Source organism: Thermodesulfatator autotrophicus (assembly GCF_001642325.1).
GTDB classification, from domain to species: domain Bacteria; phylum Desulfobacterota; class Thermodesulfobacteria; order Thermodesulfobacteriales; family Thermodesulfatatoraceae; genus Thermodesulfatator; species Thermodesulfatator autotrophicus.
This window is the reverse complement of the sequence record NZ_LSFI01000020.1, coordinates 1-42,857: the sequence shown is the minus strand read 5'-3', so window position 1 is coordinate 42,857 and position 42,857 is coordinate 1. Positions and strand designations below refer to the sequence as shown.

General features: G+C 43.7%; 44 protein-coding genes and 1 riboswitch. Of the genes, 16 read left to right on the top strand and 28 right to left on the bottom strand.

The window, feature by feature from the left end; genetic code table 11:
- Positions 1–269 precede the first annotated feature (269 nt).
- The 3 genes from TH606_RS05320 (at position 270) to TH606_RS05310 (ending at position 3,977) form a co-directional block, all read left to right on the top strand.
- Positions 270–746 carry a flavin reductase family protein gene (locus TH606_RS05320; RefSeq protein ID WP_068541890.1) on the top strand — a complete coding sequence of 159 codons (477 nt, stop codon included), beginning with the start codon at positions 270–272 and terminating at the stop codon, positions 744–746.
- A complete protein-coding gene (locus TH606_RS05315; protein ID WP_068541889.1) occupies positions 746–1,405 on the top strand; it encodes a YfgM family protein in 660 nt (219 codons plus the stop codon). The genes TH606_RS05320 and TH606_RS05315 overlap by 1 nt, the downstream gene beginning before the upstream one ends.
- A gap of 70 nt (positions 1,406–1,475) precedes the next feature.
- Positions 1,476–3,977, top strand: a complete 2,502-nt coding sequence (locus tag TH606_RS05310) for a TIGR03960 family B12-binding radical SAM protein (RefSeq protein WP_157627866.1) — start codon at positions 1,476–1,478, stop codon at positions 3,975–3,977.
- Between the two features lie 133 nt (positions 3,978–4,110).
- Here the strand turns inward: TH606_RS05310 and TH606_RS05305 are convergent, their stop codons facing one another.
- Both TH606_RS05305 and TH606_RS05295 read right to left on the bottom strand, forming a co-directional pair.
- Complete coding sequence (locus TH606_RS05305) at positions 4,111–4,749, bottom strand: sensor histidine kinase (protein WP_068541887.1); 639 nt, start codon at positions 4,747–4,749, stop codon at positions 4,111–4,113.
- A gap of 260 nt (positions 4,750–5,009) precedes the next feature.
- Positions 5,010–5,207 (bottom strand): hypothetical protein, encoded by a 198-nt coding sequence (locus tag TH606_RS05295; RefSeq protein WP_068541885.1) that lies wholly within the window; start codon positions 5,205–5,207, stop codon positions 5,010–5,012.
- A gap of 286 nt (positions 5,208–5,493) precedes the next feature.
- Here TH606_RS05295 and TH606_RS05290 point away from each other — a divergent pair, with 286 nt between their 5' ends.
- A complete protein-coding gene (locus TH606_RS05290; protein ID WP_068541884.1) occupies positions 5,494–6,717 on the top strand; it encodes an aminotransferase class I/II-fold pyridoxal phosphate-dependent enzyme in 1,224 nt (407 codons plus the stop codon).
- Here TH606_RS05290 and TH606_RS05285 read toward each other — a convergent pair.
- Positions 6,707–7,408, bottom strand: coding sequence for a ubiquinone/menaquinone biosynthesis methyltransferase (locus TH606_RS05285; protein ID WP_068541883.1), 702 nt, complete (start codon positions 7,406–7,408; stop codon positions 6,707–6,709). The two genes, TH606_RS05290 and TH606_RS05285, sit on opposite strands and share 11 nt — an antisense overlap.
- 132 nt (positions 7,409–7,540) lie before the next feature.
- Between TH606_RS05285 and TH606_RS05280 the strand changes: the two genes are divergently transcribed.
- Both TH606_RS05280 and TH606_RS05275 read left to right on the top strand, forming a co-directional pair.
- Complete coding sequence (locus tag TH606_RS05280; RefSeq protein WP_068541882.1) at positions 7,541–8,749, top strand: cation:proton antiporter; 1,209 nt, start codon at positions 7,541–7,543, stop codon at positions 8,747–8,749.
- Positions 8,739–9,182, top strand: coding sequence for a hypothetical protein (locus TH606_RS05275; protein WP_068541881.1), 444 nt, complete (start codon positions 8,739–8,741; stop codon positions 9,180–9,182). The genes TH606_RS05280 and TH606_RS05275 overlap by 11 nt, the downstream gene beginning before the upstream one ends.
- A gap of 6 nt (positions 9,183–9,188) precedes the next feature.
- On the opposite strand, the gene TH606_RS05270 is transcribed toward TH606_RS05275, so the two are convergent.
- The 11 genes from TH606_RS05270 to TH606_RS05220 all read right to left on the bottom strand — a co-directional run bounded on the left by TH606_RS05270 (position 9,189) and on the right by TH606_RS05220 (position 18,676).
- Positions 9,189–9,644 (bottom strand): TonB-dependent receptor, encoded by a 456-nt coding sequence (locus TH606_RS05270; RefSeq protein WP_269451047.1) that lies wholly within the window; start codon positions 9,642–9,644, stop codon positions 9,189–9,191.
- A gap of 81 nt (positions 9,645–9,725) precedes the next feature.
- Complete coding sequence (locus TH606_RS05265) at positions 9,726–10,409, bottom strand: energy transducer TonB (RefSeq protein ID WP_068541879.1); 684 nt, start codon at positions 10,407–10,409, stop codon at positions 9,726–9,728.
- Position 10,410: 1 nt separating this feature from the next.
- Positions 10,411–10,815, bottom strand: a complete 405-nt coding sequence (locus TH606_RS05260) for an ExbD/TolR family protein (RefSeq protein WP_068541878.1) — start codon at positions 10,813–10,815, stop codon at positions 10,411–10,413.
- Complete coding sequence (locus tag TH606_RS05255; protein ID WP_068541877.1) at positions 10,808–11,404, bottom strand: MotA/TolQ/ExbB proton channel family protein; 597 nt, start codon at positions 11,402–11,404, stop codon at positions 10,808–10,810. Before TH606_RS05255 ends, TH606_RS05260 begins: the two co-directional genes overlap by 8 nt.
- A gap of 487 nt (positions 11,405–11,891) precedes the next feature.
- On the bottom strand, positions 11,892–12,878 hold the full coding sequence (locus tag TH606_RS05250) for an ATP-binding protein (protein ID WP_068541876.1): 987 nt from the start codon (positions 12,876–12,878) through the stop codon (positions 11,892–11,894).
- Positions 12,875–14,815, bottom strand: a complete 1,941-nt coding sequence (locus TH606_RS05245; RefSeq protein WP_068541875.1) for an ATP-binding protein — start codon at positions 14,813–14,815, stop codon at positions 12,875–12,877. Before TH606_RS05245 ends, TH606_RS05250 begins: the two co-directional genes overlap by 4 nt.
- Positions 14,805–15,635: a hypothetical protein gene (locus TH606_RS05240; RefSeq protein ID WP_068541874.1), complete on the bottom strand. Its 831-nt coding sequence runs from the start codon at positions 15,633–15,635 to the stop codon at positions 14,805–14,807. Before TH606_RS05240 ends, TH606_RS05245 begins: the two co-directional genes overlap by 11 nt.
- The gene (locus tag TH606_RS11490; protein WP_157627865.1) at positions 15,632–15,790 is read right to left on the bottom strand and encodes a hypothetical protein; all 159 of its coding nucleotides are present in this window, start codon (positions 15,788–15,790) and stop codon (positions 15,632–15,634) included. The genes TH606_RS05240 and TH606_RS11490 overlap by 4 nt, the downstream gene beginning before the upstream one ends.
- A gap of 284 nt (positions 15,791–16,074) precedes the next feature.
- Positions 16,075–16,314 carry a type II toxin-antitoxin system HicB family antitoxin gene (locus TH606_RS05230; protein ID WP_068541872.1) on the bottom strand — a complete coding sequence of 80 codons (240 nt, stop codon included), beginning with the start codon at positions 16,312–16,314 and terminating at the stop codon, positions 16,075–16,077.
- Between the two features lie 81 nt (positions 16,315–16,395).
- A complete protein-coding gene (locus tag TH606_RS05225; RefSeq protein WP_068541871.1) occupies positions 16,396–17,889 on the bottom strand; it encodes an outer membrane protein assembly factor BamB family protein in 1,494 nt (497 codons plus the stop codon).
- Positions 17,840–18,676 carry an energy-coupling factor transporter transmembrane component T family protein gene (locus TH606_RS05220; protein WP_082863531.1) on the bottom strand — a complete coding sequence of 279 codons (837 nt, stop codon included), beginning with the start codon at positions 18,674–18,676 and terminating at the stop codon, positions 17,840–17,842. The genes TH606_RS05225 and TH606_RS05220 overlap by 50 nt, the downstream gene beginning before the upstream one ends.
- Before the next feature lie 174 nt (positions 18,677–18,850).
- Between TH606_RS05220 and TH606_RS05215 the strand changes: the two genes are divergently transcribed.
- Complete coding sequence (locus TH606_RS05215; protein ID WP_068541869.1) at positions 18,851–19,051, top strand: hypothetical protein; 201 nt, start codon at positions 18,851–18,853, stop codon at positions 19,049–19,051.
- Positions 19,051–19,308, top strand: a complete 258-nt coding sequence (locus TH606_RS05210; protein ID WP_068541868.1) for a ParE family toxin-like protein — start codon at positions 19,051–19,053, stop codon at positions 19,306–19,308. The genes TH606_RS05215 and TH606_RS05210 overlap by 1 nt, the downstream gene beginning before the upstream one ends.
- Here the strand turns inward: TH606_RS05210 and TH606_RS05205 are convergent.
- A complete protein-coding gene (locus TH606_RS05205; protein WP_068541867.1) occupies positions 19,305–20,669 on the bottom strand; it encodes an ABC transporter ATP-binding protein in 1,365 nt (454 codons plus the stop codon). The genes TH606_RS05210 and TH606_RS05205 overlap by 4 nt on opposite strands.
- Positions 20,666–22,672, bottom strand: a complete 2,007-nt coding sequence (locus TH606_RS05200; protein WP_068541866.1) for a hypothetical protein — start codon at positions 22,670–22,672, stop codon at positions 20,666–20,668. Before TH606_RS05200 ends, TH606_RS05205 begins: the two co-directional genes overlap by 4 nt.
- Before the next feature lie 89 nt (positions 22,673–22,761).
- Here TH606_RS05200 and TH606_RS05195 point away from each other — a divergent pair, with 89 nt between their 5' ends.
- Positions 22,762–22,941 (top strand): hypothetical protein, encoded by a 180-nt coding sequence (locus TH606_RS05195; RefSeq protein WP_068541865.1) that lies wholly within the window; start codon positions 22,762–22,764, stop codon positions 22,939–22,941.
- Positions 22,938–23,201: a type II toxin-antitoxin system RelE family toxin gene (locus TH606_RS05190; RefSeq protein WP_068541864.1), complete on the top strand. Its 264-nt coding sequence runs from the start codon at positions 22,938–22,940 to the stop codon at positions 23,199–23,201. The genes TH606_RS05195 and TH606_RS05190 overlap by 4 nt, the downstream gene beginning before the upstream one ends.
- A gap of 5 nt (positions 23,202–23,206) precedes the next feature.
- On the opposite strand, the gene TH606_RS05185 is transcribed toward TH606_RS05190, so the two are convergent.
- From TH606_RS05185 to TH606_RS05175, 3 genes are all read right to left on the bottom strand, one after another.
- On the bottom strand, positions 23,207–24,385 hold the full coding sequence (locus TH606_RS05185; RefSeq protein WP_068541863.1) for an adenosylcobinamide amidohydrolase: 1,179 nt from the start codon (positions 24,383–24,385) through the stop codon (positions 23,207–23,209).
- Positions 24,369–25,241, bottom strand: coding sequence for a cobaltochelatase subunit CobN (locus TH606_RS05180; protein ID WP_068541862.1), 873 nt, complete (start codon positions 25,239–25,241; stop codon positions 24,369–24,371). Before TH606_RS05180 ends, TH606_RS05185 begins: the two co-directional genes overlap by 17 nt.
- A 73-nt stretch (positions 25,242–25,314) precedes the next feature.
- On the bottom strand, positions 25,315–27,162 hold the full coding sequence (locus TH606_RS05175) for a TonB-dependent receptor plug domain-containing protein (protein WP_068541861.1): 1,848 nt from the start codon (positions 27,160–27,162) through the stop codon (positions 25,315–25,317).
- A gap of 121 nt (positions 27,163–27,283) precedes the next feature.
- Positions 27,284–27,500, bottom strand: a riboswitch (cobalamin riboswitch).
- Between the two features lie 365 nt (positions 27,501–27,865).
- Between TH606_RS05175 and fmt the strand changes: the two genes are divergently transcribed.
- A complete protein-coding gene (fmt, locus tag TH606_RS05170; protein ID WP_068541860.1) occupies positions 27,866–28,813 on the top strand; it encodes a methionyl-tRNA formyltransferase in 948 nt (315 codons plus the stop codon).
- 430 nt (positions 28,814–29,243) lie between these two features.
- Positions 29,244–29,717, top strand: a complete 474-nt coding sequence (locus TH606_RS11675) for a GGDEF domain-containing protein (RefSeq protein ID WP_068541859.1) — start codon at positions 29,244–29,246, stop codon at positions 29,715–29,717.
- Here TH606_RS11675 and miaA read toward each other — a convergent pair.
- Positions 29,697–30,689 (bottom strand): tRNA (adenosine(37)-N6)-dimethylallyltransferase MiaA, encoded by a 993-nt coding sequence (gene miaA, locus TH606_RS05160; RefSeq protein ID WP_082863529.1) that lies wholly within the window; start codon positions 30,687–30,689, stop codon positions 29,697–29,699. The genes TH606_RS11675 and miaA overlap by 21 nt on opposite strands.
- Positions 30,622–32,304 carry a DNA mismatch repair endonuclease MutL gene (mutL, locus tag TH606_RS05155; protein ID WP_068541858.1) on the bottom strand — a complete coding sequence of 561 codons (1,683 nt, stop codon included), beginning with the start codon at positions 32,302–32,304 and terminating at the stop codon, positions 30,622–30,624. Before mutL ends, miaA begins: the two co-directional genes overlap by 68 nt.
- Before the next feature lie 56 nt (positions 32,305–32,360).
- On the opposite strand from mutL, the gene TH606_RS05150 reads away from it, so the two are divergent.
- Genes TH606_RS05150 through TH606_RS05140 form a run of 3 tightly spaced genes read left to right on the top strand, consistent with a single transcriptional unit; the run spans position 32,361 to position 33,769 of the window.
- On the top strand, positions 32,361–32,810 hold the full coding sequence (locus TH606_RS05150; RefSeq protein WP_082863534.1) for a phosphate-starvation-inducible PsiE family protein: 450 nt from the start codon (positions 32,361–32,363) through the stop codon (positions 32,808–32,810).
- The gene (gene lptE, locus TH606_RS05145) at positions 32,810–33,322 is read left to right on the top strand and encodes an LPS assembly lipoprotein LptE (protein ID WP_068541856.1); all 513 of its coding nucleotides are present in this window, start codon (positions 32,810–32,812) and stop codon (positions 33,320–33,322) included. The genes TH606_RS05150 and lptE overlap by 1 nt, the downstream gene beginning before the upstream one ends.
- Positions 33,323–33,331: 9 nt before the next feature.
- Entirely contained in the window at positions 33,332–33,769 is a 438-nt protein-coding gene (locus TH606_RS05140) for a hypothetical protein (protein ID WP_068541855.1), read from the top strand.
- Between the two features lie 39 nt (positions 33,770–33,808).
- Here the strand turns inward: TH606_RS05140 and TH606_RS05135 are convergent, their stop codons facing one another.
- On the bottom strand, positions 33,809–34,732 hold the full coding sequence (locus tag TH606_RS05135; RefSeq protein ID WP_068541854.1) for a manganese-dependent inorganic pyrophosphatase: 924 nt from the start codon (positions 34,730–34,732) through the stop codon (positions 33,809–33,811).
- Positions 34,733–34,955: 223 nt separating this feature from the next.
- On the opposite strand from TH606_RS05135, the gene TH606_RS05130 reads away from it, so the two are divergent.
- Complete coding sequence (locus TH606_RS05130; protein WP_068541853.1) at positions 34,956–35,477, top strand: (Fe-S)-binding protein; 522 nt, start codon at positions 34,956–34,958, stop codon at positions 35,475–35,477.
- Here TH606_RS05130 and TH606_RS05125 read toward each other — a convergent pair.
- The 6 genes from TH606_RS05125 to TH606_RS05100 form a co-directional block, all read right to left on the bottom strand.
- Positions 35,474–36,421: a universal stress protein gene (locus tag TH606_RS05125; RefSeq protein ID WP_068541852.1), complete on the bottom strand. Its 948-nt coding sequence runs from the start codon at positions 36,419–36,421 to the stop codon at positions 35,474–35,476. The genes TH606_RS05130 and TH606_RS05125 overlap by 4 nt on opposite strands.
- Positions 36,422–36,433: 12 nt before the next feature.
- Complete coding sequence (locus tag TH606_RS05120) at positions 36,434–38,173, bottom strand: ArsB/NhaD family transporter (protein ID WP_068541851.1); 1,740 nt, start codon at positions 38,171–38,173, stop codon at positions 36,434–36,436.
- Between the two features lie 439 nt (positions 38,174–38,612).
- Positions 38,613–39,557 (bottom strand): universal stress protein, encoded by a 945-nt coding sequence (locus tag TH606_RS05115; RefSeq protein ID WP_068541850.1) that lies wholly within the window; start codon positions 39,555–39,557, stop codon positions 38,613–38,615.
- A gap of 9 nt (positions 39,558–39,566) precedes the next feature.
- On the bottom strand, positions 39,567–41,291 hold the full coding sequence (locus tag TH606_RS05110; RefSeq protein ID WP_068541892.1) for an ArsB/NhaD family transporter: 1,725 nt from the start codon (positions 41,289–41,291) through the stop codon (positions 39,567–39,569).
- 245 nt (positions 41,292–41,536) lie between these two features.
- Positions 41,537–41,968, bottom strand: coding sequence for a hypothetical protein (locus tag TH606_RS05105; protein WP_068541849.1), 432 nt, complete (start codon positions 41,966–41,968; stop codon positions 41,537–41,539).
- Between the two features lie 15 nt (positions 41,969–41,983).
- Positions 41,984–42,857: sulfite exporter TauE/SafE family protein (locus TH606_RS05100; RefSeq protein WP_157627864.1), on the bottom strand; the 874-nt coding region annotated here is incomplete at its 5' end.

The window sequence follows — 42,857 nt, the reverse complement described above, 5'->3', positions numbered from 1 at the left end:
ATCCATGAAAAACCTGGGGATACGTGGCATAACGAAACCTCCTTTTAAATTTTGCCTGTCCCTATTATTATCGGCAGGATTTTGGCAGAACTAAAAATTGCTATTTTAAATCGGGATTGAGAAGCGAGAATTTTTTATGATGACTTACCGACGGAAGTTTTATATTATAGAACTGTTTAAGAAAGTTCAGTACAGACAATAGAAAGACAGCTTATTATAAGATGAAATCGGCCAAGCTTTTCAGAAATTAAACTGAAAAGGAGGAAAGTATGGGCTTACAGCAGTTAATCACCAAATATGTTCCGCAGGGAGTATTTGTAGTAACTGTAAGAGATGGGGAAAAAATAAATGGTATGACAGCAGCCTGGGTTAGCCAGGTTTCATTTAGGCCCAGGCTCCTTTCCGTAGCCATTGCTCCTCAACGCTATACCTACGAACTTATTAAAAATTCTGGCATTTTTTGTATAAATGTGCTTGGTGAAGGGCAGGTTGAACTGGCTAAGCACTTTGGTTTTAAAAGCGGGCGAGAAGTCAACAAGTTTGAAGGAATTGATTATATGTCCGCACTTAAAGGTTCACCAGTATTAAAAAATGCTATTGCCTACTTTGAGTGTCAGGTGGTCTCCACCTGTGAAGCTGGTGACCACGTACTTTTCATCGGTGATATCGTTGATCATGCTGTTTTAAAAGAAGGTGTTGAACCTTTAATCTTTCGCTGGGATGACTACTTTGGAGGGAAAGGCTAATGGCTAAAGAAAGAAAAGAAGAAAAGGCCCCAGAAGAATTGCTTGTTCTCCATGAAAGATGGGTTGACTTTGCTAAACGCCATATTCGGGAAATTATAATAGCAGCTATAGCGATAGTTGTAGTAGTGGCAGCTTGGTCAGGCTTTACTTATTACCAGCAACAGAAAACTGAAAAGGCTGCTCTTCTTTTAGTCCAAGGTTTAATGACCCAGGATCAAAAGCAAAGAGAAAATATTTATCAGCAAGTGATTAAAAAATATGGCAATACCCCAGCTGCTTTGGAGGCCCGTCTAGCCCTTTTTGAAGAATATTATGCCCAGGGTAAGCTTTCTGAAGCAACGTCGGAGTTAGAAAAAGTAGCATCTAAGGCTAAAGGAGACCTAAAGTATTTTTCTTCACTAGGCCTTGGTTATTTAAAGGAAGAACAGAAGAAGTATCCAGAGGCCGAAAAATTATACGAGAAAGCTGCCACAGCCAAGATAGGGCTTGAAAAAGTTGCCTACTGGGATCTTTCACGGGTGGCCGAACTGCAGAACAAGCTGAAAGAAGCCGTTAAGTATTACGAAAAATTGGTGGCTTTGAAGCCTGAGGCCGAAAAACTCACTTTTATTCAAGTAAAGTTAGAACGCCTATCTCAAAAGCTAGAAAAGATAGATTAATCCAATTTTATTACGGGGCAGGGATTACCTGCCCCTTTAGTCTTTTTACACCTTACAAACAATTCCCCCTGTGTTAATCTCTTTCACCATGAATGACTGGGAAAGCCGCTTTGAAAAAATTCTAGCCAAAGTGCGAAAGCCTTCACGCTACTTAGGGCGAGAGATAAATGCTCTCTCTCGTCCCTTTGAAGAGGCACGTTTAAAAGTATGCCTGGTCTTTCCTGATCTTTACGAAGTGGGCATGTCTCACATAGGGCTCCTTATCCTTTATTTGATTTTGAGCCAGCGTGAAGACCTTCTGTTGGACAGGGCCTATGCTCCAGCAAGGGACCTTGAAGAACTTTTGCGCAAAGAAGACATTCCTTATCTTTCTTTAACTGCCAGGCGCCCTCTAAAAGATTTTGATTTAATTGGCATGAGCTTTCCCTACGAACTTTGTGCCACCAATCTGGTTAATATTCTTGAACTTTCGGGTATCCCGGTTTTAGCCCGCAATCGCCGGGAAAATGACCCTATTATTCTTGGTGGTGGCTCAGTGGTTTCAAATCCAGAGCCAGTGGCTGATTTTTACGACGCCATAATCATTGGCGAAGGTGAAGAAGCCATTTTAGAACTTGTTGATACTTTACTTTCAGCTCGTGAAGCCCAGGCTTCTCGTAAAGAAATACTAAACGCTTTATCAGAGATTCCGGGAATTTATGTGCCGTCTTTTTTCAAACCCGTTTACGAAAAAGGAAAATTCAAAGGGCTTGAGCCTTTAAAGCCTGGCTATGAAAGGATAAGGCGCCGCATTGTACCTGATTTAGACGTAGTGCCTTACCCCTGGCGGCCCATTGTCCCCTGGACGGAAATAGCCCATGATCGCCTGGCCATTGAAATTTCCCGTGGTTGCACTCGTGGATGCCGCTTTTGCCAGGCAAGCAGTTTTTACAGGCCTGTGCGTGAGCGAAGTCCAAAGCGTCTTTTAGAAATGGCAGAAGTTGGGCTTTCTGCCACTGGCTGGGATGAGATTTCTTTCCTTTCCCTTTCAGCCGGAGACTACACCTGTCTCACTGAGTTAATTGTGGGCTTTAACCGCCGTTTTTTGCCAGAAAGAATAGCCATTTCTCTTCCTTCACTACGGGTAGGGAGTCTTAACGAGACTATAATTTCTGAGATTAAAAAGGTGCGAAAAACCGGTTTTACCCTGGCCCCTGAGGCAGGCACTGAGCGGTTGCGTCGAGTTATCAATAAAGATATACGTGAAGAGGACCTCTTTGATACCGCTCTTAAGGCCTTTGAAGCGGGCTGGCGGCACTTAAAACTTTATTTTATGATTGGCCTTCCCTCTGAAACTCAGGAAGACCTTGAAGGCATCGTCAAACTTTCTAAAAGACTTACCCGGATTAAGGGAAGGGTAGGTCCACAGGTAAATGTTTCTGTTTCCACTTTTGTGCCCAAGCCGCATACGGCTTTTCAGTGGGAACGCCAGATAACTCTTGCTGAAACCAAAGAGAAGCTTTCCTGGCTTAAAAAAAACCTTTCAGGGCGAAAGTTAAAATTTAAGTGGCACAAGCCTGAACAGAGTTTTCTTGAGGGAGTGTTCTCACGGGGGGACAGGCGCCTTTCAGCTTTGATTTTAGAGGCCTACTGCCAGGGAGCACGTCTTGATAGCTGGAGTGATGAATTTCGCTTTGAGGCCTGGCTTTCAGCAGCGAGCACCTTGGGCCTTAATCTCGAAGAATTCTTGAAAGCCCGTGCCCTTGATGAACCTCTTCCCTGGGATCATCTTGACCTTGGTGTTACCAAAAAATTCCTCTTAGCCGAAAGAGAACGTTCCCTCACTCAGGAAATTTCTCCTGATTGTCGCTATCAAAAATGCCTTAAGTGTGGGGTTTGTGACTTCAAAGTCATTAAAAATGTACTTGCCAAAGACTGTGATTTTCCAGTTGAGGCGCCCAGAATAGAAGAAGAAGGTCGCTTTGTGTATCGCCTGGTTTATCAAAAGAGGGGGCTTCTTCGTTTTCTTTCTCAGATTGAACTGATGAACCAGTTTCATCGGGCAGTAAGAAGGGCAAAACTTCCGGTAGCCTTTAGTGAGGGCTTTCATCCCCTTCCTCGTATTTCCTTTGCCAGGGCCTTGCCTGTTGGGGTAGAAAGTCTTGCTGAAGTAGCAGCTATAGAACTGGTAAAATATCTTGAGCCTCAAGAGTTGAAGTCTCGTTTAAATCAGGAATTGCCTGAAGAAATAAAAGTATTAGATGTGTCTTTATCTTCCCCCAAAAAGGCCCTGGAAGTTCCCGATGAAGTTTTATATGAAATAATTCTTCCTGAACCAGTCCCCTCTGAAAAAATAAAAATATTTATGGCTCAAAGAAGTATTCTTTTGAAGGTCCGTCGAGGGAAAAAAATAAAAGAAATAGACCTTAGGCCTTTTGTTATTGACCTAAAGGCTGAGGAAAATACCTTATTTTTAACCCTTTTTGAGCCCAGAGAAGGGGGAGTCAGAGCTCAGGAAGTGGTAGCAGCTCTACTAGACGTCTCTCCTGAAGATTTAGAAGTTAAACGTATTATTAAAAGACAGGCCCTGTAATTTTAGCCAGATTATCTTTCTTTGCTTAAAAATTTTGCCTGTCCCTTCCGTACCGGATTTAGTTTTATGTAGGCTGGCTAGTTTAGAGAGATTTCGCCTGTGGCTTATCTATTGACTTGGAACCTTGGTCTTTTTAGTGTCGATCAAGGTGGACTGGAAGGTAGATCGTGACGGTTGTGCCCTTTCCAGAGGTGCTTTCTATAAAAATTTTGCCCCGGTGTTCCTCTATTATTTGTTTCACATAGGGGAGTCCAAGCCCGGTACGTCTTCTTTTGGTAGAATAGAAAGGTTTAAAGATATGAGGTAATATTTCTTTGGGAATGCCGGGTCCTGTATCTTTGATAATTACGTAATTGTAACCTTCTTTAAAACCAGTCTTTACATTTATAACGTCTTCTGGTCCACAAGCCTCAATGGCGTTTCGTAAAATGTGGACAATGGCCACTTTGATAAGTTGGCCGTGCCTTTGAAAAAGAAGAGGCTCCTTGGCTAGCTGGACACTGAGACGAATCTGTTTCTGACTGGCTTCATTGGAAACAAGGTTTATGGCAGATTGAATAAGTATATGGCGCAAAATGTGGCCTCCGGCCCGAAATATGGCAAAGGCCATCAGGGCTCCTGTAACCCAGCAGAGATAACTGTAGCGAGAGTTGTTAGGATTAAGATAATGAGCTTTCAAGGCCTTGATAAAAGAAAGAACTCCGAAAATTATCATCCCCAAGGAGCCGAGCACATCGATAAGGCAAAGCGGCCAAAGAGGAAGAAGTTTCATGTTTCACCCCGCAGTAAGGCCTCCATGCGAGAAATTCCACGGTAAATGAGATAAAAGGCTGGGAGGGTAAATAGGTTGTCATTTTGGAAAATATAATATAAGAATTCTTTCCAGCTTTTAAGGAGAATCTTTCTGTGACAAAAATGATAATCTTCTCCATTTTGCGGGAAAAAGACTTCTGGAGAAATTTTCAAGGCGACAAGGTGACCTAAAAAGGCCCAAAGATTCCAGATTACCAAAAGAATTGTTCCATATTGGAATTAGCGCCAGTGTGGCCTCCGACTTAAACGCATCTTTTTGATACGATAAGCCGAAAAGGCCATGGCAAAAGCAAAGAAAAGGTGGGCAATTTCGTGAGCTATTAGGCCTTCTGGATAAGGATGAACTTGAAGAGCCCAGAGAGGGACAGGAGAAAATAGAGAAGCTAAAATAGTTAAAATAAAGAGATGCAACTTCATCTTATTTTTTTATTATAGGAAAAACCTTTTTTCTAAGCAACTTTCTATAAGCTAGAACTTTTAGGAAGAATTATTTTCAGCCATCAATCGTTTCGGGCGGAGAGATAACTTGGCCTCTAGCGTAAAACAATTTATTGTAAGAATTTCGGGGCCAAAATTAAAATAGTGATTGTGTAAGATGCCTTTTGCCTGATTTTTGGGCTTTTGAAAGGATTGTTGACATTAGCATTAAAGGACGGCATTATTTTATTTTAACACTTTTCTTAAAAATAAGGTGATTTAACCGATGAAAAGAGATTTTGAACCTATAAAACCTGCTAAACGCACTGAAAATATTGAATATGCCGTAAGAGATATAGTTTTGGTGGCAAATGAAGCCCGTAAAAAGGGTAAAGAGCTTATTTTTCTAAACATTGGAGACCCTGCCCAGTTTGACTTTCGTACTCCGGCTCCCATTATAGAAGCCACTTACCAGGCCATGTGTGAAAACCTTACTGGTTATTCCGCTTCAGAGGGCGTTGATGAAGCCATTTGTGCCATACGCAAAGAGGCCAGAAAGCAGGGCATTGAGCCAGTAGATATTTATGTAACCACCGGTGCCAGTGAAGCTATAGATTTTGCTCTTACAGCCCTGGTAAACGAAGGTGAAAATGTCCTGGTCCCTTATCCTGGTTATCCGCTTTATACAGCCATTCTCGCTAAATTGGGGGCTGAGCCTAATCCATATTATCTTGATGAAGAAAATGAATGGCAGCCTGACCTTGCTGATATTGAATCTAAAGTTAATAAAAAAACCAGAGCTATAGTGATAATTAATCCCAACAATCCTACTGGCGCAGTTTACTCTGAAGAAACTTTAAGAGGTATCATAGATATAGCTAGAAGACACCAGCTTGTAATATTTTCAGACGAAATTTACGACAAACTTGTTTTTGACGGTGCTAAACACATTTCTATTGCTTCACTAGATCCAGACGTTCCTGTGGTTACTTTCAATGGTCTTTCAAAATCTTATCTTGCACCTGGCTTTAGAATTGGCTGGGGCATTGTTTCTGGCCCCTGGGAAGTGGTAAAAGACTTTGTAGAAGCTATTCATAAGCTGGCCAGAGCCCGTCTTTCAACTTCTCATCCTAAACAATATGCCATTCCCGTAGCCTTAAATGGTAACCAAAGTCATCTTAAAGAAGTTATTGAAAAGTTAGAAAGAAGGCGCGATCTTACCTACGAGATGTTGAATGATATTCCTGGTATCTCCTGCGTAAAGCCCAAGGGTGCTTTTTATGCTTTTCCTCGTATAGATATCCCTGGGGTATCTGATAAGGAATTTGTAAAAGAGCTCATTGCGGAAACAGGAGTAGTAGTAGTTCACGGAAGCGGGTTTGGCCAGAAGCCAGGTACTGCTCACTTTAGGGTAGTATTTCTCCCTCCAGAAGACCTCCTTGAAAAGGCTTATGAGCGTATCAAAGATTTCATGAAAAAATTCTTGGCTCGTAGAGGGCTCAGGGCTTAAGGCCAGTATAAACTGTTACGATCCCAAAACTTAACTGAAAATATTTAACTTTGTAAAAACCGCAATTTTTCATTAAAAGGGAAAATTCTTCCGGGTTTGGAAACTTTTCAATAGAGGTAGCCAGGTATTCATAGGCCTCCCGGTCGCCGGTTAATTTCCCCCCTAAAAGAGGCATAAATTTATTGAGGTAGAGGCTATATAAACGACTAAAGCCAGGTAAAGTTGGCCGCGAGAACTCAAGAATGACAAATTTTCCCCCAGGTTTTAACACTCGTAAAACTTCCATAAGTCCTTTTTCAGGATTGGCCAGATTTCTTATACCAAAAGCTACGGAGGCTCCAAAGAATTGATTGTCTGAAAAGGGGAGATTTTCTGCATCGCCAGCTACAGGAAAGATAAAACTCAAAGCCGGATGCCTGGCCAGGCGATGTTTACCATATGATAGCATTTCGTAAGTGATATCTAAGGCTATTACTGGTCTAGGCCTTTGTCTTACAATTTCTTTGGCCAGGGTTAAAGTGCCAGCACACAGGTCAAGGATAGGGCCTGGATAAGCTTTTAACTCACGAACGCATAAGTATCGCCACCAGCAGTCAACACCAAAGCTTCCCAAAGTGTTTACCAGGTCATAGCGCCTGGTGACTTTTGAAAATTTGTTTTTGACGTAACTTTTCTTATCTTCAATCCACATGCACGGCCAAAAATACTAAACAACATCTCAAAAAACAAGGGAAATTGATGTGAAAATAACAGTTGAAAATTTTAAGAGGGGTGAATATTTTCTGCTTATCTAGCAGTTTGCTAGGGTTATTTGAGGTTCAGTATGAAGGTAGCTTTAGAAGAAATTTTTATTGACCTAGCTTTTATTTTATTTTTGGCCAGGCTTTGGGGTAGCATATTTAATCGCTTTGGTGTTCCAGCAGTCTTAGGAGAAATATTTGCCGGTTTACTTTTAGGCCCCAGTCTTTTAGGAATAGTTGAACCAAGTTTTGTTATCAAACTGTTAGCAGAAATTGGTATTATCCTTTTGCTTTTTCAAATTGGCTTAGAAGTAGATATTGACCAGGTAAAAAAGACAGGTTTTCAAGCTTTTTTAGTAGCTATATTAGGAGCTTCTCTGCCCATTTTATTGGGTGGTATAGCCTCTTATTGTCTTATGAAAGTCAGTTTCACCGCAGCTTTGTTTGTGGGAGGGACTTTGGCAGCTACCAGTATTGGTATAACGGTTCGTATTTTGCAAGATTTAGGCAAGATAGACTCCAGAAATTCACAAATAGTTTTAGCGGCCGCAGTAGTTGATGATATTCTTGGGGTTATGCTTTTGACCATTCTTTATGAGTTTGCTCAGACTGGAAATTTCCAGTTTTTTACTACTTTTACCTACATTTTTTATATTTTAACCTTTTTCTTGATTGCACCCATAGCTGCCCATTTTATTGCGCTTCTTATAGATTTTATGGCTCGCAAGTTAAAAAGTTATGATTTTGTGCCTTCTACTATACTTTCGCTAATATTTTTTCTGGCTTATTTTGCCAAGCGTTTCGGAGCCCCTGAGATCTTAGGGGCTTTCACTGGAGGGCTGGCTTTTTCGCGGCGTTTTGTTATTCCTTTTGCCGCTTCTCTTAGAGTTTCTTCTGCCACGGTAAAAAGTGTAAAAAGCATAATTGGCCCTTTATCTCTGGTTTTTACCCCTATTTTTTTCGTGTATGTGGGACTGGAAATAAATTTTAAAGAAATAGAATTAAATTGGTACCTTTTAGGTTACTTTATCCTGTTCTCTTTGATAGCTCTTTTAAGCAAAGGATTAGCCGGTATTTTAATTAAAGGAAAAATATATGATAAAATATTTGTTGGTTTAGCAATGATTCCCCGTGGAGAGGTGGGAATTATATTTGTTGAATTTGGTCGTTTAAGTGGACTTTTTGATTTATCTCTTTACACTACCATGATTATGGTTGTAGCTTTTACTACATTTGTAGCTCCTTTTCTTTTAAAATTTTACTTAGAAAAGGTAGGTGCTTATGTTAGTTAAACCAAAAGTGCCCAAAGTTTGGCTTTATTTTGTTTCTGGAGTGGTCTGGTTTGCGGTGGGGGCTATTCTGGTGGTACGCTCTTTTTTCTTTGTTCATCAGGCTCATAACCTTCTTTACTGGATTTTGTGGGTGGGAACTTTTATAGCCTCTTATTTTTTGGGGAGGCGCCTTATGGCTAGAATTGCCTTAAAAAACATAAAAAGACTTGATAATAAACCCCATTCTCACCTCTGTTTTTTTGCTTTTCAACCCTGGCGTAGTTATCTCTTGGTAGCAATGATGATGTCCCTGGGTATTTTTCTGCGTAAACATCCTTTACCTTCTCCAGAAATGATAATTTTATACGCCTTTATGGGGGGAGCACTTATAAATGCAAGCTGGTTCTATTTTGAGGCAGGGTTAGCCAGAAAGTCCTCTAAAACCTATAATTAAGGCCTATTAGCCAGGTTCTTGGCGGGGCAGGGTAGCCGTCAGTCTGGTAGTGGTTCCCTGAGAAAGAAAGCCCGAAGTTATTAATCTTTTTTCCAGATAAGCCTCAGTGCTTTTAGTGTCCAGATTTCCGAGATACCCTTCCACATAGCCATAAAGAGAGGAAATTTTTTTGGTGCTGATAATGATAACTCCGCCGCTTGTGTCGTCTCCAAACTCAGCGCTTCCTGTGCCTTTGCAAATTTTAATCTGGACGACATTTTTTAAAGGCACAAGGTCCCACTTTACGGCTCCGTGCCGGGAAGTTGGGTCATTTATAGACCGTCCATCAAGAAAAACTTTCACTTTAGATGATCCCCAGAGTGATACTGAAGAAGCCGAGGCCTTTACTCCCGAGACCTGATTCAATACCTCCTGAATACTGAGGGCCTTGGTTTTTTCAATGTCTTCTCTGGTAAGAACGATACAGGTGCCTTTTTCAGCGGCTTCAAGTGAAAAACTTATTAAACTAAAAAAATAAGGCTATGACGATTATTTTGAGCATAATCACTCTATTTCGTATTTTATGGTCACCCGTAGTTTTAAAGGTGGGTTTAGTTCTTCTGGGGGAGGAGGGAAGGGGGCTGCTCTTTTTATGGTTTTGATGGCCGCCTGGTTTAAAACCTTGTATTCCGAAGGTCTTTCTACTTTTATCTCACTTACCTGGCCATGGGCATCAATAACGAAAGAAACTTCTATTTTGTCAGTGTAGCCCGCCATTCTGGCACTCAGGGGATAATACTTGTTGGCCGCAATAAGCCGTCTTACTCTGGCAAAGTATTCTTTAAAGCTTTTTTTGGCTGTTTTGGCCTTATCTGAGGTGGCCTCTGGCAAAACCGGGACTTCCTGGCTGGAAAAAGCAGGCAAGTCCTTTTTTTCGGGTATTTTTACTTCCTGCCAGGGAGTCTCTACCTGGGCTATTTGGACAGGTTTTTCTGCAAAGACATCTATTTTTTCAGGAGTTACTTTTACGGGCTTGATTTCTGAGGGACTGGCTGTCTGAGGTAAACCGGGAGCAGGAGGCGGAGGTGATTCCTCTTTTTCTGCTACCAATTCAATAGGAACTTCTGTGGCTGGAGTAACTGGCTTTTCAAGCTTTAATCTGGTAGCCAGCCAGAATAAAATTCCGTGAATAAGCAAAGATACCAGTAAAAAAACAGCCAGATTTGATTCACGTATGTTAATGGGCATATTAACGACTTCTAGTTTTAATAAGAATTTGCTTAAGCCCGGCCTTGCGGGCGGCATCCATGGCGTCAATCAAAAGCTGAGCCTTGGTGTCCCGGTCAGCTTCAACATAGACTTTTTTTATTCCCCCTTCTGCGGCTATTCTCTTTAACTCTTGTTTTAACTGGGCCATATCCAGTTTTTTTCCGTTTAAAAAGAAGTCTCCCTCTCTGTTAATGCCAATGGTTATAGTTTCTTCCTGTTGAGTGGCTACCGCAGTTTCACTTTGCGGCAAATTTACTTTTAAGGTTTTCTGTTTTACCAGCTGGCTGGTAAGTAAAAAATAGATTAAAAGTAAGAATACGATGTCTATGATAGGGGTCATGGGAACTTCTAAATTTTCATCCTGGTGGCGTCTTCTTTTACGCATATTCCCCCCGGTAAGCCTTTTTTAGGAGAACAATGGCCAGCTGGTAAAGACTTTCTTCGTAACGGTTGACCCAGGAAGAAAGGAACCTGTGGGCCACGATAAGAGGAATAGCCACTGAAAGCCCCACCGCGGTGGTTAACATAGCTTCCCAGATTCCACCAGCAAGCATAGAGGCATCTACCTGGCTACCTACTTCTTCTACCACCCTGAAGGCTTTAATCAGCCCGAGCACTGTGCCAAGAAGCCCTAAAAGCGGAGCAATGCTTGCCAGGGTTGAAAGAAGCGAGAGGTAGCGAGAGGCCCGATTTACCTCTCCGCTTATAAAGTGGTCAATAATGGATTCCAGAAACTCCCTGTCTCCACAACAAACCGGAAGAATTTCCTGGGCCATTTCGCCAACCGGCCCTTCGTATGAAGCCAGGTCTTCTAATTTCTTTTGGTCAATCTCTTTTGGGTCTGGGAGGGCTTGTTTAAGTTTTCTGAAATAAAATATTCGCTCGCCGATGATGGCAAGCCCCAGTACCGAGCAAAAAAGAATAGGCCAGATAACAATTCCACCTTTGGCCAGCAAAGCAAGTAAACTTTCCATTGCTTGCTCCTACCGTGTTTTTGTTGTGAGCGATTGCTCATGGCGTTAATGGGCACTACCTTCACACCAGGTGAAGTAGTCGCCGTGACGATCTCTCGAGATTGCTTCGGTATCGCTCGGGGAAGAGATTGCTTCGCCACTTCGTGGCTCGCAATGACAAGGTGGGGAGTGTGGCTCGCAATGACTCCCTTATTTGTCACTGCGAGGAGCCGGAATCGACGAGCGCCCTCTACTTGGTCATTACGAGGAGGTGCAGAGCACCGACGAAGTAATCCCTGAGATTGCTTCACTCCGCTCGTAAATGACTTCCATATTGTCACTGCGAGGAGATACCTCGCTTCGCTTGGGACAGGCGTAGCAATCTCAAAAAGGATTGCTTCTCTCCTCTCGCAATAACGGCCCCAAACTGTCATTTTTTATGCTTCCATTAATAAATATTTTCAGCTTCATGGCAATTATTTTATAAAAATAACACTCCGTTGCGTGTCTAAAAAGCCACTTCTTCAAAAGGTCTTCGGCGCAGCCGATGCGGTAAGGAGAGAGTTTCAGCCACTTTCAGGTCCTCTTCGGTGATTGTCTCACGTCCGCAAAAAGCAGCGTGGGCTCGCGCTGTTTTTATCACCGTAAGGTCTCCCCGGTGGCCATCTACCCCCAGGGTGATAAGTTTTTTGGCCACCTGGTAGAGAACATCTTCTGGAATTTCTATCTGGTTAAGAATTTTTTGGGCTTCAAGAATACGGCTGGCAAGTTTTTGGTTTTCTTCGGCAAACTGGGTACTAAAGTTCTCTGGATCTTTTTCAAAGGCCATGCGTCTTTCTATAATCAGCACCCTTTCTTTGGGGTCTTTTATGCCTTCCACTTGGACACACAGGCCAAAGCGGTCAAGGAGCTGTGGTCTTAGCTCTCCCTCTTCAGGGTTCATGGTGCCCACCAGCACAAACCTTGCCGGATGAGAAAAGCTTATGCCTTCGCGTTCCACAAAGTTTACGCCCATGGCCGCAGCGTCAAGCAAAAGGTCAACCAGGTGGTCATCAAGGAGGTTTATCTCGTCAACGTAGAGGATTCCCCGGTGGGCTGCGGCGAGAATTCCCGGTTCAAAGTGTTTTTCGCCAGTTTTAAGGGCGCGTTCTATGTCAAGGGTGCCTACGATGCGGTCTTCAGTGGCAGAAAGAGGAAGGTCAACTACCCGCACTTTGCGCCTTGCGCGGGGAAGGGGGCCTTCTTCAAGGCGCTTTGTGCATTCCGGGCAAAGCTCGGCAGGGCTATCAGGGTCACAGGAAAACGGGCAACCTTCCACCACCTCAATTTCTGGCAGAATGTCTGCCAGGGAGCGCACGATGGTAGATTTGCCTGTCCCCTTTTCGCCTCTTATAAGCACTCCGCCAATGGAGGGGTCAATAACATTTAAAATAAGGGCAAGTTTCATTTCGTCCTGGCCTACAATAGCTGAGAAAGGAAAAATCTTCTTTTTCATCGGGCATTCTCCTTTGGTAAAATCTCGCGGGCAATGGCTACCAAGCGATCGGCCTTAAGGGCCTCAGGCGTAAAATACTGAGCCTTAAGGGCCCCTGCCAGCTCTCTGGCCATTTCAAGCTTTACCTGGCCAGTTTCTGTATCAATCACCACGAAAGATACCTGCGGAAAGGAATGAGAAAGGCTCTGGGCCAGGCGTTTGACTTCGTCCTGGGGTTTCCCTTCTCCCAGGGATACGTTCCCCCGGCCGTCAGTTATGAGAAAAACGCTAACGGGCTTTTCCGGTTCCCTGGTAGTTTTTTGGTGAAGTAGTTTATTTAAAAGGGCAAGGGCCGCAGAAAGCGGTGTTGAGCCGCCTACCGGGAGGTCACGAAGGAGCCTTCCGGCCAGCTCCACCGAGTTCGTAGGGGGAAGCACAAGCCTTGCTTCTTTTCCTCTGAAAGTTATCATGGCCACCTGGTCGCGTTTCTGGTAGGCGCTTAAAAGAAGGCTCATAATGGCCCCTTTGGTTTCTCGCATGCGGGCTTGAGCGGCCATTGACCCTGAGGCATCTACGCAGAAAATAAGAAGATGGCCTGTCTTGGCTCGTCTTAGCTTTTCTCGCAGGTCCTGAGGTTTAACGATAAAGCCTTTGCCCGGGCCTGCGCCGCGCAAGCGCTGGTAAGGAGCTGCAGCCTTAAGGGTGGCAGAAACCGCTATGTCTTTTACCCTGCCTTTTGGGTTTACGGCTTTTACGAAACGCCCACGGTTCCCGTGAGAAGAAGTGCGCTTTCCGCTCTTTCCACGGAAGTGATAACGTATTTTTACGTCAAGCGGTCGCACTTTGAACACTTCACCTATTTCGTGAACCTGATCCTGGCCTTCGTGAGGCTTTACTTCTTCAGGGGGCTTCAGGGAAGGTTCTTTTTCTGAGTTATGAGAAGGTTCTTCTTTATGACTTTTCAGGTTTTCAGGCCTTTTTTCCTGTTTTTCAGGTTTTCTTTGCTCTGGTTTGGGTGGCTGTTTTTGCTCTGTGTTTTTTTTGGGTTTTTCTCTGGGGTTATGGGAAGCTTTAGGCGATTTTTCCCGTCGGCGATGGCGTAGCACCATTTCCGCTACTGCCTCAATGTCTTCAAGGTTTGCTTCTTTTCCTCCCCGGTAGGCGGCGTGTGCTCTCGCGGCTGAAGCCAAAATCAAGTCCGCCCGGTGGCCTTGAGCCAGGGCTTCTCTGGTAAGCTCAGCTATCAGGGCCTTTAAGCGCGAGGGTAGGTGGACTTCTGGGTATAAAGCCTGGGCCTGTTTAAGGCGGTTTTTCAAGTCTTCTTCAGCCTTTTCAAATTGGGCGTAAAAAGTAAGGGGGTCTTTCTCAAAAAGCAGTCTTCGTTTTATGATTTCAGCCCTGAGCTCTGGGTCTTTTTCTGCGGAAACTTCAATGGCCAGGCCAAAGCGGTCAAGAAACTGGGGAGAAAGCGCCCCTTCTTCAGGGTTCATAGAGCCGATGAGGATAAATTCAGCCGGAAGTTCGTAAGAGAAGCCCTCTCTTTCAATTACCAGGTGGCCACTTTCGGCGGCGTCAAGCAGGGCTGAGGTAATGTGTTCAGGCAAAAGGTTTACTTCGTCAATGTAAAGAACGCCCTGATGGGCCTTGACGAGGAGGCCAGGGGTGAAAACAGGTTTCCTCTGGTATAAAGTCTTTTCAAGGTCAAGGTAACCTATAAGGGCGTCTTCCGTGGTGTTTAAGGGAAGATTTACAAAGGGAGCAGGTTTTTGGCTTTCTAAAGGCGGAAGGAGCGCAGCCAGGGCTCTGGCCATGGTTGATTTGCCTGTCCCCTTTTCGCCTGAGAGCAAAACTCCGCGCACCTCCCTGGTTATGGCCGAAAGAATTAGAGCCAGCCTAGCTTCTTCCTGGCCAACGATAGCGGAAAAGGGGTAATGTATTTTTCGTGATTTAGTGCTCATTTTTTGCCTGTCCCTGGCAAATATTTACAATTGCTTTAAGGGTTATTAAAGGTTTTAAGGTTTCCCAGGCCTTTTCCGTATAAGAGTATTTTTTTTCAAAGAGGCCGTCATTGTTTTCGTCAACAAAGGCAAGAAAAGGTTTCCCTCTTCGGTCAAAACAGAAGACTTTTGTTTTTTGGTTACGGCTTATTAGTAAATACTTGTTTCCCTCTTTAAAGTGTTCTTCAAGTTCAAAGGAGCCGTCGCCGTTTTTGTCTATCAAGCGTCTGGAGAGTTTACCTTCTTCGTAAATTAGCTTTTCTTTCACTGGCTCTTTGGGTCTTTTAAGCAGGACTTCTCGGGTTTTCCCTTTGAAAACTTCTTCAATTTCAAAAAAACCGTCATGGTCGTCGTCACGGAGTATTTTTTGAATTTTTCCGTTTTTATCAAGGTAGGAAACTAAGTCCCTTTTCCCGTCAAAATTGCGGTCTTCTTCAATTTTTACCAGACGGCCGTTCTGGTAAATTTGCCACTTGTCAGGCCGTTTGTCTTCGTTACGGTCAAAGATTAGCTCTTTAACCTGGCTGTTTTCCGTAAGGACAGCTATTTTTTCAGGAATATTATTGTAATTTTCGTCAATAAAAACTTTGTAAGGCTTGCCTTTTCGGAAAATGACTTTCTTTTCAAACCGGCCGTCGTTATTTTCGTCTTCAAGGGAAATAATGGGGTTTCCTTTTTGGTTATAGAAAACAACTTTAGCTGTACCTTTAGGTATTTCCAGGGCAAAGCTTTTTATAACTAAAACGGCTATTAGGTATAGTGAAAACAAAAAGGCCTTCATTCACCACCTCCAAACGAATTGGCCTGCAAAGCCAGCTTTTCAAGATTTGATTCTTTTTCAAGAACTAACAGCCGATGCTCACCAAAGAGTCGGCCGTATTGGTCAGCCCAGGGGCTTTCCACGATAGCTACGAGCCTTCCGTCTAAAAAATACATATTCCTATTCTACAGCGAGTCTTTAAGAAGTTTTTGAGGTTTTAAGCATTGGTCACTCTTCTAATAAGCGCATAAATTCTTCTTTAGTAAGGCCAGCTTGTTTAATAATGGCAAGAAGCGTTCCCCTGGGGATATTCCTCTTTTGAGGACTATTACTAAATACTTTTTATCTTTTTCTTGTTTAACAAATGCTTTATGGCTCCCCTTGCCCCTTTTAGGGGCTGGCTCAAATCCTGCTCTACGCAGAATACTTTCAACTTCGGAGGAAGAAAGAATAGGAAGCTTCATAGTAATTCAATTTCTAGAGAAGAAGCAAATTTCTCTGGTGTTTGAGCCACCTTTTCCACATCTTCAAGCATTCCAAGCTCTTTGGCATTTTCTAAGTAAAGCTCAACGGCTTCTTTTAAGTTATGTAGAGCCTCTTCTGGTGTATCACCACAGGAGGAAACTCCTATTTCAGGACAATAAGACACATAACCCGCCTCTTCTTTCCATATTACAGCTAGAAATTTAAAACGTTTCATGAATGTCTCCCTAAAATCTTATTAAATTATTAGTAGTTTTATTCTCCAAATTATACTCCTTTTTTTCTAAAAGACCTGTATCTATTCCCCATTAAGGTAATACTTAAAGTCTGAGGTTTTCTCCAAAACAATGAGGCGATGCTTTCCAAAGAGTCGGCCATATTGGTCAGCCCAGGGGCTTTCCACGATAGCTACGAGCCTTCCGTCAGGAGAAACCGCCAGGTGGAAAAATACATTGCCCGCCGTGGGGAAGTAGCCCGAAAGCTTTTTATAGCCCCCGCCGGGTTTTTTAAGGTCAAAGGTGAGCACGCCAAACTGGCGCACCCGGGTGTCTTCCCGGCGAAAAGCCGCTACCCCCACGGCCAGGACTTTGCCGTCCTTACTCAGGGCTAATCCCTGGAGTTTAAAAGGCGAAGCAAAGCGCCAGAGTATTTTTCCTGTTTCAGGGTCAATGGCAAAGACCGTGCGTGCTCCAGGGTGTGGCCCGGCTGGCTTGTCCACCTCAAGGGGCAGGCCAAAGGGCAGGGTGCTTTCGCCAGAGACGATGTAAAACACGCCGTTTGAGTCAAAAATGCCGTAGCTTAAAGTGGCAGAAACAGGAAGTTCCCCAAGGATAATGGGGGTGGCAAGCGAAAGGCAGGTTTTAATTCGCCTGTCCCTCAAGTCAAAGATAAAAAGCCTTCCGTCGCTAACGCCGAGGGCAGCAAAGCGGCCGTCAGGCGAAACAGCCACTGACTCCCAGGCAGAAACCCTCTCAAAATAAGGCTTAAGGGGCGTGAGCTGATGGACCATTAGTTCTTTTCCGGTAAGCCCGTCAAGGAGAATGAAACTCTGGGGCGGCGGCCCTATGGACAAATCGTCACCTTCAGATGGCATAAGGCTCACCAGGGCTACTTTCTGGCCCTTTTCGTCAGCATCGGCGTAAATCAGGGTAAGGGGGGCCGGGCCGTTTTCAGGATAAGCCCAGCGGAGTTTACCCTGTGGGCTAAAACGGTAAACCCGCGAGAGCCTGCGCCACTTCTGTTTCCTGCTGTCGGGCCAGGAATGGATAGCAAGCACGATAAGGTCCCCACTGGGAAGTACGATAAGGCGATAAACCCCAGGCAGGCGGTAAATACCGTAAATGTCACCAGGTGGCGGGGGAGCGCCACGCTCAAGGTCTCTCGCGGTGCTGAAACACCAGAGTTTTTCTCCGCTTTTAGTTTTTAACGCGCAGACTTCGCCTTCAGGGCTCTGGGTGCCGTAATAAAGTGCCTGGCCATCTGGGGAAAAAGCCACGCGCTTAACCATGCCTTCAGGAATGCGTTTCTGCCAGATGAGTTTGCCTGTCCCTGCTTCAAAAAGGAAAAGCCCGCCTTTGAAGGTGCCAAGGGCAAGCCAGCGGCCGTCTGGAGAAAACTCAGGATAAGCCCCAGGGGTGTGCCCTGAGCGGGCGTAAAAACTAACATCTTCAAGGGGCTTTTTCCACGCAAACTTGAGGCCAAAGGCCTTTAGCTCTTCAGCGAGGACTGACCCTTTTATCAGGCTAAAGATAATTACGCACCAGAGCGTAAAGAGGCCTGAGGCTTTCTTCATAGTAAACTCCTTGCAGATAAGCCCAAAAAACAATTTTAACTAAAAATATACCAAAAAGTAACACGAAAATCAAAATCGTAGCTAGCTTTTCGTGCCAGGGCCAGACAGGCAGAAAACGATATTTTCCGGAAGAAAGCGGGTTAAAGCCGCGGGTAAGTAAAGTATCAGCCACCGAGCGGGAGTCTCTTATGGCGCGGGAAAGGAGTGGATAAACCACCGCAAGCTCCGTGCGAAGGGTGTAGAGAAGGCCGCGCTTAAAAGGGCGATAGCCTCGCAGGCCGAGGCTCTGGTGCAACAGGCGCAGGTCGCTCGCCACCCTGGGCAGAAAACGCACTGCTGCGGCGGCAAGAAGGCTTAAGCCCCGTGGAAAGGGCAGGGCAGAGACCGTGCGAAAAAGCATCTCCGTAGAAGTGGAGTTAACCAGATAGGCCCCTGCTGAAAGCCCGGCTACCATACGCAGGGACTGCACCAGCCCGTAAAGAAAACCCTCCCTTATAAAACACAGCCCGGAGAAGCTCTTACCTGGCGGAATAAGGCAGAAAAGAATAGTTCGTGGAAAGCCCTGGTAAAAAAGCCCCTGGCTTAACATGATACCCCAGACGGTGGTGGCCACGATGATAAAGTAGCCTTTAAGCCAGGTCTTACTGGGGCGTGAGGCCAGAAAAACAAAAGTAGCCAGGCCAGCCAGTACCGCTAAGGATAGGGGCTTATCAAGAAGCACTGCCAGCCCTGAAATCACGAAAACCAGGCTAAATTTCGTATAGGGATGAAGGTTTCTCAAGGCCACGCCTTCCTTACTTTTCCGTTTTCAAAGTGCAAGAGGCGAGTGGAAAGGGCTTTTGCCACTCTACTGTAGCTTCCACTCGGTTCCAGATAAGGCAAGTTACCAGTTTTCTGCCATGTTAAATCATAGTAAAGTACAAATAGAATGTTAAACTTTTTAAATAGCAGGGAGGGCTTAATGCTCACCGCTGAAGAAATCAAATCAATCATTGAAAAAATGCCTGAAGAAGAGTTCATCAAACTGAGAAACTGGATTCTGGAAATAGACTGGAAAAAGTGGGACCAGGAAATTGAAGAGGACTCCCGAAAAGGTATGCTTGATTTTTTAATTGAAGAGGCCCTTGAAGAAAAACAAAAAGGAAAATTGAAAGATATATAGTGCATAAAGCAACTTCTAGGTTTTGGAAGTGTTTTGAAGCCCTGCCAGGCCAGGTAAAACAAAGAGCAAAAGTTCAATTTGGATTGCTTAAAGAGAATCCTCATCATCCTTCACTCCACTTTAAAAAAACTGGAAATTTTTGGTCTGTAAGAATAACTGATTCTTACAGGGCTTTAGCCATAAAAGACGGAAATGATTACATCTGGGTTTGGATTGGAACTCACGAAGATTATGAGAAAATGTTAAAAAGGATTTAATCATAGCTTTCCTCCCTTACTTTTCCGTTTTCAAAGCGCAAGAGGCGAGTGGAAAGGGCTTTTGCCAGGTCTTCGTCGTGGGTAGAAAAGATTACGAGCTCAGCCCTTAGCCCTTCAATGAGCCTCCTTGCGTTTTCAAAGTCCTGAGCCGTGGTGGGTTCGTCAAGGAGAAGGACCATTGGCTCTCCGGTGAGAAGGCCGCCAAGAGCCACTCTCAGGCGCTGGCCCCTTGAAAGGGAAAACGGCACGCGCCCGAGCAAAGGCAAAATATTAAGCTCTTCGGCCACCTGCTTAACCCTTTTTTGAGTAAGTTCTCTGGATAATCCGAGGTTTTGTGGAGAAAAGGCAAGTTCATTCCAGACGCGTTCTTTTATCAGCATAAGATCAGGGTCCTGAAGGAGAAGGGTAAGCCCCAGGCGCTCTTTTGAGGGTTTTCCATGGAAAATAACCTTTCCTCTGCTAGCCTTTAAAAGGCCTGCCAGGAGATGCAAAAAGGTGCTTTTCCCCGAACCATTTGCCCCAAGGAGGGCTACTCTTTCACCTTCGTAAAAGGTAAAGTTTAAGCCCTTAAAAAGGGCCGGCCTACCCGGGTAAGAAAAGTGAAGGTCTTTCACTTCAAGGAGAACCTTCTTCTGGCTTTTGGCCTTAAGGGGCTTAAACTTCCTTTCAGGTGGTTTAAAATCGCTGGCATTTCCGAGAAACTTGACTTTTCCCTTCTCCAGGAAACACAGCCGTTTTACAGCCGATAGAACAAAGTTTAGGCGATGTTCGGCCAGGATTACCGTTATCCCCTGAGCGGCTATTTGTTGCAGGAGAGCTACAATACTCCGGGAGGCTTGAGGGTCAAGCTGGGCCAGGGGTTCGTCAAGGAGGAGCACTTTTGGGCCAGGCGCAAGGGCAGAGGCAATGGCCACCCGCTGGAGCTCACCACCTGAGAGCCGGGCTAGCTCGCGCTCTTCAAAACCAGAAAGCCCTACCTGGGAGAGGGCTAAAGCCACGCGTTTTTTGATTTCTGCTGGCGAAAGCCCTAAGTTTTCAAGGCCAAAGGCCACCTCTGAAAAAACTTTGTCAGCAATGAGCTGTTCTGCCGGGCTTTGAAACACCACGCTAACTTCAGGATAAAGGGCCTCTGGAGCCACTGGCCACCTGCGGCCAAGGACTTCCACTGTGCCAGAGAATTCGCCCTGAGCCTCTGCCGGGATAAGCCCGCAGAGCACGGAAATAAGCGTGCTTTTACCAGAGCCCGTCTCCCCGGCAAGCAGGAAAAGCTCTCCCCGGGCTACTTCAAAGCTTACGCCTGAAAGGGCCGGCGTATCAGCTCCAGGGTAGCGATAGGTTAGTCCTTTCACGCGAACTATCATCTTTCCATCTCTCGCAGGAGTTTACCTATTTTTAAGCCAAGGCCTGCGCCGATGAGGGTGTAGAGAAAGCCTTTTACACCTACGCTTAGCCAGATGTACCAATCGGGAAAGTACAGCCGATAAAAGGTCATGTGGAGCACCAGCGAAGAAAAAGTTTGAAGGGCATCGGCAAGGGCCAGGGCAAGCACCAGGCGCAGGCCAACTGGCTTCTGGTAAACCAGAAGGAGCAATAACATGGCCTCCATGAAAAAGATGTTTGCCCCTACAAAAAACGGGTCGGTGGCGCGCATGCCTCCGTAGAGTAAAAGCCCCATAAGGTAGTTCATGAGATAAGAGAGAGTAACGAACCCGGGCTTTGGCACCAGGGAGAAAATAGCAGTAAACACCACGTAGTGGGTAACTTCAGTGATAAGTCCGCCTACCAGTACATTAAATGGCCCAAGGATAGCGTGGAAAATGTTTGAGAGCATGCCTCCCAGGAAGTCAAGGCCAAAGGCCACCGCTCCGCTTAAGGCGATGAGGCAGAGCTCGCGCACGCGAAAGTGCCTTAGCACTCTCTGGTGGGCTACGAGAAAACCGAGGCTTATCGTAAGCCCGCAAAAAAGTATTACGAAAAGGCTTGCTGCCAGCCAGGGCTTCCCCCGGGTTACACCTATCAGGCGTTCTTTTACGAGCACAGGCTTTTTCTCCCCCAGGGGGTAAACTTCTATACGGGCAAGGTATTCGCCGGGCTTTATTTCCGCAAACACCGGGAGCACCACTCTGGCAATCCCGTGAGGAGGCAGATAAGCCAGCCCCAGGGGCTCTTTTATATGGCCTTCAGCACCGAACTTCGGCGGATAAAAACCACTGGCCTTCTTCACGGTTTGCGGGTCAAAAAAGTCTGCTTTTATCAGAAGGTTTACCGGCATCGGGCTTTCGTTTTTAAGCAATATGGTCTGGTAGGCGAAAGGCAGAAAGCGGGAATACCCGCGCTCTTTTATGCCCAGGGTGTAGCCTATTTTTTCAAAAAGGGGGTTCGGGATAACGAGCACCCCTTCGCGCTTATGCCTGATGTTTAAGCCGGACTCGTCAGTGGGAAAGTGCCAGGCAAGCACTTTAATCTTTCCGCGTAAGTCCACATAGCGGCGTTCAAAACTAAGATTAATCGGGGTGTTTTCTAGTTTAATTTTGAGTACAGTCTCTTCGTTATCTTTAAGGTAGACTTTTTGCCTAAAAAGTTCTCTTTGGCCTTCGGGAATATTTTTCTTAAAGCTAGCTATCTCTATTTTTAGGTCTTGATAAGGCGTAAACATAAGGCCTATCTCAGGGCAGGGAGCCCTGCTTGACACTACAAAATGGGCCTCAAGAGGGCTTTCAGGATAAACGATAAACCGCTCACCAGGTGAACCCAGAGGAGTCAGCACCAGAAGCTCTGCTATGGGTCTTTTTTCAGGGGCTAAAAGTTTAATTTTGGTTGCTCCTACCTTTAAAAGGTAGGTCTTTTCTGGCTTCCAGGGAAATACCAGCAAAACATCCGGTCCTGGAAGTTTCGGGTAAGAGAGAATTAGGTTTCCCTTATCGTCGTAAAGAGAAAGGGGTATTGAGGAAGCCCCCTTTACTATGAGGCCAAGGGGTGTGAAGATGGTCTCTACTTCTGTTGCTTCCCTGCTACAGCCCACTAGCGTTAAAAATATTAATGATAGCACAAAACAGATGAGAATTTTGGGCCTATTATTACGAACTCTCTCCCTGTCATCGCAAATTACTTCTCTTTCATGCCGAGCCCTTTCTCTATCATCGCGAGCTACACTCCCCACCTCGTCATTGCGAGCCCTTTCTCTGTCATTGCGAGCGGAGCGAAGCAATCCAGATCCCTTCGCTAGCGCTCGGGACAGAGGCTGCTTCGTCGCCTCTGGCTCCTCGCAGTGACAGGGAAAGATGTCATTGCGAGCCGCGAAGTGGCGAAGAAGCAAGGCCCCAAAAATAAGGCCTAATTTTTGCCACAGAGTTTTAGTTATCATGGGCCTCTTTTACTTCGTAGTAAGGCACTTGCCATTTTTCTTGAAAGCCTTTAACTTCTAAAAAAGCCCTGGTGGTAAAGGAATCTCTTATGAAAAAAATCTCTTTAGAAGAAGAAAGTCTCAGGCGTATTTTAAAAGAAATCCTTGAAGAGTTTTTTGACCCGGAATCTACCTTAGAGTTAAGGCCAGAGGTAGAAGAGAAACTTTGCCAGAGTCTAAAAGAAAAAGAAGAAGGCAAGCTTTTATCTTTAGAAGAGGTTTTTAAGTGAGTTTTTATGAAGTCAAGTTTACCCCTACTGCTTTTGAGTCTATAAAAAGACTCCCCCCAGAAATTAAAAACAGAATTCGTCAAAGAATAGAATGGCTGGCTGAAAATCTGGATCTTATAAGGCCGCTCCCTCTTAAAGGAAAATTTAAAAGTTTTTACAAATTTAGAGTGGGAGATTACCGCATAATTTACGAAATAGACCGGGAAAATTTTCTCATAATCGTCCATCTGGTAGGGCATCGGCGCGATATTTATCGCTAAATTTTTCATTTTTTCTCATCCTCTTTCACTTCGTAGTAAGGCACTTGCCATTTTTCTTGAAAGCCAGTAGCCACAGCGGCAAGAAGTATTTTTTCTGGCTCCTCGTAAGCTGAAAGCTTTTCCTTGAATTTAGCGAACTGGTTATCTTTGCCAGAAAGGGCAGAGGCTATAAGCGCTCCCTGGTTAAGCAGGGCTTCGCGGTGGTCGCGCGGTATAACCCCCCAGGCGTGCTGGTCAAGGAGATGCACGAAGGCGAGCACCGCTGCCAGAAACGCCGTGTCTGAGAGCACGGCGTAGCGGTTGCGGTAAAGCCAGGTGTAGTGGGGCTCTGGCAAAAGGGGCTTTAGTTTCTCAAAAAAGGCTTCCTCTCCCAGGCCAAAGCGTTCAAGGAGCCTTGGTGCGTAGCGAATACTCTCAGGGGTGCGTTTGTTCTGGCGGGCGAGGGACTCGCGCACGGCCTTTTTCACCGCTCTGGCAATAAGCTCTCCAAGCTTTACATGTTTGCCTGTCCCTCGTAAAGTATTTCCGTTTTTTAGGGAGGCGATGGCTATCTGGTCAGTGCCCGTGCCGGTGGCAAGGCCTTCTGAATAGCGCGAGGGCACATTTAGCTCCTGGAGCACGGCGGTTTTGGCCTCAGTGGCCATTGTTACTGCCCGCACCAGCCCACACGGAGCTATTTCCTGGTTTACGAAAAGCATGATGTTTATGGTGCCGTGATCAGTTAAAGGGAAAAACCGGCCGTTCCACTCAAATACCTGGGAAGGGTCTCCGGCGCGGCCGGCGTTGGTCTCAACCCCGGCGGTGGCCACACAAAAGACAATGAGCTTTTCTTGAGTCTCAGGAATGGCAAAGCCTTCTTCGGCAAAGCCAGCCAGGTTCATGTTAGCGGCGGTGCCTAAAAGCACGGTCTTTTCCGGGGGAAGGCTGTGGTATTCACACACCAGGCGGTGGTAGCCCTGCGGGTCCCTTATGGCCAGACACTTTTCGTGCTCCTGGCCAGGGCAGGGTTTGGGCTCACAGGCCTGGTGGTTGGCCACAAAATCTATGTCTTCGCGAAGGCCGCCGTTTACCCGGCAGGTGGAGATAACCGCGTGCGGGCTTGAAAAGGCTCCGTAAAGGATCTTTTCACTGCGAAAAATAGAAAGCCCGTGATAGGGCTCAAAGAGCTTAACCGCCTGAGACATGAGGGACCTCCACTCTGGTGAATTCTTGTCGCACGAGGCAGTCTAAAGGGCCGGTTTTTTCGGAGTTTTCCTGGCGGATTACCTGCCATTCGGCGATTTTTTCAGCGATTTCTGCAAGTTCACCGTAACGGCCAGCCGCCATCTGGGGAGGGATCATGTGGTCAATGATGGCGCAGTAGCTTCTACGCTTGGCCTGGGTGCCTTCACCGGGGTCATTTACGATGTAAGGGTAAATGTTAGGGAGTGTGCCAATGGCAAGGTCCGGGTAGCACTCTTCTGAAAGGGCCACGGCCTTTCCCGGGAGCCACTCAAGGGAGCCGTGCTTGCCAACATGAATTACTGCTTGGGCGCCGAAGACTTCCTCAAGCCAGCGGTAAAAGCAAAGATAGTGATGCGTGGGAGAAAGCTCAGGGTCGTGAAGGTTTAAGTCTTCAGGGGAAAGTTCTTCAAGCTTTTCAAGGTGGCCACGGGGAGGCTGTATGGTGATGAAGAAGTTTCCGTTTAAAAGGCCACCCAAAAGTATCTTCCCCTGGCGGGTGTATTTTGCCACGAGAGCCTGGTCTTCATTGCTACCGGAAAGGGATTGCACGTGGATTATGCTGGCATCCTTAGCGGCGGAGACAACTCTGGAGAGGCCGGGGAGGGACTTCCTCCCGCCGTGGGGCAGGATAACTACGGCTCTAGCATTTTTGGCGAGCTCTGCCAGGCGCTCTTCCTGGCGGATGTCAAATACATCGTCTGCCGTGCGCACCACGAGCTCAAGGCCAGGGCACTCAGCCCTGAGTGCCTCGTAAGCCCTGGCCACTGAGTAAATCTCCGTTCCCGTGGCAGTGTAGTAGAGGATTTTGATTATCATTAGCTTAAATTGAAACAAGGGCGAAAACTCGCCCTTGTTCCGCGAGAATAAAAATTAAATTACCCAATAAATTCTACCAGCGATATTCCAGGCCTACGTAAACACTTCTTCCCGGGGTCTTGTAATCGTAGATTTCCTGGTAGTCCTTGTCAAAAAGGTTATCAATACGCCCGGTTAGGGTTAAGTTTTCACGCAGGTTCAGACGAGCGTTAAGATAAGCCACGAAGTAGCTATCCATTTGAACTTCCTGGTAAGTATTCCAGTCAAAATCTTTATATTTGCCCACATAAAGGCCTCTAAAAGAAATGCTTCCCTTATTGTCTGGACAATAGATAGTAGCTACGAAGTTTGCCTTCTGGCGCGGTTTTCTTAAAAGATGTTGACCTTTATCATCTTTAGCGGAAAGCGTTTGATAGGAAGCTTTAATACTCAACCAAGAAATAGGTTTAACTGTAGAGCTAAACTCAACGCCGTAAGTCTTTGACCAGCCGGAAACATTTTGATATTGTCCAGTCCACATGCCGGTGGAAACCCAGTCTATCAAGTTTTTGAACTTGTTGTAAAAGTAAGTTACATCAAAGCTTGCTTTTTTATCCCAGGCGTAAAAAGTGATTCCAGCGTCATATCCCCAGGACTCTTCAGGTTTTAAATTTTTATTTCCATAAGATGGGTCATAAAGCTGGTATAAGCCCGGGGTGCGAAAACCCGTGCCGTAGCTGGCGTGTAATTTAATGGCTTCCACTGGGAAAACAGCCCCGGCCACCCGATAGGTAACTTTATCGCCGGCAGTTTCGTGTTTGGTGTAGCGCAGGCCAAGATTGGCCACCCATTTTTCTCCACCTAAAGCCAGTTCGGCAAAAGGTGCCCATTCGTAAGCATTTTTATCAAAAGGACTTCCCCAGGGAGAAGTAATGTCTGCCCATTCTTTCTGCCAGTCAAGGCCGGCTATTACTCTGGCAAAATCAGTTAGCTGGTAGTCGTTTTGCCAGGAAAGGCGAAAGAGGCGTCCTTTGTATTCACCTCCTGAGCCTTCGTCGTATTCCCGCTTGCTGTTGGTAAAGGCCAGGTCAAGGTGAGATGCCAAATTTTCTGAAACCTGCCAGTCAAGGTAAGACTTAAAAAAGCCTATACGGGTATCAGATTTATAGTTCCAGCCGTCAAGTTCGTGAGAGGCAGCTGATACCAGAAGAGAGGCCCCGCCTTTTACTTTTTCTGAAAAGGCGTGGTCAAGGCTTAAATTCAGGTTGCCGTTGTGGTAGGCATCACGGTCAGGCTCGCTAACTGTCTTGGAAATGCCCTTGCTGTCCTTCTTGCTAAAACTAAAGGCGAGGTCCGTGTTTTCCGTCAGGCGGTAAAGGGACAAACCTTCCTGAAAAGTAGTATAAGAGCCAAATTCGCCGTAAATTTCGCCGCCGGTTTTTTTGGCCCTTTTGGTAATGATGTTTATGGCGCCAGCCATGGCGTTTGAACCATAAAGCACACTCTGAGGCCCGCGGACGATTTCTATGCGGTCAATCTGGTCAACACTTAAGTGGGGAAGCATCCAGGAAAAGTCACCTTTTCCGAGGCCGCTTGGGTCGTAAACCGGCACACCGTCAATCAGGACTACGGTCTGGCCGTTATCTGCCCCGCGCACTGAAATAGAAGCTGTGCCGCCAAAACCATTTTGAAGAATTGCTACTCCCAAGGCCTCTCTCAAGGCGTCAGTGAGAGTTTCTATGCCCTGTTCTTTTAACTCCTTAGCGGTGATAACCGTAACACTGCTGGCTATCTTTTCTACGGGTTCAGGCGTCCTGGTGGCGGTGACTACGATTTCACCAAGTTCTGTGGCCTCTTCAGCCTGTACTGCCGAAAAAGTTAGAAAGCCAAAACACACGGCTGACCAAAGGACCAAACAGAAAGACCAAAAACGACTTTTCATAACGCTCCCTCCTTCAATTTAGTTTTTGTTTTGAAGAAGGGAGCTTCGGGGAAGGTTTCCGAAAGGGTAGGGTGCACCAAGACCCTTTTCGGAAACGGAGCAGTTAGCCCCGAAGCTCCGCTTCCTTAAAGGGCTTCGGGCCGGTATCCCGGCTTCCGGATCATCCTACTCACCGCGCCTTCCCGGAGCTTTCGGCCTTATGGCCTCCTGCTCCAGTGGCCTGTCACCCTTGTGGGCCTAGCGGCTTTCGTCCCCGGTCACGGTTGCGGGCCAGCGCCGGACTTTCACCGGACTTCCCGTTTAACCCGTACCTGGGCACCCGAAGCCCTGTTTATAAATGAGTTCAAATAAACTACATTCCACAATAAGTCAAGCTTGATTGGGGACAGACAAACTTTAAAACTGGAAAATATAATAGATGATGAGACTTTGGCAAAATTCTAAAACATTAAGTCAAGATCGCCACACCACGGCGACTGCGTCGCCTCGCGAGAGGGATTGCTTCGCCACTTCGCGGCTCGCAATGACTAGGAAGGAGTTGGCTCGCAATAACCGGGAAGGGGGCGAGAGTTCACCATGACAACTCCCAAATTGTCATTGTCTTAGCCATTAAGGGTGGTTGATGGCTTACCTTTTTCATGGCTGACTTGAAAGCTTTGTTTTGTTATTCTGAACTTAAGCTAGCTAGAAGGAGAATTAGGTTATGAAAGATAAACTGCGAATCGTTTTTATGGGGACACCGGCCTTTGCCGTGCCGATACTTAAAGCCCTGCTTAGCCGTGAAGATGAAGTAATAGCCGTGGTAACCCAGCCAGATAAACCTGCTGGCCGGGGTAAAAAACTAACCCCCCCGCCTGTTAAACTAGTAGCTCAGGAAGCAGGTGTCCCGGTATTACAACCAGTCAAGATAAAAAGCCCGGATTTTTTAGAAAAACTTAGAGAGCTTTCTCCTGACGTAATAGTGGTGGCTGCTTACGGAAAAATTTTGCCTAAAGAAGTTTTAGAGATTCCCCGTTTTGGTTGTATAAACGTGCACGCTTCGCTCTTGCCCAAGTTTCGCGGGGCTGCCCCCATTAACTGGGCTATCATAGCAGGAGAAAAAGAGACTGGTATCACTATAATGCAGATGGATGAAGGGATGGACACAGGAGATATCCTTCTTATGGAAAAAATCCCTATTCTCCCCCAGGATACTGCTGGAACTCTTCATGATAGGCTAGCCCAACTTGGTGCAAAATTAATAAACGAAGCTTTAGATAAGCTCAAAAAAGGAGAGCTTGTTCCTCAAAAACAGCCTGAAGAAGGGGTCTCTTACGCCCCGATACTTCGCAAAGAAGACGGACTAATTGATTTTAACAGGCCAGCCAAAGAGCTTACCAATCTTATAAGAGGTCTTGACCCGTGGCCCACGGCTTATGCCTATTTTCGTGGCAGGCTGGTCAAATTTTTTAGTCCAGAAGCTGACGAGCAAAAAGAAGGCCCCCCAGGAGAAATCCTTGGAACTTCTGAAGGAAAACTTTTAATAGGCACTGGTAAAGGCCTTTTAAAGGTTGGAGAGCTCCAGCTTGAAGGCAAAAAGAGAATTACAGCCGAAGAATTTTGGCGAGGCTATCGCCCCAAGCCCGGTGAAAAGTTTGAGTCAAAAAATTAAAGTTTTTTACTGGAGATGGCGATAATAAACAAAAACTCCAGCAAAAAGGAGTGGGAATGTTTGAAAATATTAGAGAAGAGCTTATCCCTCAGGTAACCGAAGCCAGCGTTTTGAAGAAAAGCTTAAAGCCGAAAGGGAGGCCCTTTTAGCAGCCTGGATTGCCTTTCTTGAACTTCAGCGCTCAAGAAAAGTTCCTTTTCCTCCCCAGTATGCCGATGCCTTTTACGCCGCCACCAAGGTTAAAAAGAAAGACAACTATATCTTAAATCTGCTTATAGAAGGAAAAGGCCTTTTTAATTCTCTTCTTGAAAAACTTGATCCCCGTCTGGCCGGCCGCATTGGCCTGGCTGAAGAAATTAATAAGATTGCTAATTATATTCGTCGTATTGAAGAACTTGAAAGAGAGCTTTCCTTTCTTAAAGAGAGTTTTTTGCGCGACAAACTTACGGCCCTTTGGAACAAAAATGCCCTTGAAAAGTTTTTTAATGAAGTAGTAATGGCTAATATCTTTGAAGAAGATTACTTGCTTTGCTATTTTGACCTGGACAAATTTAAGTCTATTAACGATAAGTACGGCCACAAATGGGGAGACCGTGCCCTCATTGCCTTTGCCGAAGTTTTAAGACGAAATCTTAAGCCCAAAGATTTTCCCTGCCGTCTTCATGGTGATGAATTTTGCGCGGTAATTGTAGGGGTTACCCTTGATAAATTTACTTCCTTTGCTGAAAGTCTTTATGAAAATGGTTTTGCCCTAAAATTCCCTGATGGTGTGCGCCGAATAAAATTTTCTATTGGCCTTACCAATATCATAGCCTCTGATACCCTGGAAAAGGCCCTTGAGCGGGCAGACTTTTCCATGTACTGGTGTAAGGAAAATGGGGCTTTAAAACCGGTACGAGTCTAAAAATTTTTTCGCTGTAACAAGAATTTTTTCTTTTTCGTTTGGGTGAAACCATTTTACCCCATGGTCTCTTTTAAACCAGGTAAGCTGCCTCTTGGCGTAGCGTCTGGTATCTCTTTTCATGAGGCGAACGGCCTCTTCAAAAGATAGTTTTCCTTTAAGGTAGGCTATCATATGCCTATAACCAATAGATTTTAGCGGTTTGAGTTCCGGAGAATAGCCCATAGCTAAGATTTTACGAACTTCATCTAAAAGCCCGGCGGCAAGCATTTTGTCAGCCCTTTGGTCAAGACGGCGATAGAGTTCTTCCCGGGGTAGGGTGAGTCCAATCTTTAAACAGGGGTAGCGCCTTCTGGCAAAGGCGTGTTCTCTGGCAAGTTCTGAAAAGGGTTTTCCCGTGGTGTAATAAACTTCCAGGGCTCGCAAAATGCGCACCCAGTCTTTTGGGCTGATTTTTCGGGCATAAGCCGGGTCTATTCTTTTAAGCTCTTCATAAAGAGAGGAAAGCCCTTCCTTTTTTAGTCTTGCTTTTAGTTCTTTTCTGGCCTGAGAGGTATCTCCTACTTCAAAAAGACCGTGGAGTAAAGCCTTTAGATATAATCCGGTCCCTCCTACCAGAATGGGAAGTTTTTTTTCCCGGTGAAGTTTTTTTATGGCCTGGTCCGCCAGTTCCACAAATTGAGCAGCGTTAAATTCTTTGTCCAGCGGTAAAAATCCAAGAAGATGATGTGGTACACGGGCAAGCTCTTCCGGGCTGGGTTTGGCGGCCCCGATATTCAATAACTGGTAAACCTGGACAGAATCAAAATTTATTATTTCACCATCTAAATTTTCTGCCAGAAAAATGCCCACTTCTGTTTTCCCAACACCAGTAGGGCCTACTACAGCTATTAAAGGGATATTATGTTCAAATTTTTCTTCCGAGTTTGCGGCGCACTTCGTCAAGGTCAATTCTCCAGTAAAGTGGTCTTCCATGGGGGCAATGAGAAAGTCCTGCGTTTTTAACCTCTTTAAATAGATTAAGCACTTCTTCAAAGGATAACTTTTCGCCTGCTTTACGGGCGGCTTTGCAGGAAATTTGGGCCATTACTTCTTCTATGATATTTTCAGTGGAAAAATTTATTTCTTCGGCCAGAAAGCTTTCCAGGACTTCTTTTGAGGAACTGCCCAAAAGGGCCGGCACGCTCCTTAAGATAATTTTTCCCTCACCAAAAAAGTCAATCTCAAACCCAAGGGAATTGAGTACAGGGGCTAAAGTTTCCAATCTTTCAAGGCTTTTTCCTGTAACGGAAAATACTTGTGGCACAAGAAGAGGCTGTGTCTTTAAGCCTTCTTTTATTTCTTTTTTCCATTTTTCAAAAAGAAGCCTTTCGTGGGCGGCGTGATAGTCAAAAATATAAAGTTCTTCTTCACCAAGTACTAAAAAAAATTCCTTGCCAAAACGGGAAATTACTTGAAAGGACGGTTTTTCAGGAAATAAAGACGCTAGTTTTTGAAAAGGTTCAGGGCTTGGTTCGGCTACTTTACTAGAAAGCGAGAAATCTTCTTTAGGAGAAGAGAAAGAAACGGGGATGTCTTCCTCTTCAGTTTTTACTTCAAAAGAAACAACAGGCTTAAAAAGGTTTTCAAGGCCACTTTTAATTAGTTCAAAGACCAATCTTTCTTCACGAAAACGTACTTCCCATTTGGCTGGATGCACATTCACGTCTACTTTTTCAGGCGGAAGGGTAAGGGCAAGGAGAAGAGCCGGATAGCGCCCTTTGGGGTAAACACTTTTTAATCCTTCAAAAACAGCGGCTGAAATTAGCTTGTCTTTAACTACCCGGTTATTTACCAGGAAATAAAGAAACCTGGCGGTGGGGAAATAGTATTCATTTTGGGAAATTATTATACTTAAGCGCAAATCTCCCCTTTCTAGCTCTTCCATCAGAAAATTTTCGGTTTTGAGGCCGGAAAGCTCAGCCATAAGCCCCAGGCGACCGAGTTTATAATTGTAGTCAAAAAGAACTTTACCCTGTGTTTTGAGGTTCAAACTTGCCTGAGGGTTTTCAAAGGCCATGAGTTTTACTATCTCGCTTACGCGAGCTGTTTCTGCCCGAGGGCTTTTAAGAAAGGCCTTTCTGGCCGGCACGTTGGCAAAAAGATTGGCCACCTCCACGATGGTGCCAGGGGCAAGCCCTTTCTCCAAAAAAGAGACTTCTTTGCCAAACTTTATCTTGATTCTGGCCCCGATTAAGGCCTCTTTTTCACGTGAAGAGATAGTTAGCTCTGAGACAGCGGCAATGCTTGAGAGAGCTTCTCCTCTAAAGCCCCAGGTTTTTATGCGTAACAGGTCTTCTTCTGATTCAATTTTGCTGGTAGCATGGGGAAGATAACAAATCTTAAGGTCTTCAGGAGACATGCCAAGACCGTTATCTCTTACTCTTATTAAAGAGAGGCCTCCGTTATATAATTCTATTTCAATTTGTTTGGCTTTAGCATCAAAGGCGTTTTCGCAAAGCTCCTTGACTACCGAAGCCGGACGTTCTATAACCTCACCAGCGGCAATCTTTCTGGCAATATTTTCTGGTAAAATTTTAATTCGCGGCATAATTAAACCTGATGTTATTAATTTAAAACCAAAAAGGGAAGTAAAAAATGGGTAACATGGAAAAGTGGTGCAAAGAATGGCATACTCTTACTTTTTATCAAAAGTTTGAACAGGTAGTAGCCTGGATTTTAACTTTTACTATTGCTCTCATCATTTTGATTTCACTTTATGATTTGCTTTTACAAACATTTCTAATTCTTTTCAAGTTAAGGCTAAATCCTTTAGAACATAAAGTTTTCCAGACTCTTTTTGGTATGTTTATGACAGTCCTAATTGCTCTTGAATTTAAACATTCTATCCTGAAGGTTACTGTACACAAAGAAGGAATTGTTCAGGTTAAAACAGTAGTTTTAATTGCCCTTTTGGCTCTTACTCGCAAGTTTATTATTTTGGACTTTAAGGGAGAACCCGCTCTTAAAATTTTTGCTTTGGCCTTTTCGGTGCTGGCTCTAGGGATAATTTATTGGCTTTTAAGAGAGCAAGCTTTTCGTTATAAGGAAGACTAATGTTACGTATTTTTATTTCTATATTTTTTTTGGTTTCTTTATGTTCATGTGGGTATCAATTAGAAGGGCGCCCTGTTCACTTTTCTCCAGCCTGGCAAAAAATTTACGTGCCTGTTTGGGAAAATCCTACTTCTGAAATTCGTCTGGGAGAGATTTTAGCCCAGGAGCTAAGAAAACGTATAGAGATGGCTGGAGACTTTAAAATCACCGATGAGGAAGAAGCTGATCTCATTTTGCGAGGAGAAATTATTTCTGTCTCAGTAGGTGGACTTTCCTATGATATTTACACCGAGACCCTTGAACGTAGGGTTTATTTAAGGGCTCAGGCTGAACTAGTAGATAAAGAAGGCCATGTAATCTGGCGTAACAACAATCTTTCGCGGACGGAAGAATACCCCGTTTTTCGTGAAAGGGTCGGGGAAGAAGTAGATCCAGGGCGAGAGTTAGCCCTTCAAAAAATGTGTGAAGACATGGCGGAAATAATCTATCATCAGATATCTTCTTCTTTTTAGGGAGGGGACATGGGCATATTTGACGGATTACTTGATTTTATAAGGAGTTACGCGGTTAAAGCTCAAAAAGACGATGTTTTATTTGCCGCTATTCACCGCATTTTAACCGAAGAACTTGGTTGGCAATCCAAAAGCTTTACCATGAAAGGTGATGAACACGAAGCTTCTTATACCAATCCTCAAAGTCCTATCCATGAACTTGAGATAGAAGCTAAGCGAATAGGCAATCAATTTATTTTAAGGCTTGAAGCAGAAACCCTACACAGGGAAAAAATGGAAGATTTCCTGGAAGGTATCCTGGGTATAGAGTTTGATTTAGACGAAGAAATAAAAGTGCGTTTTCCACTCGATTATTACGTGACCGATACCCTTGATCTAAAGAACGAAAATGAACTTGAAGAAAAGCTGATAAACCTAATTAGAGAGCTTGAAAAAAGAGTATCTTAGAAACGAAAGGGGGCACTATGAGTGCCCCCTTGGACCATATTAACCAGCAAAGGCCTTCTCAAGGTTTGGAACCACCTGTTTTTTACGGCTCATGACACCAGGGAGCCATACAGAACGGCCTTCAGGTTTAACACCCCAGGCCACTTCTACCACCGCCGGATTATCAGACACTATGAGAAGTTCAGTTCCTTCTTTCATAATGTCTGTGAGCATAAAGAAAATGCTGTGATAACCACCTTCTTCTTTAATTTTCTGAAGTTCAGAATAAAGCTCATCTTTAATAGGCTCAACCAGAGAAAGGTCAACCACTTCAAGCTGGCCAATACCAACTTTGTTACCGCTCATGTCAAAGTCTTTATAGTCACGGTAAACCAGATCACGGATAGGGGTGCCTTCAATGGCGCTTTTTACTTTAAACATTTCAAGGCCGAGGGCTTTAAGGTCATCAATACCAGCAATCTTGGCAAGAGCCTCAGCGGCTTCAACGTCCTGGGGAGTGCAGGTAGCAGATTTAAAGATAACCGTGTCACTCAAGATAGCACAGCACATGATACCAGCGATTTCTTTAGGAATTTCTACCCCGTAAAAGTCATACATGCCCTTTAAAACAGTGCAGGTGCAACCAACCGGCCATACCCAGATTTCAATCGGATTAGGAGTGGTAATATCGCCAAGCTTGTGGTGATCAACAATGCCAAGAATTTCGCCTTTTTCAAGGTTATCTAGGCTTTGAGACTTGTCACTATGGTCAACCAAAAAGATTTTTTGATCCGTAGCGTCAGTTACAATTTCAGGAGCAGAGAAACCAAACTTATCAAGGACAAATTTGCTTTCAGGGTTAAGCTCCCCCTGGGCCACAGGCTTGGCTTCAACGCCCAACTTGCTTTTGAGATAAGCCAGAGAAATAGCCGCGGTGATAGAATCTGTGTCAGGGTTTTTGTGTCCTACAACAATTGCTGCCATCGTTACCTCCTTATTATTTGTTTTCTTGAATAATTTTATAGTTCTTTTAAATCTTTCTGATAACTCTTTATAGAAGTCGTTTAAAGATAGCTCAAGTAAAAAAAATTTGCCAAGTGGTAATATGGTGAAATGACAATAGTTTTGTTTTAAAATCTTTTAAAAAATAAGCCTTTTGATAATATATCTTAAAATACGTGAGATATAAAAAACAGGAGAATTGTAAATGTTTTTGAGAGAAGATTTTCGTCTGGAGCCGGCTTCTTGTTATGTGGATGCTAAATGTCCTCGGTACAAAGCTGTAATTCCCTCAGAAGAAGATTTGACCCCTTTGATGCCTTATATAAACGCTACAGCTAAAGTCCTTTTTTATGAACCTAAGGAACCGGTTATAGTCTTTAAGATGAGCAAACACAAAGTGGCTTTGCGCCGCTTTGAGGCCCAGATAGCAGATGTAAAAGATATTCCTGAAGGGAAAAAACTTTTAGCTGAACTTGATCAACTGTTAAAAGAAATCTGGCTAAAGAAAGAAGAAATAACTCCTCTTTTTGAGCCTAAAGAGAAGCCAACCGCCCTAGAAATTTATAAATATCTCCCTAAAACCAATTGTGGCCTCTGCGGTGAAGCCACTTGCCTGGCTTTTGCCAGTAAGCTATCTATGGGAGATGTTGATTTATTACAGTGTAAACCCTTATTTGAAGACCAAAAATATAAAGATTTATGTCAAAAACTTGAAAACCTTATTTAATCTTCTAAAGCTGCTAGCCCTACCGTGGCTCTATTTACCTTATGGATGACTCTGGTAGAAACACTTCCTAACACTATTTCTTTTAGACCTGTTTTCCCTGTGCGTCCCATCATTATTAAAGGATAATCTTCTTCATCGGCTATCTTGGCAATAGTTCTTCCCGGGTCTCCAAATTCAAGAAAAGTGTCAATGTCTTTCTCGTTAACACCCATTTTTAAAAGTAAACTTTTAGCTTGTTCTAATATCATATGAGCTTCTTTCTCTTCCTCTGAGGCTTGCTCCAAATATATGGGATCAACAACAGAAACAATAGAAACCTTAACCAATCCTGGCGGAAAACTACTAGCTATAGCTCCAGCTTCTTCAAGAGCCCTTAATGAAGGAGCTGAACCATCAACGGCAACAAGAATCTTTTTTACTGCACACCCATCCTGAATAATACTTTGGCCAACTATATAAACAAATTGCTTCTTAGCGCGTTGAATTACTATGTAGCTGGCGCTCCCAAGAAAAGTCTCTGCCGTGCGAGAACGACGACGGCGACCCATTATAATACTCTGAACATCTCTTTGGTCTGCAATTTTTAAAATTTCTTTGCCTGGCTCTCCCTGAGAAATTATGGCCTCAATCTCTCCCTGAAAAGAATTCTCTTTAAACAAACTAACAAATTTATCAAGAAAAGGTCTAACTTCTTTTTCAATATGTTGTTGAACAATGTTTCTAAAAATAGGCGATTCCAAAATATTCCGAAAACGGATATCTACATTAGAAGCCATTTTTTCAATAAAGCTTGGGGCAATAACGTGAAGAAGAAAAACTTTTTGGACTATTTGAGGAGAAAGTGGAGAAAGAAAATTGGCGGCAAAGATCGCAGCCTTTGAAGAAGGATCATCCTTGGTTACTGGTATTAAAACATTTTTTAAGTGAGGTAAATTTTTCTCCATAAGACTTCTCCCTTAAAAGAATAATAACAGCCAAATATTGGCTAATATAATTGTGAGTATAGTATAGGGCCCCGCTTTTTTCATAAAATCAAAAAATGTCATACGATAGCCAGCCGCTTCAGCAATCCCCAAGGTAACCACGTTGGCACTGGCTCCTATTGCAGTTCCATTGCCACCGAAACAAGCCCCAAAAGCAAGGGCCCACCAAAGAACTCCTGATTCTGCACCTGGAATAACTTTGGTAAGATAAGCTACTATAGGTAGCATGGTAGCGGTAAAAGGGATATTATCTATAAAGGCGCTCATAATAGCGGAAACCCAAAGAATCAAACTAATAGCAACGATTAAATTGTCATGAGATAAATGTAGAACACTATCAGCTACTATGTCTAGGAGCCCTACTGATTCTACAGCACCAACAAGAATAAAAAGAAACATGAAGAAGAGAAGAGTTAGCCATTCAATATCCTTTTCAACCAGATGGGCGATATCTACCTTTTTGGTGATAGCACTGTAAGCAAATAAAATGCTTGCTCCGAAGAGAGCGGCAATGCTTACTTCCATGTGTAAAACTCCGTGTAGAACAAACATGAGAATAACAATCCCCATTATTAGAAGGCCAAAAGTTAGAAGGGTTTTGTCAGTTATTTGATATTCCTGGCGCAACTTTTCAAGAAAGGCTTCAATATTTTCTATCTTTGATTTGCTATATTCTTCCTTAAAGATAAAGCGACTATAAACAAAAAGCATAAAAAGACTCATTATGCATACTGGGGCAAGATTTTCAACAAACTGTAGAAAAGTAAGTTTTGCATAAGAACCAATCATTATGTTAGGAGGATCACCAATAAGAGTTGCGGTCCCTCCAACGTTTGAAGCAAGAATTTCAGGAATTAAAAGAGATAAAGGATTTATTTTTAGAGCAAGAGCAATTTCTATAGTTACTGGAGTTAAAAGGAGCATTGTAGTTACATTATCTAGAAAAGCCGAAGTTACCGCTGTAAAAATCATAAATATGATAGAAAGCAAAATTACATTTCCACGGGAGATCTGGTAGCATTTGTAAGCGCACCATTGAAAAACGCCGGTATTTTTAAGGACTCCGATAATAATCATCATTCCCATTAAGAGAAAGATGACATTCATATCAATAGCTTTGATGGCGCTTTCATATGAGATGATATGGTAATCCGGGTTAAAAGTACCAATAGTATAGCTTATAGCCAGCATAATGGCAGCCCCAAGCATGGCTGCCAGGGTACGATGAAGAAGTTCAAAAGAAATAAGAATATAAGCCAATAAGAAAACCACAGTAGCAATCCAGAAAGCAGGATTTAAAGTCCTTTTAAGTATTATTTCTTTTTGTACAAAATATTTATTATCTTTTTGGGCAAAGTCAGAAGGGGTAAAAAAAATTTTGGTTTTTTTATAGGTTGATTTTTCAATGAGAAGAGAGATGTTGCTTTTATGAAATACCTCATCAGGAATATCCAAGACTAAATAAAAAGAGCCGTCTTTTTCAGTAAGAAGGGCTTCTTTTGATTGATGGGTTTTAGCTTGATAGGGTTGGCCGTTTATAAAAATTTTAATTTTAGCCTGGGCCACAGGCTCTTTATGAGTATCTATAACCTTACCAAAAATAAAAACCTTTTGGAAAGGCGCATCTTTTTCTAAGGGAATTGCCAGCGCTAAAGAAATAAAAAAGAAAGTGGTGATGATACATAGACTTAGAACTTTTAAAAGTCTGAACATAGCTTTATACCTCTCATGTTTTTAGGTCTTAAGCATTATTAATGAGATCATAAAACAAACAATTTGTACACTATAATCATAAGTCAGCATCTTTTCTCTACTATTGCGAACTAAGCAAAGCAACCCTTGCGATTGCTTTGCTTGTTTTGAGCGAAGTAAGGGATCTCCTTGCAGTGACAATAGAAAAATGTGCTCCTCACTGTGACAAGAGGAAGTGTAATTGTAAGGCACAAGGTGGCAAAACAATCCCGTAAAACTGTCGCGGGAATTACGTTGTCTCGCGAAGGTATTTTGTTGTGCAAAAATATTCGTATAAATAACATTATTGCCTCTTCTAATAATCAGAGATCCAAAACAATATAAAGTCCAATTTTTAGGACATTTTTTAAAAAAATTACAGTTTGGTTATTTTGTAAAGAGAAGATATTAGTAATTTTTATTACATAGGAGCTAAACCAACAGTAGCTTTTTGAACTTTATGAATGACTCTGGTAGAAACACTTCCTAACACTATTTCTTTTAGACCCGTTTTCCCTGTGCGTCCCATCATTATCAAAGGATAATCCTCTTCATCGGCAATCTTGGCAATAGTTCTTCCTGGGTCTCCAAATTCAAGAAAAGTGTCAATGTTTGTCTCTTTTATTCCTAACTCTAAAAGTAGATTACGAGCAGCATTAATAATTTCATGGGCCTCTTTTTCTTCTTCTGAGTCTTTGTTCAGATAAATGGGGTCTATAACGGTCATTACCGCAATTTTGACTACTCCGTCAGGGAAACTGGTAGCCAAGGCCGCAGCTTCTTTAAGGGCTTTTAAAGAGGGAACTGAGCCGTCAACAGCTACAAGGATTTTGTTGATGGGGCAGCCCTCTTCACGTACATGCTGACCTATAATATAGACAAATTGCTTCTTGGCCCGGTTAATAACAATATGGCTACAGCTGCCAAGAAATGTTTCGGCAGCGTGGGACCGGCGGCGTCGCCCCATTATAATGCTTTGTATATTATTTTTTTCCGCAAAATTTACAATTTCTTTCCCTGGTTCACCTTGAGTAATAATTTCCTGTATTTCTCCTTCAAAGGAGTTTTCTTTAAAAATCTGGGTAAACTGGCGAAGGAAAGGTTTAACTTCTTTTTCAATATGTTGTTGAATAATGTTTCTAAAAATAGGCGATTCCAAAATATTCCGAAAGCGAATATCTACATTAGAAGCCATTTTTTCAAGAAAACTAGGAGCTAAAACATGAATAAGAAAAACCTTTTGGGTAATTTTTGGGGAAAGCGGGGCTAAAAGCCTGGCTGCAAATTTTACCGCTTTAAAGGAATGGTCGTCACGAGTTACAGGTATTAACACGTTTTTAATGCTAGGAACGATTTTATTTTCCATGTTGGCCCCCTAAAAGAATAATAGTAACCAGATGTTAGCCAATATAATAGTAATGATGGTATAAGGTCCTGCTACCTTCATAAAGCCAAAAAAGGTTGCCCGGTGTCCTGCTGCTTCAGCTATTCCCAGTGTAACCACGTTGGCACTGGCACCTATCATGGTTCCGTTGCCACCAAAACAGGCTCCTAAAGCCAGGGCCCACCAGAGGACACCTGATTCTGCACCAGGGATAACTTTTGTCAGGTAAGCAGTAATAGGGAGCATGGTAGCGGTAAAGGGAATATTATCTACAAAAGCGCTCATAATGGCGGAAACCCACAAAATCAAACAAATAGCTATGGTCAAATTCCCTTGAGAGAGATTTAATACCCCATCAGCTACTATATCCAGAAGACCTACCTCCTCCACCGCACCAACTAATATGAAGAGAAATATGAAAAATAGAAGAGTCAGCCATTCAATGTCTTTTTCAACCAGATGGGCTATATCTACTTTTTTGGTAATAGCTCCGTAAGCAAATAAAATGCTCGCTCCAAAAAGAGCAGCAATGCTTACTTCCATGTGTAAAACTCCGTGAAGGAGAAACATGAGAATAACAATTCCCATTATTAGAAGGCCAAAAGTTAGAAGGGTTTTATCAGTTATCTGATATTCCTGGCGTAATTTTTCAAGAAAGGCTTCAACATCTTCTATTTTGGATTTTTTGTATTCTTTTCCGTAAAGAAAACGATTGTAAAAGAATAAAACTATCAAACTTACAACGCATACCGGGGCTAAGTTTTCCACAAATTGTAGAAAGGTAAGTTTAGCGTAAGAGCCAATCATAATATTAGGGGGGTCGCCAATAAGGGTGGCTGTCCCTCCAACGTTTGAAGCTAAAATTTCAGGGATTAAAAGAGATAAAGGATTTATCCCTAGAGCCAAAGCTATTTCAATGGTCACAGGGGTCAAAAGGAGCATGGTGGTTACGTTATCCAGAAAAGCCGAAGATACCGCTGTAAAAACCATTAAAATGATAGAAAGTAAAAATACATTTCCGCGGGAGATCTGGTAGCATTTGTAAGCGCACCATTGAAAAACGCCGGTATTTTTAAGGACTCCAATAATAATCATCATTCCCATTAAGAGAAAGATGACATTCATATCAATAGCTTTGATGGCGCTTTCATATGAGATGATATGGTAATCCGGGTTAAAAGTACCAATAGTATAGCTTATAGCCAGCATAATGGCAGCCCCAAGCATGGCTGCCAGGGTACGATGAAGAAGTTCAAAAGAAATAAGAATATAAGCCAATAAGAAAACCACAGTAGCAATCCAGAAGGCAGGATTTAAAGTCCTTTTAAGTACTACTTTGACTTTAGTGTAATATTCTCCATTTTTTACGGCGAAATCCGAAGAAGAAAGGGTAATTTCTTGGTTTTTATAGGCGGACTTGTAAATTTTTAACTTTATTTGGCTTTTTTGAAATTCTTCTTTAGGAATATCAAGGGCCAAATAAAAAGAGCCATCAAGCTCAGTATGAATTTTAGATACCCCATGTTTAGGGTCAAAATAATAAGTTTCTCCGTTCAACAGGACAGATATTTCGGCTCGGGGAACAGGTTCTTTATGAGAATCCAGAATTTTACCAAAAATATAGACATTGCCTTTAAGTGGGATATTTTGATGGGCTCCCCCGCCGCCTGCCCATCCTGAGGACCAAAGGTTAAAAAGAAAAAAACATAAAAGCATTGAAATAAGAACAGTTTTGTTGAGCACAGTAACAGGACAGATTCCTTTAATAACTCTTCTCTGTTGATGGTCCCAACTTTTAATTTGCTGCATGGGATTTCTCCCTCTCTATTTTTTTAAGCTGTTCTTATATTCGATTGTAAATTGTATTTACTTTAATGGATTTTTAAACGAGTAAAAAAATAAAAAAAGCGGGGAATCAAATCCCCGCTTTTTTTAAATTTAAAATATTGGTAAGAAAAAGATTAGTGTCCTGCCTGGAGAATCCCAGAGGCCGCTAATAGTAAGATAATAATTTCAAGAACAGAAATAATCCCTACTATATAGGCCCCAGAAGAAAAAAGGAAAGGCAAAATTGCCACGTAACCAATGATAGTTAAACCGGCCAGGAAAGCAATACCTATATAATTCAGGATATCGCCGTAACTTAAATAATGAACCCAGTCCCAGCCGGTTTTAAGCCCAATATGTTCTATAAATTCGTGGGCGGTAAGGTGCCACAATTTGGGCAGCTTTTCCGGAGGAACAAACGCAGGCAAAATTCCAAAAATGTAAATCAAAAAAGTAACTATCATCAAACCTATGCCAAAAATAGAACCATATTGCAAAATTTTGGCGTAAATAATAGCCTCTGGTGGAGTTTCTATCTGGGTGTTAGGGTCAAGACGTTCAGCCATAGTTTACCTCCTAATTTAAATTCCCAGGCCTTTTAATACGGCTCTTATGCCAGCAAAAAGAAGCATTCCGATAACAATCCATCTGACCATAGCGGGCCGAGCCACAGCAAGCATCCTCACTCCAATAAATGAGCCAAGCATTATGCCTACCAGTGAGGGAATAACTATCAAGGGTATTATTCCACCGCTATTGATATATACCCAGGCGGCGGAGGTATCAGTAATAGAGAGTAAAAATTTACTGGTTGCTACTGATATTTTGATAGGAGCTCCCATTAATAGGTTAAGTACTGGAATGTTAGCCCAGCCCGCTCCTAAGCCAAACATGCCAGCCATCACGCCAATTACTATAAATAATAACAACCCTAGTGGTGTGCGGTGGACATGCCATTTATAAACTTCACCCGTTGATTCTTCGCGGTAAATCCCCCATATACCAAGCATTAAACCAAGCTTGTCAGGTTTTTTGACTTCGGGGAACTCACTTTTTTTAGAAAAGAACATAAGGGCTACGATAAAAAGAATAGTTACTCCTAATAGGAGCTGAACGACATTACGCGGTAGGGCAAGGCCTATCATAGCTCCAGCAATAGAGGCGGTAGAAGCAATTAAAGCGATGGGAATAGCTAGCCTTAAAGAGGCCAGATTTCTCATAAGTAGCCCCGGACCTGCTGCTAGAGCGCCTGATAAAGCCACCAGTAAGCCTGCTGTCCTTACGAAATCAAGATTAAAAGGGAAAAAGCCGCTAACTATGGGGACAAAAAGTACTCCACCTCCTACACCACCTAAAACTGCTACTATGCCTATCAAAAAAGTAGCAATAAAAAGGGCTAACGGCCAGAACCACCAGGGCTTACCGCGGTAGTATTTCAGTAATTGTGTCCGAAAA

Coding starts and splice junctions, on each gene's coding strand:
- TH606_RS05275 (WP_068541881.1), top strand. CDS start 8,739: ATGTTAGTTAAACCAAAAGTGCCCAAAGTTTGGCTTTATTTTGTTTCT.
- TH606_RS05120 (WP_068541851.1), bottom strand. CDS start 38,173: ATGTTCAGACTTTTAAAAGTTCTAAGTCTATGTATCATCACCACTTTC.
- miaA (WP_082863529.1), bottom strand. CDS start 30,689: ATGGAAGACCACTTTACTGGAGAATTGACCTTGACGAAGTGCGCCGCA.
- TH606_RS05185 (WP_068541863.1), bottom strand. CDS start 24,385: ATGTCTCAGGCGGTTAAGCTCTTTGAGCCCTATCACGGGCTTTCTATT.
- TH606_RS05225 (WP_068541871.1), bottom strand. CDS start 17,889: ATGAAGAAAGCCTCAGGCCTCTTTACGCTCTGGTGCGTAATTATCTTT.
- lptE (WP_068541856.1), top strand. CDS start 32,810: ATGTTACGTATTTTTATTTCTATATTTTTTTTGGTTTCTTTATGTTCA.
- TH606_RS05320 (WP_068541890.1), top strand. CDS start 270: ATGGGCTTACAGCAGTTAATCACCAAATATGTTCCGCAGGGAGTATTT.
- TH606_RS05200 (WP_068541866.1), bottom strand. CDS start 22,672: ATGATAACTAAAACTCTGTGGCAAAAATTAGGCCTTATTTTTGGGGCC.
- TH606_RS05245 (WP_068541875.1), bottom strand. CDS start 14,815: ATGAGCACTAAATCACGAAAAATACATTACCCCTTTTCCGCTATCGTT.
- TH606_RS05240 (WP_068541874.1), bottom strand. CDS start 15,635: ATGAAGGCCTTTTTGTTTTCACTATACCTAATAGCCGTTTTAGTTATA.
- TH606_RS05315 (WP_068541889.1), top strand. CDS start 746: ATGGCTAAAGAAAGAAAAGAAGAAAAGGCCCCAGAAGAATTGCTTGTT.
- TH606_RS05230 (WP_068541872.1), bottom strand. CDS start 16,314: ATGAAACGTTTTAAATTTCTAGCTGTAATATGGAAAGAAGAGGCGGGT.
- TH606_RS05180 (WP_068541862.1), bottom strand. CDS start 25,241: ATGATAATCAAAATCCTCTACTACACTGCCACGGGAACGGAGATTTAC.
- TH606_RS05290 (WP_068541884.1), top strand. CDS start 5,494: ATGAAAAGAGATTTTGAACCTATAAAACCTGCTAAACGCACTGAAAAT.
- mutL (WP_068541858.1), bottom strand. CDS start 32,304: ATGCCGCGAATTAAAATTTTACCAGAAAATATTGCCAGAAAGATTGCC.
- TH606_RS05110 (WP_068541892.1), bottom strand. CDS start 41,291: ATGCTTTTATGTTTTTTTCTTTTTAACCTTTGGTCCTCAGGATGGGCA.
- TH606_RS05105 (WP_068541849.1), bottom strand. CDS start 41,968: ATGGCTGAACGTCTTGACCCTAACACCCAGATAGAAACTCCACCAGAG.
- TH606_RS05130 (WP_068541853.1), top strand. CDS start 34,956: ATGTTTTTGAGAGAAGATTTTCGTCTGGAGCCGGCTTCTTGTTATGTG.
- TH606_RS05215 (WP_068541869.1), top strand. CDS start 18,851: ATGCTCACCGCTGAAGAAATCAAATCAATCATTGAAAAAATGCCTGAA.
- TH606_RS05115 (WP_068541850.1), bottom strand. CDS start 39,557: ATGGAAAATAAAATCGTTCCTAGCATTAAAAACGTGTTAATACCTGTA.
- TH606_RS05260 (WP_068541878.1), bottom strand. CDS start 10,815: ATGCGTAAAAGAAGACGCCACCAGGATGAAAATTTAGAAGTTCCCATG.
- TH606_RS11490 (WP_157627865.1), bottom strand. CDS start 15,790: ATGTATTTTTTAGACGGAAGGCTCGTAGCTATCGTGGAAAGCCCCTGG.
- TH606_RS05295 (WP_068541885.1), bottom strand. CDS start 5,207: ATGAAGTTGCATCTCTTTATTTTAACTATTTTAGCTTCTCTATTTTCT.
- TH606_RS05250 (WP_068541876.1), bottom strand. CDS start 12,878: ATGAAAAAGAAGATTTTTCCTTTCTCAGCTATTGTAGGCCAGGACGAA.
- TH606_RS05305 (WP_068541887.1), bottom strand. CDS start 4,749: ATGAAACTTCTTCCTCTTTGGCCGCTTTGCCTTATCGATGTGCTCGGC.
- TH606_RS05135 (WP_068541854.1), bottom strand. CDS start 34,732: ATGGCAGCAATTGTTGTAGGACACAAAAACCCTGACACAGATTCTATC.
- fmt (WP_068541860.1), top strand. CDS start 27,866: ATGAAAGATAAACTGCGAATCGTTTTTATGGGGACACCGGCCTTTGCC.
- TH606_RS05255 (WP_068541877.1), bottom strand. CDS start 11,404: ATGGAAAGTTTACTTGCTTTGCTGGCCAAAGGTGGAATTGTTATCTGG.
- TH606_RS05265 (WP_068541879.1), bottom strand. CDS start 10,409: ATGCCCATTAACATACGTGAATCAAATCTGGCTGTTTTTTTACTGGTA.
- TH606_RS05175 (WP_068541861.1), bottom strand. CDS start 27,162: ATGAAAAGTCGTTTTTGGTCTTTCTGTTTGGTCCTTTGGTCAGCCGTG.
- TH606_RS05140 (WP_068541855.1), top strand. CDS start 33,332: ATGGGCATATTTGACGGATTACTTGATTTTATAAGGAGTTACGCGGTT.
- TH606_RS05205 (WP_068541867.1), bottom strand. CDS start 20,669: ATGATAGTTCGCGTGAAAGGACTAACCTATCGCTACCCTGGAGCTGAT.
- TH606_RS05150 (WP_082863534.1), top strand. CDS start 32,361: ATGGAAAAGTGGTGCAAAGAATGGCATACTCTTACTTTTTATCAAAAG.
- TH606_RS05280 (WP_068541882.1), top strand. CDS start 7,541: ATGAAGGTAGCTTTAGAAGAAATTTTTATTGACCTAGCTTTTATTTTA.
- TH606_RS05125 (WP_068541852.1), bottom strand. CDS start 36,421: ATGGAGAAAAATTTACCTCACTTAAAAAATGTTTTAATACCAGTAACC.
- TH606_RS05195 (WP_068541865.1), top strand. CDS start 22,762: ATGAAAAAAATCTCTTTAGAAGAAGAAAGTCTCAGGCGTATTTTAAAA.
- TH606_RS05285 (WP_068541883.1), bottom strand. CDS start 7,408: ATGTGGATTGAAGATAAGAAAAGTTACGTCAAAAACAAATTTTCAAAA.